A 57,244-nucleotide genomic window follows, 5' to 3' on the forward strand; every position below is an offset into this window, starting at 1 on the left:
GCACCAGTGCGCCGCCCGCCGCCAGCCAGACCGCCGCCACGGGGGTGCGGGTGCGGGGGCTGACCGTGTGCCAGACGTGGGAGAACGGCAGGGCGCCGTCGCGGGAGAAGGCGTAGATCATGCGGCTGTTGGCGGTGACGGAGGCCATGCCGCAGAAGAGCTGCGCGCCGATGATGACGAGGAGGAGCAGTTTGCCGCCGGTCGCGCCGAGGGCGTCGAGGAGGATCTGCGCGGGCGGCACTCCGGTCGCCGATTCGCGGGCGCCGTCGTAGGACTGGATGGCGAAGGTGAAGCCGAGGAGGAGGACGAAGCCCGCCACCCAGGACGTCCAGATGGACTGGACGATGCCCTTGGGGCCGGCCGTCGACGCGTCGTGCGTCTCCTCGGTCATATGGGCGGAGGCGTCGTACCCGGTGAAGGTGTACTGGGCCATCAGCAGACCCAGCAGCACCACGTACAGGCCGCTGCTCCAGCCCGTGTTGTTGACGAACTCGGTGAACACGAAGGACGCCGACTGGTGGTGGTCGGGGACGATGACGAGCGCGCCGACGATGACCACGACACCCACGACGTGCCACCACACACTGACGCTGTTCAGCAGACCGACGATCCGTACGCCGAAGGTGTTGAGGAGGCCGTGCAGCAGCAGGATCGCCGCGAAGAGGAGGACCGTCCGGCCCGGTGTCACCGCGAAGCCGAATTCGAGGTTCAAATACGCCGCCAGGAAGGACGCCGCGCCGAAGTCGATGCCGGCGGTCACGGCGACCTGGCCGAGGACGTTGAACCAGCCCGTGAACCACGCCCAGGCGGCCGCGCTGCGCTCCGGTGCCAGTCGGTGGGCCCAGAAGTACAGGCCGGCGGAGGTCGGGTAGGCCGAACAGATCTCGGCCATGGCCAGGCCCACGAAAAGGGTCATCAGGCCGACCGCTACCCAGCCCCAGGTGATCACCGCCGGCCCGCCGGTGTTCATGCCGAACAGGTAGAGCGTCATACAGCCGGACAGGACAGAGATGATCGTGAAGGAGACCGCGTAGTTGGAGAACGCGGACATACGGCGGGCGAGGACCTGTGTGTAGCCCAGTTGGGCAAGGCGTTCCTCGTCCGACATCGGCGCTGACGCCGAGACCGACATCGAGTCCGGGGCCGAAGCTCCGGGTGCCCCACGGGCTATGTCGTCATCTGTCATGCCCCCAGCAATTCCCTCCCCAGGGACGTGACATGCGCCACACCGTGGCCGAAAAGCCACAGGTGCCGAGAAGCCCGAAGGGCCCGTACGACCGGAGTCGTACGGGCCCTTCGCTGTCTTGATCTGTCTCAGTCGGCGTCAGCCGTTGCGCTTCCAGCGCGGCTTGTCGTCGCGGCGACCGAAGGAGGAACCCGTGCCGGTGCCGGTGCCGCGGTGGTCGTCACGGCGGCCGTGCGGGCGCTCGTGGCCGCCGGAGCGGAAGCCCGGGCGGTCACCCTGCCGGTCACGGTTGAACGGACGGTCGCTGCCACGGTGCCCACCGCGCTCGTCACGACGCTCGAAGGAGCGGCCGCCACGGTCGTTGTCCCGGCGGAACCCACCGCGGTCGTTGTCCCGACGCTCGAACGAACGCCCACCACGGTCACCGTCACGACGGTCGTCGCGGCGGTCGAACCCACCACGCTCGTTGTCCCGGCGGAAGCCGGCACGGTCGTTGCGGTCGAACGAACGCCCGCCACGGTCGCCGTCCCGACGGTCGTTGTCCCGGCGGAATCCGCCACGGTCGTTGTCACGGCGCTCGAAGGAACGGCCGCCACGGTCGAACCCACCACGGTCGTTGTCCCGGCGGAACCCACCGCGGTCGTTGTCCCGACGCTCGAACGAACGCCCACCACGGTCACCGTCACGACGGTCGTCCCGGCGGTCGTCACGGCGGAACCCACCACGGTCACCCCGGTCGCCGCGGTCGTTGTCACGACGCTCGTAGCCGCCGTTGCCCCGCTCCTCGCGGCGCTGGCGCGGCTGGTCGTAGGAGGGACGCTCGTACGCCGGACGCTCGTGCACCGGCTGCTCGGCGATCGCGGCCGGGGCCTCGACCGGCGACGCACCGTCCGCCTCCACGGCGACGACGGCGGTGGCGGCCTCCGAGGCAGCGGCGGCGACGGCCGCCTCCGGGTCCTCGCCCCGCTCTCGCGCGGCACGCGCGGTCAGCCGGTCGGCCTCCTCGCGCAGCTCGGCGGCGCGGCGCGTGGCCCGGTCCAACTGCTTGGTGAGGTGAGCGACTTCACGCTCGGCCTGCTGCGCGGCGTTGCCGGCGGACTCGGCCTGGACCTCGGTCATCGACCGGGCGCCGGTGATCTCGGCGACCTCGGGGTCGAACGTCGATCCGCCCTGGATGATGTGACGCCCGGCGTCGACGCCCGCGTCCTCCATCAGCCGGAAGATCTGGCGGCGCTGGTGCGGCAGGGAGAGGGACACGACCGTGCCCGTACGCCCGGCACGCGCCGTACGGCCCGCACGGTGCAGGTAGTCCTTGTGGTCACCGGCCGGGTCCACGTTCAGGACCAGGTCGATGCCGTCGACGTGGATACCGCGGGCGGCGACGTCGGTCGCGACGAGCGCGTTGACGTAACCGTCCTTGAAGTCGGCCAGCGTGCGGGTCCGCGCGCCCTGGGTCATGCCGCCGTGCAGCGCGTCCGCCTTCACACCGGCGTCACGCAGCTGCTCCGCGATGCGGTCGGCGCCGAGCTGGGTGCGGACGAAGATGATCGTGCGGCCCTTGCGGGAGGCGATGGCGGCCGTGACCGGCGCCTTGTCCTTCGGCTTCACGATGAGGATGTGGTGCGACATGGTCGTGACGTTGCCCTGGGCGCTGTCGACCTCGTGCGTGACCGGGTTGCTCAGGTAGCGCTTGACCAGGGTGGAGATCTCGTTCTCCATCGTGGCGGAGAACAGCATCCGCTGGCCGCCGGCCGGGACCTGGTCGAGCAGCTCGGTCACCTCGGGCAGGAAGCCCAGGTCCGACATCTGGTCGGCCTCGTCGAGGACGGCGATCTGGACGTTCTCCAGCGAGCAGGCACCGCGGTTGATGATGTCGCGGAGACGGCCCGGGGTGGCGACCAGGACGTCGACGCCGCGCTCCAGGGCGTAGATCTGGTTGCCCATCGAGGTGCCGCCACAGACGACCTTCATCTTCAGCCCGAGGACGTCGCCGTACGGCTGCAGCGCGTCCGCGACCTGCATGGCGAGCTCACGGGTCGGGGTGAGGATGACGGCACGCGGCTTGTGCTTCTCGGTGCGGCCGCCGGCCAGCGTGGCCAGGGTCGGCAGACCGAACGACAGGGTCTTGCCGGAGCCGGTACGGCCACGGCCGAGGATGTCCTTGCCGACCAGGGCGTCCGGGATGGTCGCGGCCTGGATCGGGAAGGGGGTGGTCACGCCGTTCTGCGCGAGCTTGCGCACAACGCCCTCGGGGAGACCGAGGTCCGCGAAGGTGACCTGCGGGGTCTCCTCGGCGGCGGCGCTGTTGACGCCTTCGGCGCCCTCGGCGTCCGTGCCGTTCTCGGGCACGACGACGTGATCAGTACTGGAAATGGACATGCGTATGCGAAACCTTCCGGAGTCTCGTCGGCACGCGCCCGTCAACTCCGTGATTCGCACACGACCGCCTCTATGCGGTCCGCCACGGCAAGGGAGAGTACGCGCCACACGGCGCGCTCTGCGGTGGCGCCGGGCAAATGGGATCAAACGATCTACCACCATACGCACCCACCACCCCCCAAGGCAAACCGAGCCGATAACAGCAGGTCACAGCATCCCTGTCGGCGCCCCAAAGGGGCGCGAGGAACTGGGCGACCAGCCCCCACCCACAGCCGCCACACCACCCCGACCCACGCCCCGACCCACCGCCGGAGACATACGCCGTGCCCCCGCCGGAGACATACACCGCGTCCCCCGCCGGAGGCCTACGCCGCGTCCCCCGCCTCAGGCGCCGGCTCCCGCTCCACCAACTGCGTCCCCTGCTCATGCGCGGACGACGACGGCTCGGCCGAGGGCTCCGGCGTCGGCGACTCCACCGGCTTCGTCGGCGTCGGCTCGGGCTCCACCACCGTCGGCGTAGGGGTGGGCTCCCCCTTCGGAGGCTCGGGCCTCTTCGGCGGCTCACCCTTCCCCCCGTCCTTGCCCCCCTTCGGCGGCGCCGCCTTCCCGGACGGCTTCGCGGCCCCGGAGGCCGACGCCGACGCGGACGCCGACCTGGACGAGGAGGGGTCGGGCGAGGGGGAGCCCTTCTGCTTTCCCCGCCCCGCCTGGTATCCCGTACCGCCTCCGCCCGTCATCGCGGTGCCCCCGTCCGGTGTCTCACCGCCTCGCTGTCCGGCGGAGGGCGACGGCCCGGGCTTCCGCCCGTCGTCCCCCACGCTCATACAGCCGGCGGCTGCCGCGACGGCCATGACCGTGGCGGCCAGACGGACGGATACGTTCAAGGCGCGCACGGCGGCCACCTCCGAGGGGGGCGGGAAGAGAAGTCCCCCTGCCCAACTCCCGCCGCCCACAAGAAGACACGCGCCGTGCGAGGCCCCTACGAGAGCCGTCGGCGCCCCACAGGAGCGCGGGGAACCGCGCGACCGGCCCCCACCCGCCCGCCCGCGCCCGAAGCCCGCACCCGGCCTCCCCCTGGCGGCTATCCGTACCCCAACGCGTGCAACCGCGCATCGTCGATCCCGAAGTGGTGCGCGATCTCATGCACCACGGTCACCTCGGTCTCCGCGACCACGTCCTCCCGCGTCTCGCACATCCGCAGCGTCGGCCCCCGGTAGATGGTGATCCGGTCGGGCAACACCCCCGCGTACCACTCCCCGCGATCGGTGAGCGGAGTCCCCTCGTACAGCCCGAGCAGCTCGGGGTCGTCGGCGGGCGGCTCGTCCTCGACGAACACCGCCACGTTGTCCATCAGCCGCGTCAGTTCCGGCGGGATCCGGTCCAACGCCTCGGCGACCAGTTCCTCGAACTCCTCGCGCGTCATCTCCAGCACACGGCCATTGTCATGCACGATCCGCCTGTCCGAGAGGTACGAGCAGCACGAGAGACGGCAACGGCGACCAGCCCGAGCGACGGCAGCGAAACGACACCCCTCGCGGCATGCCCCTCCCAGCACGCTCTTCCCGGCGCCCCACCCCCGCCGCATATCCACCCCCACCCATGGGCATACGGGACCAATGGCCCGCGTCCCCGCCGCCCCAGCCAAGAACGCCACCAAGCCCACCAACGCCATGCGAACGACCCTCCGCCGCGTCTCCAAGGCCATGCCACGAGCCCCCCGCGCCCTGGCCCGGCACTACCGCTCGCGCCGCGCCCACCCCACCCTCGAACTGGTCCATCACCCCCACCCCTGGGGCCGCGCGCTCGGTCTGATCGCGGTCGTGCTGCTCGGCGCCTGGCTGGGTCTGCTGATCGTCGGGAACGTCCGCACCCCCGTCGGCCCCATGAACACGACGATGACCCTGCGCCCGTCCCTCACCGGCGGCACGAAGATCAACGTCTCCCCGCTGGGCGCCCTGGAACTGCAGAGCCACAACGCCCCCGTACGCCTGGACGTGAACGTCGACCAGCTCGACCCGGAACGCGCCCAGGCCCTGGTCGACCACCCCGAACGGATCTCCGGCCTCCAGGAGGAGATCGCCTCCGACGTCCAGCACGGCACCCTCGACCTGGCCGCACGCTCCGGCGTCGCCGTCGTCTCCGGCGCCACCGCCCTCGGCCTCGCCGTGTTCCGCCGCCCCCGCCGCGCCGTCGCCGCCGGCGGTCTCGCCCTCGCACTCCTGGCCGGCGCAGGAGGGACCGCCGCCGCCACCTGGAACCCGAACTCCGTCCTGGAGCCGAAGTTCTCGGGTCTGCTCTCCTCCGCCCCGTCCCTCGTCGGCAACGCGCGCAGCATCGTCACCGAGTTCGACGTCTACCAGAAGGAGTTGGCCCGCCTGGTGACGAACGTGACCAAGCTCTACGACGTCACCTCCACGCTCCCCGCGTACCAGCCGGACCCGACCACGATCCGCGTCCTGCACGTCTCCGACATCCATCTGAACCCCGCGAGCTGGAAGATCATCGCCTCGCTGGTCGAGCAGTACGAGATCAACGTCATCGTCGACTCCGGGGACACCATGGACCACGGCTCGGCCGCCGAGAACGCCTTCCTCGACCCGATCCCCGACCTCGGGGCGCCGTACGTCTGGGTGCGCGGCAACCACGACTCACGCGAGACCCAGCGCTATCTGGAGGGCCTCGACAACACGCACGTCCTCGACGACGGGAAGGCGGTGACCGTGGGCGGGCTGCGCTTCGCGGGGATGGGCGATCCGCAGTTCACCCCGGACCGCTCCGCCGAGAAGTCGGGCCTGCCCTCGGAAGAGGCGGCAGGACAGCGCCTGGCCGCCGCCCTGCGCGCCCAGAAGGCCGCGGGCACGCCGGTGGACATCGCGATCGCCCACAACCCGGACGCCGCCCGGGAGACGGACGGCGACGTCCCCCTCGTCCTCGCCGGGCATCTGCACCACCCTGAGATGGAGACCTTGAAGGAGGGCACCCGCCTCCGTATCGAGGGTTCGACCGGGGGCAGCGGGCTGCGGGCGCTGGAGGGGAAGTACCCCGACCCGATCGAGGCCTCGGTCCTGTACCTCGACCGCGACACCCGCCGTCTCCAGGCCTGGGACGAGATCAAACTCGGCGGTCTCGGCCTGACGACGGCCGAGGTCAGCCGCCATCTGCCGAAGGAGAACCAGCCGGGCGCCGCACCCGGGGACGACCAGTCCCCGTCACCCTCGGGATCCACGTCACCCGGCACGTCCCCCGGCCCGTCACAGGGCACGTCCCCCGAGGGCTCGGGCAGCAGGTCGCCCGGCGGCCCGTAAAACCGCCGCGCGGGAGGTCCCGTAAACCGTTTTGGCGATACCTCCCGCCATCCCATATGCTTCTCACGTCCCCGACGCGCTGACGAAGCGCCCAGGCGGGCCGATAGCCCTCATCGTCTAGCGGCCTAGGACGCCGCCCTTTCAAGGCGGTAGCACGGGTTCGAATCCCGTTGGGGGCACGCAAGAACGTGTGCGACACTGTCGTACGCATCCTTGGTCCTGTGGAGCAGTTTGGAGTGCTCGCCACCCTGTCAAGGTGGAGGCCGCGGGTTCAAATCCCGTCAGGACCGCTGATGTTTCACGTGAAACATCGCGGCTGGGTAGCTCAGTTGGTACGAGCGATCGCCTGAAAAGCGATAGGTCGCCGGTTCGACCCCGGCCCCAGCCACAGCGAACGAAGAGCCCCTCCGGGCGACCGGAGGGGCTCTTCGCATGCACGGCGAGAGGTGCACCGCGAGTGCCGGACGCAAAAGCGTTCGCCCGTCGTTTGTCAGAGGTGAGATCCTGGGTCCCGTATGTCCACTCACCCCGCCCCCGCCAATGCCACCTTCGGCGCCCTCGCCCCCCGCCTGGCCGAGCTGTCCCTGCGCGACGCGCACCGGCTCGGACGCAGGCTCGAAGGCGCGCGCAAGATCCGTAAGCCCGAGGCCCGGGCCGCCGTTCTCGCCGAGATCGAGGCCGAGGTCGCCAAGGGAGAGGCCCGCATGGCCGAGCGCGCCGCGCGCGTGCCGGCCGTCTCGTACCCCGAACAGCTGCCCGTCAGCCAGAAGAAGGACGAGATCGCGGCCGCCATCCGTGATCACCAGGTCGTGATCGTGGCGGGTGAGACCGGCTCCGGCAAGACGACCCAGATCCCCAAGATCTGTATGGAGCTGGGGCGCGGCGTACGCGGCATGATCGGGCACACCCAGCCCCGCCGTATCGCCGCCCGGACGGTCGCCGAGCGCGTCGCCGAGGAGCTGCGGACGCCCTTGGGCGAGGCCGTCGGCTGGAAGGTCCGCTTCACCGACCAGGTGAATCCGGACGCGACCTTCGTCAAGCTGATGACGGACGGCATCCTGCTCGCCGAGATCCAGACGGACCGCGAGCTGCGCGCCTACGACACGATCATCATCGACGAGGCCCACGAGCGGTCCCTCAACATCGACTTCCTGCTGGGCTACCTGGCCCAGCTGCTGCCCAAGCGCCCCGACCTCAAGGTCGTCATCACCTCGGCGACCATCGACCCCGAGCGCTTCTCCCGCCACTTCGGCGACGCCCCGATCGTCGAGGTCAGCGGCCGTACGTACCCCGTGGAGGTGCGCTACCGCCCGCTCCTCGAAGAGGACTCCGACGACGCCGACCGCGACCAGATCACCGCGATCTGCGACGCCGTCGAGGAACTCCAGGCCGAGGGCAAGGGCGACATCCTCGTCTTCCTCTCCGGTGAGCGCGAGATCCGGGACACGGCCGACGCCCTGATCAAGAAGAACTACCGCTTCACCGAGGTCCTCCCGCTCTACGCCCGCCTCTCGCACGCCGAGCAGCACCGCGTCTTCCAGCCCCACACCGGCCGCAGGATCGTTCTGGCCACGAACGTCGCCGAGACCTCCCTGACGGTCCCCGGCATCAAGTACGTCATCGACCCGGGCTTCGCCCGTATCTCGCGCTACAGCCACCGCACCAAGGTCCAGCGCCTCCCCATCGAGGCCATCTCGCAGGCCAGCGCCAACCAGCGCAAGGGCCGCTGCGGCCGTACGAGCGACGGTGTCTGTATCCGCCTGTACAGCGAGGACGACTTCCTCGCCCGCCCGGAGTTCACGGACGCCGAGATCCTCCGCACGAACCTCGCCTCCGTCATCCTGCAGATGACCGCGGCCGGCCTCGGCGACATCGAAAAGTTCCCCTTCATCGACCCGCCGGACCACCGCAACATCCGCGACGGCGTCCAGCTCCTCCAGGAGCTCGGCGCGCTCGACCCGGCGCAGAAGGACGTACGCAAGCGCCTCACCGACATGGGCCGCAAGCTCTCCCAGCTGCCCGTCGACCCGCGCCTGGCCCGTATGGTCGTGGAGGCCGACAAGAACGGCTGTGCCCGCGAGGTCATGGTGATCGCCGCCGCGCTCTCCATCCAGGACCCGCGCGAGCGCCCCGCCGACAAGCAGGCCCAGGCGGACCAGCAGCACGCACGCTTCAAGGACGAGACGAGCGACTTCCTCGCCTTCCTCAACCTCTGGCGGTACGTCCGCGAGCAGCAGAAGGAGCGCGGCTCGTCGTCCTTCCGCCGGATGTGCAAGCAGGAGTACCTGAACTTCCTGCGCATCCGCGAGTGGCAGGACATCTACAGCCAGCTGCGGACGGTCGCCAAGCAGATGGGCATCCATCTGAACGAGGACGACGCCCCCGAGCAGCACGTCCACGTCTCCCTCCTCGCCGGCCTGCTCTCCCACATCGGGATGAAGGACGTGAAGGAGGCTGGGGGCGAGGGCGGGAGAAGCACGGGGAAGAACGAGTATCTGGGCGCCCGGAACGCCAAGTTCGCGATCTTCCCGGGCTCGGCCCTCTTCAAGAAGCCCCCGCGCTTCGTGATGTCGGCGGAGCTGGTGGAGACGAGTCGCCTCTGGGCGCGCGTCAACGCGAAGATCGAGCCGGAATGGGTCGAGCCGCTCGCCGAGCACCTCCTCAAGCGGACGTACAGCGAACCGCACTGGGAGAAGGACCAGGCGGCCGTGATGGCGTACGAGAAGGTCACGCTGTACGGCGTGCCGATCGTCGCCCAGCGGAAGATCAACTATGGCCGGATCGACCCGGAGGCCAGCCGCGAGCTCTTCATCCGCAACGCGCTCGTCGAGGGCGACTGGCGTACGCACCACAAGTTCTTCGCCGACAACCGCAAGCTCCTCAGCGAGGTCGAGGAGCTGGAGCACCGGGCCCGGCGCCGGGACATCGTCGTCGACGACGACACCCTCTTCGACTTCTACGACCAGCGTGTCCCCGAACACGTCGTCTCCGGGGCCCACTTCGACTCCTGGTGGAAGCACAAGCGCCACGAGCAGCCCGACTTCCTGGACTTCGAGCGGGAGATGCTCATCCGGGAGTCGGCCGAGGCGGTCACCAAGGCCGACTACCCGGACTCCTGGCGCCAGGGGCAGCTCAAGTTCCGTGTCACGTACCAGTTCGAGCCGGGGGCCGACGCGGACGGTGTGACCGTCCACATCCCCCTCCAGGTCCTCAACCAGGTCACGGACGAGGGCTTCGACTGGCAGATCCCGGGCCTGCGCGAGGAGGTGGTGACGGAACTGATCAGATCACTGCCGAAGCCGATCCGCAGGAACTACGTACCGGCACCGAACTACGCGAAGCGGTTCCTGGACCAGGCGGTGCCCCTGCAGGAGCCGCTGCCGGTGACGATGGCGCGCGAGCTGAAGCGCATGGTGGGCGTGTCGGTGACGCCCGAGGACTTCGACTGGTCCCGGGTGCCCGACCACCTGAAGATCACCTTCCGGATCGTCGACGAGCGTCGCCGGAAGCTGGCCGAGGACAAGGATCTGGAGTCGCTGCGGCTGCGGTTGAAGCCGAAGGCGCGCCAGGCCCTCTCCCAGGCCGCGGCGGCGACCGCCGAGCGCCAGGGCGGCGAGTCCCTGGAACGCAAGGGTCTGACCGACTGGACGATCGGCTCGCTCACCCGCGTCTTCGAGACCCGTCGGGCCGGACAGCCGGTGAAGGCGTATCCGGCGCTCGTCGACGACGGCGACACCGTCTCCGTACGCCTCTTCGACACGGAGGCGGAGCAGGCGGAGGCTATGTGGAAGGGCACCCGGAGACTCGTCCTCCGCAACATCCCGGTCAATCCTGCGAAGTTCGCGTCCGAAAAGCTCACGAACGCTCAGAAGCTCGCTCTGTCGGCCAATCCGCATGGTTCGATCCAGGCGCTGTTCGACGACTGCGCGATGGCGGCGGCCGACAAGCTGATCGCCGACTTCGGCGGGCCGGCGTGGGACGAGTCGTCGTACCGCAAGCTGTACGACAAGGTGCGGGCGGAGATCGTCGACACGACGGTCCGTACGGTCGGCCAGGTGCAGCAGGTGCTGGCCGCCTGGCAGGCCTGTGAGCGCCGCCTGAAGTCCACGCGGAGCCCGGCCCTCCTCGCCAACCTCGCGGACGTACGGGGGCAGCTGGACGCGCTGGTGAAGCCCGGGTTCGTCACGGAGGCGGGTCTGCGCCGCCTCCCGGACCTGATGCGCTATCTGGTCGCCGCGGACCGCCGCCTGCAGCAGATGCCGACCGGAGTCCAGCGGGACACGTCCCGCATGGAGAAGGTCCACGAGATGCGCGACGAGTACGCCTGGCTGCTGGAACAGCTCCCTCGGGGCCGGCCGGTGCCTTCCTCCGTGCTGGAGATCCGCTGGATGATCGAGGAACTGCGCGTCAGCTACTTCGCGCACGCCCTCGGCACGGCCTACCCCGTCTCCGACAAGCGGATCGTGAAGGCGATCGACGCGGCGGTTCCGTGACGGGCCCCGCACTCTGAGTGAGTTCGACCGCGAGCCTTCCGCTCCTGTACAGTCTCTTCTCGCAGGCCAGCGCGGCAACAAGGCGCGGACTGCGAAACCTGGTCCTGTGGAGCAGTTTGGAGTGCTCGCCACCCTGTCAAGGTGGAGGCCGCGGGTTCAAATCCCGTCAGGACCGCACGAAGACGTAAGGCCCGCATCCTTGAGGATGCGGGCCTTACGCGTTCCCCGGCCTCGTCACCGCCCTACGAAGGACCGCCTACGCCTAGGCCGACGCCGACGCCGACGAGTTGCCACTCTCAGGTGCTGGGCAAGACCTGCGCCGGCCCGCTGGAGCCGAGAGAGAAGACGGGACGGGGCCAAGCGCCGGCAGACCCCAAGGGGGTTGGCCCGCAGAGGCGGGGCCCCTGAAGCCGACAGGCCAACAAGCCAAGGCGCCCACAGAGCTGGAGCCGCCCCCAAGAGCTGGCCGGCACCTGGAACCGGCGGGGTCCTTGTAGCCGACGAGATCCTCCACCGAACCGGCCTCCAGGCTGGCGGGCGTGGAACTGGCGGGCCCTTGGAACGGGCAGGGCCGCGAAGGCCGAACGAGGCTCAGGAAACCGGCCGGACTTCGAACGCTGGTCGGCGCAAATGATCGGCGGGGCCAGAATTCGGCGAGGGTCTACGGACGCAGCGCCCCCTAGCTGGGCCCGGGGGCGAAGCCCGCGCCGGGGCCGAGGCGGCGCTGGGGCGTACCCCCCTTGAAAGTCAGCAAGGGTGAAGGGGCGTTAGCCCTTGGCGGGAGCTGCGGCGGGCCAGGAGGCGGGTCCGGCACAGGGCCTGAACATGGGCCGGGACGGAGCCCCATGGCGGGCCCCCGCAAGGGCCTGAGCAGACCCCATGGCGAGGCCCGGCGTCAGGTCCTGAGCCCCATGGCACGGCCCGGCGTCAGAGCCCGCGGTGGCCTGGGCGCAACCGGGCAAAGGCCCGGGCCAGTCCCTGCGCTGAGGCCCTGGCCAGCCCCTGCGCTGACGCCCTGGATGCAACACCGGCCAGAGCCCGCAGCAAGGCCCAGCTCAAGACCACAGCCGAAACCTGGGGCACAACACCGGCGCAAGCGCCAGGACAGGAACCACAGCGAAAGCCCGAGCCAAAGCCCCACAGCCAAGGCCAGCAGCGAGACCCAGGATGCAACACCAGCCAGAACCCGCAGCAAGGCCAAGGCTCAAAGACCGCAGCGGAAGCGGGGCGCGGCACCGGACATAGGCCGAGGTAGGGCCACAGTGGAGGGGGCCGGGGCCGGGCCCGCTTTGAGGCCCGGGGCAAGCCGGCAAGGCCCGGGCCCCCGGTGGAACCCGTCTCAGAGTCACCAGTGGAGTCCTGGCCCTCAGCGCGGCAGGGCCGGGGCATTCCCCGGCGTGGCCGGTGCCGAACCCCGGCACAGGGCCAGGGCCGACCGTCACGGCCGCAGGCGAAAAGGGGCCGCAGCTCCTCCGACCCCCGTAAGCGGCCGCGGCCACCCCGTCACCGTCCCAGCGCCAAAAGGGGCCGCAGCCCCTGGGACGGGCCGCGATGGCCGCGTTCGGACGGGTGTGCGCGGTGTCGTGGGGGTTGACGGCGTCACATTCCGCCGGTACCTCAGATTCAGGGCCCTGAGACCCCCGGAGGTGGCGTATGGCGGCGTCCGCTCGGCATGAGACCCGCGCGTTACTCAGAGCTCACCTGTCGGCCGCCTCCTCGTACCGCCACCTCACCCGCCACTGCCCGATCTGCCACCGCCTGCTGCGGCTGGCGACGGAGCCCACGGCGGACGGCGAGGACGGCGCGGAGGGCCCCGCCGAGGACGGCACCCCTTCCAAGGCGTGAGACGCCCCCTGTAGGGAACACACCCGGCGAGGGCAGGTCTCGCTCAACTCCCGCCTCCTATAGCGCAGATGCCGATCCGGCGACAAGGCTCCACGCATGTGACGGGTGTCACCTCAGAAGTTTCCAGGAGGCCCGCGCTTACCGGTCCCCTACAACTGGTCAATTTAATATGTGCAATTGCACCAGTCTCCGAGACCCTGCACAGGAGATCCGACACCCCTCCCCAGAGTCCGACAAGCCCGCGCACAACTCGGTGCACGAGGGACCCGAAACCCCCATGGCCGCGCCCCGCCACCACGCCCGTCACCACCCCCAGCGCACCCCGCGCGCCCCCTTCACACCCCCGCACGCTCCCGCGCACAAAAAAATCGCGCTGGACCCGGCGGAGTCCAGCGCGATCTACGACGCACCCTTGTTGCTTGCCTGACGGTGTCCAGAGGGCACATGGCCTCCTGGAAAGTTCTGTGTGGCTCGGGCGTGGGACCTGTTGGGGCAGAACCCGCGTCGCTTGGAGCTGTGTGAGCGGTACTTTCGAGCTCTCGGCCGATTGGGGGACCAGCCGAAATGCCCTGTTATGCGGCGGTTCAGGCCTCGCTGCGCTGCTGCGGAATACCCGCGAGCAGTGCGCGGACCTCAGCCTCGCGGTAACGGCGGTGTCCGCCGAGCGTGCGGATGGACGTGAGCTTGCCGGCTTTCGCCCACCGCGTGACCGTCTTGGGGTCGACGCGGAACATGGTGGCGACCTCAGCCGGGGTCAGCAGCGGCTCGGCATCAGGGGTGCGAGCGGTCATGAGCGGCCTCCTCGGGAGAACCGAACCTTCTCGGTTCTTTCCTCTAAATTCTGCACCTTGACCCGCGTTGCCCGAAATGGCGGACGCGAGTCGAGTCGGTTATAGGACGAACGGCTTGTCCTCGGCACTACAACTACACCATCTGTCCAGCCGCGTCGGCCAAACCGATGGAATTGCCCTCCCAGGTGTTCATCAGCGACGGATGCCGATGGACCATGCCATAGCGGACAGTCACGCCACTGTGACGATCAGTCACAGTGGCGCGCAGGAGTCACGAGACCCCCCAAAGCGTGCAATGCTGAGATTCCACCCATACGTGGGCAGAAGGAGCCTCCCCCGGGCTCCTTGTCCTATTTTGACACGAGGAGGTGCGTAAGAGGCAAGGCCCACGTAAGTGCAATCCGTCACGCTTGGCGCCTGCTTGATACAAAAGCCCGGATCGGGACCTACGTCCCATGATGACGCGCCTGTGGAACTTCAGTGTGTCAAGCCTGGGCCAAGGGTGGACAGTTCACCATGCTTCACCTCTTGTGGAAAGCCTTTTCCCTCAGGCCCCACAAGTAACAAGTACGGCTGGGAGGTTGAGCTGGTTCAACCGGTTCAACCCGTTCAACCGGTTCGGCCCGGTTCAGTTCGCCGAGCGCCGGTCCCGTACCGCCCGCCAGCGCTCGACCAGCCGCCCGTACGCCTCCCCGGCCGCGAGACCGTCGCCCGTGCGAAGGGCCTCGATGCCCTCGGCGACATCGGCGGCCGAATGGTCACCGTCCAGCTCCTCGGCGGGCAGGACGTGCACGAGGCCCCCGTAGTCCAGCTCGACGAGCGACCGGGGATGGAACTCCTCCAGCCAGCGGCCCACGTCGATCAGGCCGTCGATGAGCGGGCCCTCGTCGATGGCCTCCCGCAGGGCCCGCAGCCCCCGCGCCACACGCCGGCGCGCCTGCACCATGGGCGTGCGATAGCGAAGAACGGGCGAGGTCTCGCCCGAACCCTTCTCGTACGTCCGCTCCTCGTCCGAGACGAGGACGAACCAGTTCAGCGGCACCTGCCAGGTGGAGGTGCGGATCCACGGCCGGGCGTCGGGGTTGCCGGCCATCCAGCGCTCGTAGTCCTGGCTCGCCTGCCGGCGGACCAGCGGCGGCAGTACGGCGTCCAGGAGCGGCGCGGGCAGCTCCTCGGCCAGGTCGCCGAGCGCCTGCCAGCCGCGCAGCCGGGTGCGCCAGGGGCAGACGCAGACCACCCCGTCGACGTCCAGCACGAAGGCGTCGCCGCTCTCGTGCACCGGCACCGGGATCGGCGGGATGGGCAGCAGGTCGGCCAGCGAGCGGCGCAGCTCGTCCTGGTACGAGGGCCGGTCCGGGCGCCGGGCGTAGCGGGCCCAGTGGTCGCGCTCGGGCTCGGGGAAGGCCGCCAACGGCTCGTACACGCGGAGGTAGGACGCGTACGGGACGATCACCGAGGACACCTTGGGCACGCCTGCTCCCTCCCCCGGCTGCCACCGGGGAAACCTGCCGAACCAACACACCGGCGGGCCGGAAAACTGTGCGGATCCCACCACGGCCGTACTCCGGAAGTGGGGTGATCCTGAGGCTGCGCCGCTGTCCGGCGGACGCAGGCTCTAATCTCATGCTCACAGACCCCGCCACCCGTACGGGAGCCTGTCACCCACCGCCGCTTCTTACCCAGGAGTCACCACAGTGACCGAAGTATCTGACGGCGTCCTGCACACCCTGTTCCACTCGGACCAGGGCGGTCACGAGCAAGTCGTGCTCTGCCAGGACCGGGCCAGCGGCCTCAAGGCCGTCATCGCCATCCACTCCACCGCGCTGGGCCCCGCTCTCGGCGGCACGCGCTTCTACCCGTACGCGACCGAGGCGGAGGCCGTCGCCGACGCCCTGAACCTCGCCCGCGGGATGTCGTACAAGAACGCCATGGCCGGTCTCGACCACGGTGGCGGCAAGGCCGTGATCATCGGCGACCCCGACCGGATCAAGAGCGAGGAGCTGCTGCTCGCCTACGGGCGGTTCGTGGCCTCGCTCGGCGGCCGCTACGTCACCGCCTGCGACGTCGGCACCTACGTCGCCGACATGGACGTCGTGGCCCGCGAGTGCCGCTGGACGACGGGCCGCTCCCCGGAGAACGGGGGCGCCGGGGACTCCTCCGTGCTCACCGCATTCGGCGTCTACCAGGGCATGCGGGCCTCCGCGCAGCACCTGTGGGGCGATCCGTCGCTGCGCGACCGCAGAGTCGGCGTCGCGGGCGTCGGCAAGGTCGGCCACCACCTCGTGGAGCATCTGCGCGCCGAGGGCGCCGAGATCGTGATCACGGACGTGCGCGAGGAGGCCGTGCGGCGGATCCTCGACCGGCATCCGGGGAAGGTCACCGCCGTCGCCCACACCGACGCGCTCATCCGGGTGGAAGGGCTCGACATCTACGCCCCCTGCGCCCTCGGCGGGGCCCTCAACGACGACTCGGTGCCCGTCCTGACCGCCAAGGTGGTGTGCGGGGCGGCCAACAACCAGCTCGCGCACCCCGGCGTCGAGAAGGACCTCGCCGACCGCGGGATCCTCTACGCGCCGGACTACGTGGTGAACGCCGGCGGGGTCATCCAGGTCGCCGACGAGCTCCACGGCTTCGACTTCGAGCGGTGCAGGGCGAAGGCCTCGAAGATCTACGACACCACCTTGGCGATCTTCGCACGTGCGAAGTCGGATGGGGTTCCGCCGGCCGCGGCGGCCGACCGGATCGCCGAGCAGCGCATGCATGAGGCGGCCTCGGCACGCGGTCGCTGAAGACCGACGGGGGCGTCGTACGGCGGTCGCACGGCTGCCGTACGACGTCGGCCGGTACCCGGCGGGGGCTTTAGAGACAACTCTCACTTCCGTCGGCGGGTCGCTCGCCGAGAAACGGTTAAAATCGCCGTTGACCAGCGAGGAAAGGGCTCCTCGCGGGTTCTGGGCACAGGCACGTCCTGCGGGCGACGTACCGTATGGGCGTGGGCTCAGGTACCGTGGAAGCCCTACGGACCGGTCTCTCCACGGAGAGCCCGTTCCAGATCATGAACGCGTGTCAAGACTCTGGGGCCGTCGAGCCCCGTCACCGAGGGGGTCGAGCCATGGGGCGCGGCCGGGCCAAGGCCAAGCAGACGAAGGTCGCCCGCCAGCTGAAGTACAACAGCGGCGGGACTGACCTGTCGCGTCTGGCCAGCGAGCTGGGCGCATCGACTTCGAGCCAACCTCCGAACGGCGAGCCGTTCGAGGACGACGAAGACGACGACGACCCGTACGCCCAGTACGCGGATCTTTACAACGACGATGAGGACGAGGACGACGATCAGTCCGGTCCCGCGTCGCATCGTCGCGGAGCTTGACGCCGTAACGCTGCGCTCTGCCCGGCCCGGGTGGGTTCATCGAGCCCGCCGGACCGGGTTTTGTGCGGTTCCGCTCCACTTGGGGCAACGGCGCCTGTAGCTCCGGACCCGCTGTCGTTCGGCGACTGCGGGTGCTTTGTGGTTGCTCGCGCAGTTCCCCGCGCCCCTGATGGATGGGTTTTCGGCCCCCATCAGGGGCGTGCTGCTGTTCAGGATCGTGCGTAGTCGCCCACCAGTTCCGCGCCCGTCGTGTGGTCCGCTCGGTCGGTGATCTCGCCTGCCACCCAGGCCTCGACCCCGCGGTCCGCCAGCGTTGTCAGGGCCACATCCGCCGACTCCTGCGGGACGATGGCGATCATGCCGACGCCCATGTTCAGGGTCTTCTCCAGCTCCAGGCGCTCGACCTGGCCCGTCTTGCCGACCAGGTCGAAGATCGGGGACGGGGTCCAGGTGGAGCGGTCGACCGTGGCGTGGAGGGTGTCGGGGATCACACGGGCCAGGTTGGCGGCCAGGCCGCCGCCGGTGATGTGGCTGAACGCGTGGACCTCGGTGGTGCGGGTGAGGGCCAGGCAGTCCAGCGAGTAGATCTTGGTCGGCTCCAGGAGTTCCGCGCCGAGGGTGCGGCCGAGTTCGGCGATCTCGGCGTCCAGGGAGAGACCGGCCTGGTTCAGCAGGACGTGGCGGACGAGCGAGTACCCGTTCGAGTGAAGGCCGGAGGCCGCCATGGCGATCACCGCGTCACCCGTACGGATACGATCCGGGCCGAGCAGGTTCTCCGCCTCCACCACGCCCGTACCGGCGCCGGCCACGTCGAAGTCGTCCGGGCCGAGGAGGCCGGGGTGCTCGGCGGTCTCGCCGCCGACGAGGGCGCAGCCGGCGAGGACACAGCCCTCGGCGATGCCCTTGACGATGGCGGCGACGCGCTCGGGGTGGACCTTGCCGACGCAGATGTAGTCGGTCATGAACAGCGGTTCGGCGCCGCACACCACGATGTCGTCCATCACCATCGCGACCAGGTCGTGGCCGATGGTGTCGTAGACGCCCAGCTGACGCGCGATGTCGACCTTCGTGCCGACGCCGTCCGTGGCGGAGGCGAGCAGCGGGCGCTCGTAGCGCTTGAGGGCGGAGGCGTCGAAGAGGCCGGCGAAACCGCCGAGGCCGCCGAGGACCTCGGGGCGCTGCGTCTTCTTGACCCACTCCTTCATCAGTTCTACGGCGCGGTCGCCCGCCTCGATGTCGACGCCCGCGGCTGCGTAGCTGGCACCAGTTGTCTCAGACATGACGGTGAGAACTTTCGTGTCGTACTGCAGATAAGCGCAGGTGAGCAGGTGTTACGGGCTGCCTACGGGCGACGGATGGCGTCGGACGCCGCCGTGGCGGCGGGGCCCGCGGCCAGCTCGGTCTCCAGGAGCTGCTTGCCGAGCAGCTCGGGGTCCGGCAGCTCCATCGGGTACTCGCCGTCGAAGCAGGCGCGGCAGAGGTTCGGCTTGGCGATGGTGGTCGCCTCGATCATGCCGTCGATGGAGATGTACGCCAGGGAGTCGGCGCCCAGGGAGGTGCCGATCTCGTCGATCGTCATGCCGTTGGCGATGAGCTCGGCGCGGGTGGCGAAGTCGATGCCGAAGAAGCAGGGCCACTTCACGGGGGGAGACGAGATCCGGATGTGGACCTCGGCGGCGCCCGCCTCGCGGAGCATGCGGACCAGGGCGCGCTGGGTGTTGCCGCGGACGATCGAGTCGTCGACGACCACCAGGCGCTTGCCCTTGATGACTTCCTTCAGCGGGTTCAGCTTCAGCCGGATGCCGAGCTGCCGGATCGTCTGGGAGGGCTGGATGAACGTACGTCCGACGTACGCGTTCTTCACCAGACCCGCACCGAACGGGATGCCCGAGGCCTCCGCGTAGCCGATGGCGGCCGGGGTGCCGGACTCCGGGGTCGCTATGACCAGGTCGGCCTCTACAGGGGCTTCCTTGGCGAGCTTGCGGCCCATCTCCACCCGGGAGAGGTACACGTTCCGGCCGGCGATGTCGGTGTCCGGGCGGGCCAGATAGACGTACTCGAAGACACAGCCCTTGGGCTTCGCTTCCGCGAATCGGGAGCTGCGCAGACCGTTCTCGTCGATGGCGATGAACTCGCCCGGCTCTATCTCGCGGACGTAGGAGGCGCCGCAGATGTCGAGGGCGGCGGACTCGGAGGCGACGACCCAGCCGCGCTCCAGGCGGCCGAGGACCAGCGGGCGGATGCCCTGCGGGTCACGGGCGGCGTAGAGGGTGTGCTCGTTCATGAAGACGAGCGAGAAGGCTCCGCGCACCTTCGGGAGGACCGTGTGGGCGGCCTCCTCGATGGTCAGCGGCTTGCCGTCCTCGTCGACCTGGGCCGCGAGGAGCGCGGTGAGCAGGTCGGTGTCGTTGGTGGCCGCGACGCGCGGCGTACGGCCCTCCTGCTTGGGCAGGTCGGCGACCATCTCGGCGAGCTGGGCCGTGTTGACCAGGTTGCCGTTGTGGCCGAGCGCGATGGAGCCGTGCGCGGTGGCACGGAAGGTGGGCTGGGCGTTCTCCCAGACGGAGGCGCCGGTGGTCGAGTAGCGGGCGTGACCGACCGCGATGTGACCCTGGAGGGAACCGAGCGAGGTCTCGTCGAAGACCTGGGACACGAGGCCCATGTCCTTGAAGACGAGGATCTGGGAGCCGTTGCTGACCGCGATACCCGCGGATTCCTGGCCCCGATGCTGGAGGGCGTAGAGCCCGAAGTACGTGAGCTTGGCGACCTCTTCGCCCGGGGCCCAGACACCGAAGACGCCACACGCGTCCTGGGGGCCTTTCTCGCCGGGGAGAAGGTCGTGGTTGAGTCGTCCGTCACCACGTGGCACACAACCGAGTGTAGGCGAGATCGCGCACCGGTCCGAATCCGGTGATCTCGCCCGCCCCGTTTGCCGACTGCGGGCCGCCGCAGGTCACTTGTCGGCGACGGCACCGATGCCTGTGTCGTTTTCGCTGGTCAGCGTGATGCTGCGGTGATCGATCCGATATTTCACCGTGCCCTTGAAGAGCTCCAGAAGGCTCCGTTCGGCGGCCATGAGTGAGTCGGAGCACATCTTGCGGGTGGTCCGCGCATTGCCGAGGGTGATCTCGTCCTCGCTCACCGTGGCGTTCGCCGACACCTCGTTGCAGCCGAGGCTCCCGCTCAGCGTGCCCGCCTTCTTGTCGAGGGTGAACCAGGCCTTGCCCTGGACGGCCTCGGGGAGCGAGGTAGCGACGTCGTGATCCATGAGGGAGTCGATCCGCCACTTCGTGCCGTACAGCTCGGCGGGCTTCTCCTCGCTCAGCTTGACGGTGTCGCCGTCGCCCGTGGTGAGGGTGAGCCTGCCGTCGGTGGTCTCGGCCGTGAACTTCTCGGTGTCGAGCGTGCGGGCGAAGGTCTCCTCGAACTTCATCGGGACGTCGTCGCAGGCCATCTCGGTGGACCGGGCGGTCGCGAAGTCGATGCCGTCGTCCTTGAAGGAGGCGGTCGAGCCGAAGGTGTTGCAGCCGTAGTTGCCGTCGACCTCGCCGTTGTCGGCGATCTTCAGGTAGGCGCCGTCGGGGGCCTCCTCGGTCTTCCCGCCCACCGTGAGGCTGTCGACCTTCCAGCGGACGCCGGTGACCGATGCCTTCGTGGTGTTCGAGCCGACATTGCCGCTGCCGGGGTCGCCGGCCGACTCGGTACCGCAGGCCGCGAGCAGCGGAAGCGGAAGCAGGGCCAGGGCGGTGAGGGTCAGTCGCTTGTCCATGCCGGTGGGACGGGTGGGGTGCATGGGTGGTTCCACCGGATTCATCCGGACGGCGACACGCCCGTCGCCGACCGGCGGTGGCACGGGAGCCGGGCCGGGGGTCAGCTCATGAGCGGCAGCAGCCCGCTCAGGTCCGCCCGCTCGCCGCTCGCGCTGACCTTCGCCCCGTCCAGGGCGGCGGCCCAGTCCAGGCGCCCGGTGGCGAGGCGGATCCAGGTCAGCGGGTCGGTCTCGACGACGTTCGGCGGGGTGCCCCGGGTGTGCGGCGGCCCCTCCACGCACTGCACGACGGCGTACGGCGGGATCCGCACCTCCGTCGAACCGCCGGGCGCTCTTACGGCGAGGGTGTCGGCGAGCAGCCGGACGCAGGTGGCGAGGGCGTGCCGGTCGAACGGGATGTCGAGGCCGGGGACGGCGACGTTCAGGTCGTCGGTGTGGACGACGAGCTCGATCGTGCGGGTGAGCAGGTAGTCGTCGAGTGTCATGCCGCCGGCGCGGGTGTCGATGAGCCGGTTCTGCGGGGTGGCGGCGAGCGCGTCGGCGATCCGCTGCGCGCCCCCCGCGTAGAGGGCGACGAGGTCGGGGTTGGCCTCGGCCAGGTCGTGGCTGCCCTCGGCGATGGCGTCGGCGTGGGTGGCGGTCGCGGAGGCGTAGTCGAGCGGGCCGAAGTCCGCCTTCGCCGGCTCGGGGCGGCCGAGGGCGCGGCTGACGCTGTCGACGGCCATGGTGATGTGGGTGGCCAGGTCCCGCACGGTCCAGGCCCCGAGCCGGGCCGGCAGCGCGAGCTGCTCGTCGCCGAGAGCGCCCACGGCCTCCCGTACGTGCCCGAACTGGGCCAGCACGGCCTTGCGGGTCTTGGCGGGGTCGTAGGTGCGGGGGCGTCTCCTGGCCGGGGGCATGGGCGCGAGCCTATTCGGAGGGGAAGGCGGAGGGGGCGGGGAAGTCGATGTCGGTGCAGTCGCGGGCGGCGGTGATGTCGTCGACGTAGGCCTTGAAGAGGGGGCGGAGGCGGGGTTCGATCGCCCTGACGTACGTGTAGCTCACGGTGAGGGCGTGGATCGCGGGCTCGCCGTCGCAGGTGGAGGAGGTCCACCAGATGTAGCCGAGGCCGGCGCGGCCGGATGTGCCGGGTGTCAGCGGGGTGCGCCTGCCGCCGAACGTCTCGCCGACGACCTTGCGGGCCTCGTCGCCGAAGTAGGACTCGGTCCGCAGCCACCACGGGGAGTGGTCGAGGAGCCCTTTGTACTCGTCGTAGTCCTCGGGGAGCTCGGGCCAGACCCGCTTCACGTGGGCGGGGCTCGCCGCGAGCAGGCAGGAGTCCTTGAAGCTGTGCTCGCCCACCCGTGGTGTCTCCAGGGTCCGGTCGGGCAGGCGGCCGCGCTCCTCCTGGCCCAGGAACTCGGCGTACCAGCGGCAGGAGCCCTTCGCCTCGGGGGCCTTCTTGAGTTCGGCGTCCGGTATCCACAGCCTGGGGAAGGAGGCGGGGTACCGGTATTCGGGAGTGCAGCCGACACGGTCCGCGACCTTGTAGGCGGCGTCGGCGGCCAGCTCGATGACGGTCACACGGTCCTGGCGGGAGACATCGTCGTAGAGCGCCTCGGCCACGACGTTCACCGAGGTCACGCCGTCCTTGGCCGTCTCGCAGCCGACCTTGAACGTGACGGTGTCGTCGTTGTAGTGCCCGAGCCGGCCGTCGTCCTCGGCGGGCTGGTCGAGGGGGTAGTCGGGCGACTGGTCGGCCACGCGGGTCACGTCCTCGGCGCCGCCGCGATTGCGTGCGAAGAACGGGTTCAGGCGGTCGGACACGATGTTGGGGTGATCGTCGCCGGGGTTCGTGTGGACCGACATCGCGAAATGCCCGTACGACGTGCCGGGTTCCTCGACCCGGTAGATGGCGCAGCCGCCGGGGAGGGAGTCGAGCGTGAAGGGGTCGTCGCTGCCATGCCCCGCACGGGCCCGTGCCGTGCCGCCGTTGAGCCCGAGGACCCGGTCCGGGTCGACGAGGCCCGCGCAGGCCTCGGTGATCCGCTCCCGGCTCGTCAGCCGGTCCCGGTACTCCTCTACCTCCAGCCACCCGGCCCAGCCACTCGCCCCGATGCCCAGCACGGCGGTGGTAGCCACGAGCTTGTTGAAGGCGTTGCGCGGGCGGCTGCCCCGGTCCGGGAAGCTCATGACGCGGCCCTCTCCGGGGACTCGGCGGATTCGGCGTTCTCGGCGTACGAGGCCGTGAACGTCTTGTGCGCGGGGAACACGATGCCCGTGCAGCCGTGGCGTTCGGCGGCATCGGTGACGTACGCGCGGAAGACCTTCTCGTACGCCGGTGTCGCCAGCTTGTCGTAGCCGACCGCGATGGTCATCGTGTGGATCCGTGGCTCGCCCTCGCAGACGGAGGAGGCCCACCAGACCGGCTCGCCCTGGTTGTCGCGGCCCGCCTCGCCCGGCGCCGCGACGGTCGGGGTGTCGTCGGATTCGAGGTCCTTGAGCTGGACGTTCTTCGCGAGTTCGCCGGAGTAGGTGTGGAAGGAGGCGAACCACTGGCCCGGGTTCTCCGGCTTGACGACGTGGCCGTACTTCTTCTCGTCCGCGTGGGGCCAGTAGAGGCCGTTCGCCCGACCCCGGCTGAGCACCAGGCCGCAGCTCTCGTCCCACGTCTCGCCCTTCCGACGGCTCTCGAACACCTGGTCGGCGAGGAGGTCCTGGCGGGCGAAGCCGGCCTCGCGGTACCAGGCACAGGTGCCGTTCGCCCGGGCGGCCGGGACCGGGCCCTCCGTCAGGGCGGGGATGTCCTTAGGCGGGTCGGGCAGCCGGTCGGCGCAGCCCAGCCGGTCGGCGAGGTTGTTGGCGGTGAGCACGGCGGTCTCGGCGAGGACGTTCCGGTCGTGGTCGGTGAGCTGGCCGTTGTCGTGGAACGCCGACCCCAGGTCCATCAGGGAGGCTCTCGCCCACAGCGACTTGACCGGGCGGCCGTCCGACTCGCCCTCGGCACAGGGCAGTTCGACGACGACGTCCGAGTCCGTGACCAGGCCCGTGATACCGCCGCCGAGCGGCTCGGCCGGGTGGTTGGGCTTGCCGAGGGGGTCGACGAGGAAGTCCCAGGAGCCCTCCGGAACCGTCGGGGCCCCATCCGGGTGGACGCCCACGGCGGCGGTGAAGAACCACCTCTCACCGGAGCGGGTGCCGAGCTTCTCGCCCGCCCCGGTGCTGAACATCTCGCAGTCCTGGGGCAGCCCGGCGTCCAGTGCGATCGTGCCCTCGTCGGCCACACGGTGTCTGATGCTGCCGCCCGCCGGGGAGAGCGCCAGCACCCGCCCGGCCGGGACGAGTCCCGCGCAGCCCGCGTCGATCTGGCGTCGGTTGTTCCAGACCTGCCAGATCTCCCTGCCGCTCCAGCCGACGCCCACGACCGCGACCAGGCACAGCAGCACGTTGACGGACTTGCGTATCCCGTCCGGGACTTCCACCGCTCTGCCTCCCCCGTTCCGGCCGACGGCACGTGATCTCACCGTCGGCCAGCCGAAGTTAGCAGCGCGGCAGGAAGGGCCGGGCACGGGATCCCGGTCCCTACAGGACCGCCACACATGACGTCGGCCCCGCCCGTCGTGACAGGCGGGGCCGAAGTGCCGTACGCGAAGAGGACTCACGCCACTTACGCCACTTACGCCAGCAGAGCCGGGATCGTCCCCTCGTGGGCAGTCCGCAGCTCGGCCAGCGTGAGGGCGAACTCGCCCTGGACGTCCACCGAGTCACCGTCGACGACACCGATACGCGTGGCCGGCAGGCCCCTCGCGCCGCACATGTCGTTGAAGCGGACCTCCTCGGAGCGCGGGACGGCGACGACCGCACGCCCCGCCGACTCCGACAGCAGGAAGGTGAACGCGTCCAGGCCGTCCGGGACGATCAGTCGCGCGCCCTTGCCGCCGAGCAGAGCCGACTCCACGACCGCCTGGATCAGACCGCCGTCGGACAGGTCGTGCGCGGAGTCGATCATGCCGTCGCGGGAGGCGGAGATCAGGATCTCGGCCAGCAGGCGCTCGCGCTCCAGGTCGACCTGCGGGGGCAGACCGCCGAGGTGGTCGTGGACGACCTGGGACCAGGCCGAGCCGCCGAACTCCTCACGGGTGTCACCGAGGAGGTAGAGCAGCTGCCCCTCCTCCTGGAAGGCGACCGGCGTGCGCCGGGCCACGTCGTCGATGACGCCGAGGACCGCGACCACCGGGGTGGGGTGGATGGCCACCTCGCCCGTCTGGTTGTAGAGCGAGACGTTGCCGCCGGTCACCGGGGTGCCCAGCTGCTGGCAGGCGTCCGCGAGGCCGCGTACGGCCTCGGCGAACTGCCACATGACCGCCGGGTCCTCGGGGGAGCCGAAGTTCAGGCAGTCGGAGACGGCGAGGGGCTTGGCGCCGGTGGTGGCGACGTTGCGGTACGCCTCCGCCAGGGCCAGCTGGGCGCCGTGGTACGGGTCCAGCTTGGCGTAGCGGCCGTTGCCGTCCGTCGCGATGGCGACGCCCAGGCCGGTCGATTCGTCGACGCGGATCATGCCCGAGTCCTCGGGCTGGGCCAGCACCGTGTTGCCCTGCACGAAGTGGTCGTACTGCGAGGTGATCCACTGCTTGGACGCCTGGTTCGGGGACGCCACCAGCTTCAGGACCTGCTCGCGCAGCTCCTCGCTCGTCGCCGGGCGCGGCAGCTTGTTCGCGTCGTCCGCCTGGAGCGCGTCCTGCCACTCGGGGCGGGCGTACGGGCGCTCGTAGACGGGGCCGTCGTGCGCGACCGTGCGCGGGTCAACGTCGACGATCTTGCCGCCGTGCCAGAAGATCTCGAGGCGGTCGCCGTCGGTCACCTCACCGATCACCGTGGCGATGACGTCCCACTTGTCGCAGATCTCCAGGAACCGGTCGACCTTCTCCGGCTCCACGACCGCGCACATGCGTTCCTGCGACTCGCTCATGAGGATTTCCTCGGGAGAGAGCGTGGAGTCGCGCAGCGGTACGTCGTCCAGGGTGACGCGCATGCCGCCGGAGCCGTTCGAGGCGAGCTCGGAGGTGGCGCAGGACAGGCCGGCCGCGCCGAGGTCCTGGATGCCGACGACCAGCTTCTCCTTGAAGGCCTCCAGGGTGCACTCGATGAGGAGCTTCTCCTGGAAGGGGTCGCCGACCTGGACGGCGGGGCGCTTCGACGGCTTGGCGTCGTCGAAGGTCTCGCTCGCGAGGATCGAGGCGCCGCCGATGCCGTCGCCGCCCGTGCGGGCCCCGTAGAGGATGACCTTGTTGCCGGCGCCGGACGCCTTGGCGAGGTGGATGTCCTCGTGCCGCATGACACCGATGGCACCGGCGTTGACCAGCGGGTTGCCCTGGTAGCAGGAGTCGAAGACGACCTCGCCGCCGATGTTGGGCAGGCCCAGACAGTTGCCGTAGCCGCCGATGCCGGCGACGACGCCCGGGAGGACGCGCTTGGTGTCGGGGTGGTCGGCGGCGCCGAAGCGCAGCGGGTCCACGACGGCGACCGGGCGGGCACCCATCGCGATGATGTCGCGGACGATGCCGCCGACACCGGTGGCCGCGCCCTGGTAGGGCTCGACGTACGAGGGGTGGTTGTGCGACTCGACCTTGAAGGTGACCGCGTAGCCCTGGCCGACGTCCACGACACCGGCGTTCTCGCCGATGCCGACGAGCAGCGCGTCGGACTGCGGGGCCTTCTCGCCGAACTGGCGGAGGTGGACCTTCGAGGACTTGTACGAGCAGTGCTCGGACCACATGACGGAGTACATGGCGAGCTCGGCACCGGTGGGCCGGCGGCCGAGGATCTCGACGACCCGCTCGTACTCGTCCTTCTTCAGGCCCAGTTCGGCCCAGGGCAGCTCGACGTCGGGGGTCGCGGCCGCGTGCTCGACCGTGTCCAGAGGCGTCCGGCTCATGCGTTGACCAGCTTCTTGAGGATCGAGGTGAAGAAGGGGAGGCCGTCGGTGCGGCCGGTGCCGATGAGCGGCTCCACGGCGTGCTCCGGGTGCGGCATCAGACCGACGACGTTGCCCGCCTCATTGGTGATGCCGGCGATGTCGTTGAGCGAGCCGTTGGGGTTGAAGTCGAGGTACCGGAAGGCGACGCGGCCCTCCGCCTCCAGCTTGTCCAGCGTGTACCGGTCGGCGACGTAGCGGCCGTCCATGTTCTTCAGCGGGATGTGGATCTCCTGGCCGGACTCGTAGTCGGCGGTCCAGGCGGTCTCCGCGTTCTCCACCCGCAGCTTCTGGTCGCGGCAGATGAAGTGGAGGTGGTCGTTGCCGAGCATCCCGCCCGGGAGGAGGTGGGCCTCGGTGAGGATCTGGAAGCCGTTGCAGATGCCGAGGACCGGCAGTCCGGCCTTCGCCTGCTCGATGACCGTCTCCATCACCGGCGAGAAACGCGCGATGGCGCCGGCCCGCAGATAGTCGCCGTAGGAGAAACCACCGCACAGCACCACGGCGTCGACCTGGTGGAGGTCCTTGTCCTTGTGCCAGAGCGCGACCGGTTCGGCGCCGGCCAGCCTGATCGCACGCTGAGTGTCCCGGTCGTCGAGGCTGCCGGGAAAAGTGACGACGCCAATACGTGCGGTCACTTCGCCGCCTCCGCGACTTCCTCCACCTTGACGGTGAAGTCCTCGATCACGGTGTTGGCGAGGAAGGATTCCGCCAGTTCATGGATGCGGGCGAGCGCGGCGTCGTCCACCGGACCGTCAACTTCCAGTTCGAATCGCTTTCCCTGACGTACGTCGGAGACACCCTCGAAACCGAGGCGCGGCAGCGCGCGCTGCACCGCCTGGCCCTGGGGGTCGAGGATCTCCGGCTTGAGCATGACGTCGACTACGACGCGTGCCACTGGCACTCCCGGTGTGTGGTGCTGAGCAGGTTCCTTCAGACTACCCGCACAAAATTTCTACGCGAGTAGATTCGTAGGAATCTACAGGAAATGCAGGTGACGGCGGTCACGGTGCGGTATCGGTTGATCACCCTCACGAAAAGATCCGGGAAAGATCCCGGATCCCTATTGCGCGAGGGACACGCGGACGGATTAAGTCTGTCTTCACAATGCAATGACGGGCACTGTACAAATGAATTGGCAATAGCCGATACTTTGCCCAAATAACAGCCGGACAGCCGACATCTTCCTGACGTCAGGGCACGTCAACGGAGAGATGTCGCACGAAGGGACCGATATTCGTGGCGCAGCGTGTCGTGGTCACTCTCTCCGACGACATCGACGGCTCGGAAGCGGCGGAGACGATCGCCTTCGGACTCGACGGCAAGTCGTACGAGATCGACCTGAACGAAGCCAATGCCAAGAAACTGCGTAAGGCGCTCGCGCCCTACGTGGAGGCCGGCCGCAAGCGGTCGAGGTCCGGCAAGGCGTACAAGCAGACCCAGGTCGCTCCAGACCCGGCGGCCGTCCGCGCCTGGGCCCAGGCCAACAAGCTGGAGGTCCCCGCGCGCGGGCGGATCCCCAAGAAGGTCTACGAGGCGTTCGCCGAGGCGCAGTAGGCGCGTCCCGGTCGGCCGTCCTCAGGGTTCGTCAGCGATCCCTGGGGGCGGCTCACTTGGCCCCCTGGGACAACCGACTTGCGTTGCACCCCGGCGGATCAGCTAGAGTCTGGAGCACGCCGAGGGGCAAGGCCGAAAGGCCCGGCTCACCGGAGTCACGCGGGTGTAGTTCAGTAGTAGAACATCCCCCTTCCAGGGGGAAGGCGCAGTGTGCAATTCCTGTCACCCGCTCTGATCGCTTACCAACCACTCTTGTGGATCAGGTAAAGTGGTCAACGCGCCGATCGGTGGGAGCCGGTCGGAGGCAATGCGGACGTAGCTCAGTTGGTAGAGCGCAACCTTGCCAAGGTTGAGGTCGCGAGTTCGAGCCTCGTCGTCCGCTCTTGAATGAAGACCCCGGTCCACTGGACCGGGGTCTTCTTCGTGTGCGTGCCTCCCGTGTCTGACATTTGTCATGCCGAGTGATGACACCGCACACTCCCGCACGGCCCGTACCGCCGAGACGCTGAAGACATGAAAACGAACGGGCACAAGGGCGTGAGCACCCACGATCACGAGAACGTGATCGAGGTCACCGACCTGCGGCGCGTGTACGGGGGCGGTTTCGAGGCCGTACGGGGGATCACCTTCTCCGTCGGCCGGGGAGAACTCTTCGCGCTCCTGGGCACCAACGGCGCGGGCAAGACATCCACGGTCGAACTGCTGGAAGGGCTCGCACCGCCGTCCGGCGGCCGGGTGCGCGTCCTCGGACACGACCCCTACGGGGAGCGCGCGGCCGTACGCCCCCGCATCGGCGTGATGCTGCAGGAGGGCGGCTTCCCCTCCGAGCTGACCGTCGCGGAGACGGTACGGATGTGGGGCGGCTGCACCAGCGGGGCGCGGCCCGTCGGGGAGGCGCTGGAGATCGTCGGCCTCGGGCGACGGGCCGGCGTACGGGTCAAGCAGCTGTCCGGGGGTGAGAAGCGGCGCCTCGACCTGGCGCTCGCGCTCCTCGGGCGCCCCGAGGTCCTGTTTCTCGACGAGCCGACGACCGGGCTCGACGCGGAGGGGCGCCAGGACACCTGGGAGCTGGTGCGGGAGCTGCGCGACGGGGGTACGACCGTGCTGCTCACCACGCACTACCTGGAGGAGGCGGAGGACCTCGCCGACCGGCTCGCCATCCTCCACGAGGGCAGCGTCGCCGCGACCGGCACCCCGGCCGAGGTCACCGCCTCCCAGCCGTCCCGCATCTCCTTCGAACTGCCCGCCGGGTACTTCCTCGGCGACCTGCCGCCGCTCGGCGAACTGGGCGTCACCGGGCACGAGGAGAACGGCCGCGTGGTGGTGCTGCGCACGAAGGAACTCCAGCGGGCGGCCACCGGGCTGCTGCTCTGGGCCGAGCGGGCGCGGGTCGAGCTGGCGCGGCTGGAGGTCCGGTCGGCCTCCCTGGAGGAGGCGTTCCTGCGGATCGCTCGGGAGACGGCGGAGGCGGCGCGTGGGGGATCGGAATCCCGTACAGGCACAGGATCGGATTCGGGTACGGGATCGCGTACGGGATCGGATTCCCGTACGGGCGCAGGATCACGCAAGGGCGGGGTGGTGGCATGAGCACGACCATGGGTACGGCGGAGGGGACGGGCGTGGCGCCGGTCGTCACGGCCGGGACGACGACCCTCAGGGGCCGGATGACCGCCCTCGCCCGCGCCGAGCTGACGCTGCTGGGGCGCAGCCGGGCCACGCTGATCACGGCGGTGCTCGTGCCGTTGCTGCTGCCGCTCAGTGTGCGGTCGGCCACGGACGAGATGGACCTGGAGAAGGCCGGGCTGAGCGTCGGGACCGTCCTCCTCCCCGCCGCCATCGGCTTTTCGCTGCTCTTCGCGATCTACGCCGCCCTGACCAACGTCTATGTCGTACGCCGTGAGGAACTCGTCCTGAAGCGGCTGCGGACCGGTGAGCTGCGCGACCCGGAGATCCTGGTCGGGGCGTCGCTGCCGGCCGTCGGCATCGGGCTCGCGCAGTGCGTGCTCGTGGCGATCGGCTGCACGGTCCTGCTCGACGTCGGGGCGCCGCCCGCGGTCCATCTGGCCGTGCTGGGCGTGCTGCTGGGCGTCGTCATGTGCGTGGCGCTGGCGGCGGTCACCGCGAGCTTCAGCCGCACCGCCGAGAGTGCCCAGGTGACGAGCCTGCCGGTGATGTTCGTGTCACTGCTCGGGTCGGGCGTCACCGTGCCGCTCGAAGTGCTGCCGGACCGCGTGGCGTCCGTCTGCGAACTGCTGCCGCTCAGCCCCGTCATCACGCTTGTGCGCGGCGGCTGGACCGGCGACCTGTCCGCGTACGACGCCCTGGGCGCCGTAGCCACCGCGCTGGCCTGGACCGTCCTCGCGGTGTTTGCTGTACGGCGGTGGTTCCGCTGGGAACCGCGCCGATGAGGGGAGTTGGGCCATGCGGGGGCCGGGGGCCTGGTGGCGGGGGAAGACCACGCCGGCGAAGGTGGAGACGTATACGCGGTGGTCGTTCCACTCGTTCGCGGTGATCGAGATACTCGCGTTCGGGCTGCCGTTCCTCAGCAAGGTACCGATGTCGCACTTGGGCTGGCTGTTCGTCCTGGTGTGCGCGCACGCGGCGCTCGGCGCGGCGACCGGGGCGCGGGCGCTCGACTGGGTGCGGGGCACCCGCGAGCAGCCCCTGCGGCTGATGTGGGCGCTCGGCGTGGTCAGCGTGCTGCTCGGCGCCGTCGCGTTCGCTCTCGCCGACCGTGAGAACGACGACGCCACGTCCACCGTGTTGGGCTCGATGTTCGGCGGGGTGCTGATGTTCGGCCTCGGCCTCATCGCGCTCGGCATCCGCAGGCGGCGACGCGTGCTCTATCTGATCGCGGGCTTCGCGGGCGGCTCCGGAGCACTGGCCCTCGCCCTGGGCTCGGCCGCGGCCGACGCCCTGGCCGCGTCGGTCCTGGTGCTGTTCGGCACCTCGTTCTTCGCCTTCACCTCCGTCTTCTCGGTCTGGCTCCTCAGGGCCGTCTACGAACTCGACGACGCCCGAGAGACCCGTGCCCGCCTCGCCGTCGCCGAGGAACGGCTCCGGTTCGGGCGCGACCTGCACGACGTGATCGGCCGCAACCTCGCGGTCATTGCCCTGAAGAGCGAACTGGCCGTCCAGCTGGCCCGCCGGGAACGGCCCGAGGCCGTCGAGCAGATGATCGAGGTCCAGCGGATCGCGCAGGAGTCGCAGCGCGAGGTGCGGGAGGTCGTGCGGGGGTACCGCGAGGCCGACCTCGGGATCGAACTCTCCGGCGCGCAGGGCGTGTTGGAGGCGGCGGGCATCGGCTGCTCGGTCGCGGGGGCGGACGCCGCCGGGTTGCCCGGCGAGGTGCAGTCCGCGCTCGCCTGGGTGGTACGGGAAGCGACGACGAACGTGCTGCGGCACGGGAACGCCGGGCAGTGCGCGGTGGCGTTGAGGGTGGCGGAGGGGCAAGTGGTGCTGACCGTGGAGAACGACGGGCTACGGGCCGTCGGGGACGGGGACGGGGAGGGTTCGGTGGGGAACGAGGGCATCGAGGCGGGCGAGCGCGCGAAGCGTTCCGTCGGCGCCGGTTCCGGGCTCGCTGGGCTGCGGGAGCGGTTGGCTGTCGTGGACGGGACGCTGGAGGCGGGGCCGGTGGGCGGGGATGCGTTCCGGGTGGTGGCTCGGGTGCCGCTGAGGTCGGGGGAATCGCGGGGATCGGGGTCCGGGGCGGAGCGGGGAGCGGGGGCGAGCGTGACTTCCGCATCGGACTCGGGTCCGGGCTCCGCTTCGAGGGGTGCGGCGGCTGCGGTTGGTTCGGCGGTTGTGCGAGGGGGCGCCTCATGACCGGCGTACCGGAAGTGGTGGCGCGGCCCGTGCGGCTGTTGCTCGCCGATGACGAGCATCTGATCCGGGGGGCGCTGGCCGCTTTGCTGGCGCTGGAGGACGACCTGGTCGTGGTCGCGGAGGCGGCGAGCGGGCCGGAGGCGCTGGCGATGGCGCTGGCCCACGAGCCGGACGTGGCCGTGCTGGACCTGCAGATGCCGGGAGCGGACGGTGTGAGAGTCGCCACATCGCTGCGGACCGAACTGCCCGGCTGCCGGGTGCTGATCGTCACCGGTCATGGACGGCCCGGACATCTGAAGCGGGCGCTTGAGGCGGGTGTGCGCGGGTTCGTCCCCAAGACCGTCAGCGCTCAGCGGCTCGCGGAGATCATCCGCACCGTGCACGCCGGGAGCCGTTATGTGGACCCGGAGTTGGCGGCCGACGCGATCTCCTCCGGGGACTCGCCGCTGACCGCGCGAGAGGCCGAGGTGCTGGAGTTCGCCGCCGACGGGGCGCCCGTCGCGGAGATCGCCGAGCGGGCCGCGCTGTCCCAGGGAACTGTCCGGAACTACCTCTCCTCGGCCGTGTCCAAGCTCGGTGTGGAGAACCGGCACGCGGCGGTGCGGCTCGCACGGGAGCGAGGTTGGGTATAGTAGGCCTCGCGCCACGGCGCAGCGCGGACGTAGCTCAGTTGGTAGAGCGCAACCTTGCCAAGGTTGAGGTCGCCAGTTCGAACCTGGTCGTCCGCTCGTGAAAGAAGGCCCCGGTCCACTGGACCGGGGCCTTCTTCGTCTGTGCAGCTGTCTGTCTAGCTCCAGCGCGTACCGGTCAGACGCTCGTACGCCTCCACGTACTTGGCGCGGGTCGCTGCGACGATCTCCTCCGGCAGCGGCGGCGGAGGCTGCTCGCTCTTGCGGTCCCAGCCGGAGGCCCCCGAGGTCAGCCAGTCGCGGACGAACTGCTTGTCGAAGGACGGCTGGGCGTGGCCCGGCTCCCACTGGTCGGCCGGCCAGAAGCGGGAGGAGTCCGGGGTGAGAACCTCGTCGGCGAGGACGAGGGTGTCGTCCTCGTAGCCGAACTCGAACTTGGTGTCCGCCAGGATGATCCCCCGGTCACGGGCGATGTCGCGGGCGCGACTGTACACGGCGAGGGTCGTCTGGCGCAGCTGGGCGGCGGTCTCCGCGCCGACCTGGCGGGCGACCTCCTCGTACGACACGTTCTCGTCGTGCTCGCCGACGGCGGCCTTGGTGGCCGGGGTGAAGATCGGCGCGGGCAGCTCCGAGCCGTCGACCAGGCCCTCGGGGAGGGCGAGGCCGCAGACCGTACGGGAGTCGTTGTACTCCAGCAGGCCCGAGCCGGTGAGGTAGCCGCGGGCCACGGCCTCCACCGGGACCATCCGCAGCGACTTGCAGACCAGGGTGCGGCCCGCCCAGTCGGCGGGGGCACCCGGTGGGAGTTCGGTGCTCAGCACGTGGTTCGGGACCAGGTCGACGAGCTGGTCGAACCACCAGAGGGACAGCTGCGTGAGGACGCGCCCCTTGTCGGGGATCTCCGTCGGCAGCACCCAGTCGAACGCGGACGTTCGGTCGCTGGCGACCATCACGAGGTCGCCCGCCTCGTTCTGGTACAGCTCGCGCACCTTGCCGGTGTGCAGGTGCACCAGGCCCGGAACCTGGATCGGCTCGGGCTTTTCTACGAATCCGGACACGGTTCCTCCCCGTGGTGATGTCCAAGTGGCTCGATTCTCCCGTACGGGGGCAACCGATCTCGCCCAGGGGTTGCCCCGCCGAGAGTCGGCACGGGACTCGGTACGGGATTCAGTCACGTTTGCAGATGCGGTCCAGGAGATTGGCGGTGGCTCGCTGAACACGGGTGTCCACGTGGCCCGGGCGGTCCAGTGCCGGGGACCAAGCGAACGTCCCGGATGCGAAGACCCAGGCTCCGGAGGGCGCACGGTAGAGGGAGGTCTCCTGGTGGCGGACGATGTCGGCGCTGTCCCGGTACGGGGAGTGGGCGAGGAGGATGCGGCCCTGGTGCTCGGGGAGCGGGGTGCGGGGGAAGTAGCGGTCGGCCTCGCCCGCGACCATGCCCGCCAGTTCGTCGTTCTCCTGGGCGCCGGTCGCGTCCCAGAGCCAGTGGTCGGCGTTGCGCACGACCAGGGGATGGGGTTCGGGGACCCGGCCCTCGTACTGGATGCCCATCAACTGCTGCTCGGGGCGGTCGATTTCGCGCCACAGTACGGGTTTGCCGGGGCCCCGGCGTTTTCGGCAGGTGAGGAGGCGGTCGGGGACTCCGGACGGGGACGGGCCCAGCTCCACCTGCCAGTACATGGTGTTGGAGGAGAGGAAGACGAGTGAGGTGCCGCCGTCGCGGGCGAGCTCGGTGGTGCGGCGCATCTGCGGCGACCAGTACTCGTCGTGGCCCGGGAAGACGAGCCCCCGGTAGCGGGTGGGGTCGACGCGGCCGGAGTGCAGGTCGCGGGCGTCGGCGTACGCGAGGTCATAGCCGTACCGCTCGGCCCAGCGGATGAAGTCGTAGGCGTGGCCGACGTGCAGGGGGAGGCCGGCGCCCGCGTACGGGCGGTCGAAGGAGACGGTCGTCGCGGCGTCGGACTCGCCGAGCAGCCGGCCGTCCTCGTCCCAGGCGTGGTAGAAGCTGGCGCCCGTGCGGCCGTCCTCCGGATACAGGTTGTACGCCTGCCAGGTGATGTCCGGGAGCAGGAGCAGCAGGTCGGCCTGGCGGTCGTCCCGGATGGTGAACGGCACGTGGGAGCGGTAGCCGTCGGCGGTCGTCAGGACCGCCACGTAGGCGCCGATGTTCCAGTAGCTCGGGATCTGCAGCCGCCAGGAGAGCCACCAGTGGTGGCAGGAGACCGTGCGGTCGGCGGTCAGCGGCGGTGGCTGGACGATGCCGGAGAGGCGCGGGCTGGTGGTGATCTTCGCCGCGCCGTCGCCGCTGTAGTGGCCGATGCGGTAGATGTCGACGGCGAATTCCTGGGGCGGGTCCACGGTGATGTGGAAGTCGATGGACTCGCCGGGCGCGGCCACGCCGGTTGCCGTGAACCCCTTGATCTGCCGGTGCACGTCGTCGGCCGAGCGCGGGCCCGGTGGGGTGCGCGGGGCGGGGACGCGGGCGCCGCCGCCCTTGGCCGGTGCGCCGGCCTCGGGTGGGCCCGGGTCCACGTACCAGGGGACCACTCGGCCCGTGTCGTCGAAGTACGTCACCGTGCCCCGTAGCCAGGGGACGGGGCCCTGGCCGAAGGGGTCCGTCACGGCGTGGGCCAGTGCGCCCGATTCCCAACGGCGGATGTGGTGCTCCGAGCCCATGAGTTCTCCCCTCCCTCGTCCCCCGTGAGCTGTCGCAAGCCCTTGCTGCGTACGCGATCGGTCCCAGCACATCACATTACGCACGCGCTTCGTCACCGTTCGTCGCGAATTGACGAGAGTGGAAGGGGTGGCTCCGGGTGGGGAGTTGGGGGCGGGTGGGGCTGGGGGCGTGGGCTCGGGGTCGGGGGCTTGGTTTGTTCGGCGGTCGTGGGTGGTCGTGTTGTGGGTGGGCGGTCGTGTTGGGGGGTGGTCGTGTTGTGGGGGGTGGTCGTGTTGTGGGGGGTGGTCGTGTTGGGGGGTGGTCGTGTTGTGGGTGGTGATAGGGGCGTGCGTGGGTGATTGGTGTGGGGGGTCACGCGTGGGGTGGGGCGGGGCGCGGGGCTGGTCGGCGGGGTGGCGCTCAGACCAGGCGGACCGGTTTCTCCGGGCGGACGCCGAGGCGGCGGAGCCAGTCGCGGAGGGGGGCGGGGTCGCCGTCCTCCACGAGGGTGAGGACCCGGGGGGTGAGGTCGGCGGCCCGTTCGCCGTCGACGAGGAGGGAAGGGCCGTCCAGCCAGTCGAGGCCCGGGGTGGCGCCCGCCGTGTCCATCGCCGCGCAGCAGACCATCGCGGTGACGTGCTCCGCCAGCAGATCGCGACCCGTTCTGGGCGGCTGCATGGGGAACAGCGGCAGCAGACCGTCGTCCCACAGGGCCCGGTCCGGGCCTGACGCTTCGGCTCCACCGGGTGCGGTGGCTGCGGCAGCCGGGGCCGCCGCCTCCTCCCGCGCCAGCTCGGCGGTCAGAGCGGCGGCGAGGGCGGTGGACCGGACGTTGGCGATGCCGGGTTCGTCCTCGTCCCCCGCGTGCTCCTCGTCCACGGCGTCGTTGCGGGATATGGCGTCGTTGCGGGATATGAGGTGCCGGTCCGGTTCGGCGGCGGGGTCGCGGTCGTGGTCGCTCTCGCGGCCGCTGTCGCGTGCGTGAGCGGCTGCGAGGAGGCCCGGCTCGGGGTTGTCGGACGCTTCGGCGTGCGGTTCGCATCCGTGAGCGGCTTCGGCGTGCGGCCCGGAGCCGTGAACGGCTTCGGCGTGCGGCTCGTGGTGCTGAGCGGCTTCGGGGTGCGGCTCGTGGTGCTGAGCGGCTTCGGGGTGCGGCTCGTGGTGCTGAGCGGCTTCGGGGTGCGGCTCGTGGTGCTGAGCGGCTTCGGGGTGCGGCTCGTGGTGCTGAGCGGCTTCGAAGGTCGGCTCGCGGTCGTCGGCCGCTCCGACATACGGCTTGCGCGTGGCGGCGGTTTCGGCGTGCGGCTCATGGTGGTCGGTGGGCTCGGTGTGCGGCTCACGGCCGTCGGCCGTCTCCGCGTGCGGCTCACCGCCATAGGCCGTCTCTGTGTGCGGCTCACGCTCGCCGGCCGTCTCCGCGTACCGCTCACGCCCGCCGGCCGTCCCGGCGTACCGCTCATGCCCGTCGGCCGTCTCCGTGTACCGCTCACCGGCGTCGGGCGTTTCGAGGGCGTGGTCGTGGGCCGGTAGTGGGGTCGTCAGGTGGTTCAGTACGCGGGAGAGGGTGGGGCCGCCGGGGGCCGGGCCGGCGGGGTCCGTGTGGGTGCTGTCCGGGGTGTGGCGGACGCCCAGCGTGTCGAGGACTCGGTGGAGTCGGGCCGCGTCGGTGCGCCACTTGCGGTCGACGACCTCGTCCGGGTACTCGTGCCAGTCCACCGGCGACCAGTCGGGGCCGGATTCGGCGGGGCCGCCGTGGAAGAGGCGGGCGGCGAGGAGGGACGCGGCCTCGTCGACCGTGCCGGGCTCCTCGAGGAGGTCGCAGGCGGGGCGCTCGCCGAGCCGGGAGGCGAAGCCCTCGGCGAGACGGTCACGGCGGGACAGCTCCGTGAGCGCGGCGACGACACCCGCGTCCAGACGGGACGGCCAGCGGCCCATCCGCCAGGCGGGCAGCGCGACCCGGGTGAGGAGCCGGTCCCAGCCCGCGTAGGCCAGACCGACCTGTTCCTGGGCGACGATCCGCAGACCGTAATCCACGGCCTGTGCACGCTCGGCCGCCGCGGCGGCGACCCCGCGCTCCATCTCGGCCGCGTGCCCCCGGCAGCCGCGCAGGAGCAGCCGGGTCACCCAGCCGACACCGGCCAGCACGGTCCGGACGAGCGGACCGCGCGTCGGTGCGGAGGTGACCGCCACGGCGGCGTCCAGCCCGCGTACGAAACGGCGGGCCGCGGCTATGTCCGGGTGCGCCGAGGGTCCCGTACCCGCGACGACCGGTGCCAGGACCGCCCGCAGCTCACCGACCCGCATCCACCACAGGAACGGCGAGCCGATGACGAGCACGGGGGCGATGGGCGGACGGTGCCGCCGGGGGGACGACAGCCCGGAGTGCAGACCGGACGGCAGGCCGGGTGAGAGTCCGCGTGCGCCCGCCATCTCGTCGGTCCTGTCGCCGGCGGCACCGGCAGCATCGGCTGCGGAGGGGGCGGGTCGATGGGGTGTGGGGGTCGGTGGGCTGTGGGACGGGTGGGTGCGGTCCTCCAGCCAGCTGTCGCAGTCCGGGGTGAGCGCTATCCCGGAGGGGGGCGGGACGTCGAGGCGGTCGGCCAGGTCCCGGACCAGGCGGTAGAGGTCGGGCGCGGCCTCCTCGGTGATCGAGACCGTGGGGCTCACGGCGGGCCGGGCGCGGGCGACGACGAGCGCGACGCCGGCGGCGGCGAGCAGCACGAGCGCGGCGAGGCCGGACACCACCCAGCCCACCATGGACCAGCCCCGACCGGTCAGATGACCACTGGACCCGCCGACCAGCAGGACGACGGCGAAGGCCGCGGGCAGCACCGCCACCGCCAGCGCCCTGCTGCGGACGCGCAGCACGGCGAGGGCCCGGGAGCGCGCGGCCTGCGCGCCCGCCTCCTCACCACCTGCCATACCGGTCACGGCCCGACGTCCCCCCTGTTGTCCCGTGCGGCGCGACCCCGGGACGACTGCTCGTCACGTGGTCTCCACCGACTGCCCTGACGTTGCTCACTCCCCCACTGTGGCACCCACCACCGACATCGCAATGCCGGTGGGCCAAGTGCCGGAACACTTGCGCCGCACCCTAGTTGGGGCCCCGGCCGCCGTCAGCCGGATGGACCATCGCTCACTCGATGGAATGGCTTTGGGGAGAGGTGGATGACGCTGAGCAAGGATGGGGCCCCGGATTCCGACGGATTCTCCAGGGGGTTCCTGGGGGTCTCCGAGGGATTCCGCGGCCTGGGGTTCGTACCCGTTGGGGTCGCTTCGCAAGCGGATGTCGCGAAAGGGACGGATGCGCGCGGAAGGGTGTCGAGGGGCGCGGAAGGTCACGGTTGCGCGGCCGGAACGACGGGCCACCGCTCGCGCCTCGAGAGACAGCCGTCAGCCGGTCGGGCCGGGTTTGGCGACGACCGGCTGAAGGGCGAGCGGGGCTGGTTCCGGCGACGACCAGCCCCGGTTCAGGGGCGAGCGGGGCTGCTTTGGCGACGACCAGGCCCGGGACGGTCTCGGCGAGTTGGCACGACCGGTTCGGGGCCGGTCAAGCCGTCACGCCTCGGCTGCCGCCTTCGCCGCGATGTCCGCACGGTGCTGGGAGCCGTCGAGGTTGATGCGGGCGACAGCCGTGTACGCGCGGTCGCGGGCCTGCGTGAGGTCCTTGCCGGTGGCGGTGACGGAGAGGACGCGACCGCCGGCGCTGACGATATCGTCACCGGCACGCTTGGTACCGGCGTGCAGCACGTACGCGTGCGGCGCGTCCACGGCGGCGACCTCGTCGAGACCGGTGATGGGGTCGCCGGTGCGCGGGGTGCCGGGGTAGTTGTGCGAGGCCACGACGACGGTGACGGCCGCGTCGTCGCTCCAGCGGAGGGGTTCGAGGTCGGCGAGCGTGCCGTTCGCGGCGGCGAGCAGGACACCGCCCAGCGGGGTCCGCAGGCGGGCGAGGACGACTTGCGTCTCCGGGTCGCCGAACCGGGCGTTGAACTCGATCACCCGTACGCCTCGGCTGGTGATCGCCAGGCCCGCGTAGAGCAGGCCGGAGAACGGGGTGCCCCGGCGGCGCATCTCGTCGACGGTCGGCTGCAGCACGGTCTGCAGTACCTCGTCGACCAGCTTCGGGTCGGCCCACGGGAGTGGCGAGTACGCGCCCATGCCGCCGGTGTTGGGGCCCTCGTCGCCGTCCAGGGCGCGCTTGAAGTCCTGCGCGGGCTGGAGCGGGAGGACGGTCACGCCGTCGGTGATCGCGAAGAGGGAGACCTCGGGGCCGTCGAGGAACTCCTCGATGACGACCCGGCCGCAGGCGAGCGCGTGCTCGCGGGCCTGGGTGAGGTCCGCCGTCACGACGACGCCCTTGCCGGCCGCGAGCCCGTCGTCCTTCACGACGTACGGCGCGCCGAAGGCGTCCAGTGCCTCGTCGATCTCCTCGGGGGTCGTGCAGACGTACGACCGGGCGGTGGGCACGCCCGCCCCGGCCATGACCTCCTTCGCGAAGGCCTTGGAGCCCTCCAGCTGCGCGGCCTCCCCGGAGGGGCCGAACACGGGGATGCCCGCGCCGCGTACGGCGTCGGCGACACCCGCGACTAGCGGGGCCTCCGGGCCGACGACCACCAGGCCGGCCTCCAGCCGCGTGGCCAGCGCGGTCACGGCGTCGCCGTCCAGCGCGTCGACCGAGTGCAACTCGGCGACCTCCGCGATGCCCGCGTTGCCGGGGGCGCAGTGGAGTGCGGTGACAGCGGGATCGAGGGACAGCGAACGGCACAGCGCGTGCTCACGAGCACCGCTACCAATGACGAGGACCTTCACGGGCCCAGCCTAACCGGAGGCGGCGGGGGGCTTTGTGCGGGCTTCCGAGAAGCGGGATGGCGAGGGTTTGTCGGATCGTACGAAGGGTGAGGGGGTGGAGCGAGTGGGTGGGTGTGCCTGGAAGCCATCCGGGGGCGGGCAGCAGTGTTGCGGCGAAGGGCCTGCCCTTGAGCTCCGTCGACAGGGCGCAGCAGCGGCCGGGGGCGCGGCAGCCGGCACCACGTGCTGTGGAGGCCGGTCGGCAAGGTGCCGTAGCGAGCCGGGGCGCGGCAGCCGGGGCGCTGCCGTGAGCCTTGCGGCAACCCCCTTCTCCCCCTCACCCCCCGCTACTCGTTCGTGATCTCCTCGACCACCGTCGCCCCCAGTTCCCGGACGATCAGTTCGTGGCCGGAGAGGGCGGATTCGTCGAGGTCGGGGTCGTCGTCCTCGGGGGTGTCGTCCTCGGGAGAGACGGGCGAGGGCTCGGGGGGCGGTGCGGGGGCGGTGGGCGGGGCCGACTGCTGGGGCGTAGCCGGTCCTGGGGGTGCCGGTCGGGCTGCCGGGGGCGGAGCCTGGGGCGCGGCGGGTCGCGACGCCGGGGCCGGGGAGCCACCGCCGTAACCTCCGCCCACGCCGCCACCGCCGTACCCGCCACCTCCGCCGTAGGCCGGCGCGGGAGAGCCGTAACCGCCGGGGGCGCTCGGCGGAGGGGCCGAGCCGCCCGAGGTGTCGATGACGGCCTCGATCTTCCAGTGCACGTTGAACTGCTCGGCCAGCGCCGCCCGCAGTACGTCCTCGCTGCCGCTGCTCGCGAAGTTGTCCCGCGCGCCCGCGTTGACGAAGCCGATCTGCAGGGTCGTGCTGTCGAATCCGGCCACGTGCGCGTTCTGGCTGAGCAGGATCCAGGTGAAGCGGCGGCGGTTCTTCACCGTCTCCAGGATGTTGGGCCAGAGCGTGCGGGGGTCGAGTCCAGCGGGGGCCGGGTTGTAGGCGGCCGGGGACTGGGGGGCCGCCGGGGAGCCGGGCGGGGCGTACGCGGCGGGTGGGCCCGAGGGGGCGGGCGCGGCGGACTGGGGTGGCGCGGCCGGGCCGGGTGCGGATCCACCGCCGGTGGGCGCGGCCGTCGGCCATCCGCCGGGCCGACGCCCACTGCCTGCGGTCGCCGGAGTGGGCCAGGAGCCAGGGGCGGGGGCGGGGGTGCCGGGCGAGTTGGCGTCGGCGTTCGCGGGGGCGGTGGGCGCCGCCGGAGCGCCGGTCGCGGCGGCCGGGGCGGTCGGTGCGGCCTCATGAGGGGCAGCCGGAGCCCGTCCGGGGTCACCCGCGCCCGGTCCCGCCTGGCCCCCTACGGCGCCCCCGGCACCGTACGCGTCCGAGCCCGGACCGGCACCAGGACCCTGCGCAGCACCAGCACCCGGCGCACCAGGCCCGGCGCCGGAGCCAGCGCCCCGAACCGCAGCCCGGGCCGCCGCCGCCCCGCCCCCCGGCGGGGCCTGCGGGGCCTGCGGGGCCTGCGGGGCCTGCGGGGCCTGCGGGGCCATACCCATGGGCGCGGCCGCCCCCCCGTGCGCTTCGGGTCCAGGGACGTATCCCATGGCAGGGCCGGCGCCCGCGCCGGAGAAGTTCACCCCTCGCTCCAGGCGGTCCAGGCGGGCCATGACGGAGCGTTCGTCGCCGTAGGTCGCGGGGAGGAGTACGCGGGCGCAGATCAGTTCGAGCTGGAGACGGGGGGAGTTGGCGCCGCGCATCTCGGTGAGGCCCTCGTTGACGAGGTCGGCGGCGCGGCTGAGCTCGGCGGCGCCGAAGACACCGGCCTGGGCCCGCATACGGTCCAGGACCTCGACGGGGGCGTCGATGAGGCCCTTGTCGATCGCGTCGGGGACGGCGGCCAGGATCACCAGGTCCCGCAGCCGCTCCAGCAGGTCGGCGACGAACCGCCGCGGATCGTTGCCGCCCTCGATGACCCGGTCGACGACCTCGAAGGCGGCCGCCCCGTCCCCCGCGGCGAAGGCCTCGACGACCGAGTCGAGCAGCGACCCGTCCGTATAACCGAGCAGCGACGTCGCCATGGCGTACGTCACGCCCTCGTCCGTCGCGCCCGCGAGCAGCTGGTCCATGACGGACATCGAGTCACGCACGGACCCGGCGCCGGCCCGCACGACCAGCGGCAGGACGCCCTCCTCGACCGGGATCTTCTCCTTGCCGCAGACCTCGCCGAGGTACTCGCGCAGCGTGCCGGGCGGCACGAGCCGGAACGGATAGTGGTGCGTACGCGAACGGATCGTCCCGATGACCTTCTCGGGCTCGGTGGTCGCGAAGATGAACTTGAGGTGCTCCGGCGGCTCCTCGACGACCTTCAGCAGCGCGTTGAAACCGGCCGACGTGACCATGTGGGCCTCGTCGATGATGTAGATCTTGTACCGGCTGCTCGCGGGGCCGAAGAATGCCTTCTCGCGCAGCTCACGGGCGTCGTCCACACCACCGTGCGAGGCCGCGTCGATCTCGATGACGTCGATCGAACCAGGGCCGTTCCGCGCGAGGTCCTGGCAGGACTGGCACTCCCCGCACGGCGTCGGCGTGGGACCCTGCTCACAGTTCAGGCACCTGGCGAGAATCCGCGCGCTGGTCGTCTTGCCACACCCGCGCGGCCCGCTGAACAGGTACGCGTGATTGACCCGGTTGTTCCGCAGCGCCTGCTGCAGCGGGTCGGTGACATGCTCCTGCCCGATGACCTCGGCGAACGACTCCGGGCGATAGCGGCGGTACAGCGCGAGAGACGACACGCATACGAGGTTATAGGCGCCCACTGACAACGCGGACCGCCCGCCGGACGAGAACGGAAGCCCTCACGCGGGACAGGTCCCTCACCGGGCGGGACCGAGGCGAACGCCGGCGGTGCCGACGCCGAGGCGCATGAACAGGAAGAGGTTCCGTGCGCGGGCCCTGTGAAGACAGAGACCTGACCCCTTACGACAAAGACCCCTCACGCACCCGCCAGAGCCAACCTACCCTTGCTGCCTTCCGGCCCTGGGGGAGTTCAGTCAGATAGCGCCGCGTGAGGGGCTGACCCCAGCCTACCCGATCCCCAGCGCCCGCCGACCCGCCTCCCCGCCCCTCCCTCCCACCTTGATCACCGACGTCGAACGAGTTCGCAAGCACCCTCCGCCGTCATGTAATGTTCCTGGCGGAGGATTCGCCTAGAGGCCTAGGGCGCACGCTTGGAAAGCGTGTTGGGGGCAACCCCTCACGAGTTCGAATCTCGTATCCTCCGCCAGTGCCTCACCGGGCACGATGTCGAAGGGCCCCACCGCAAGGTGGGGCCCTTCGACGTTGTCCTCAGACCTCGTTGTCCTGGTTTTTGTCCACAACAGGTGTTCCCGGGGTTCCCCAGATGGCTTCGGCGATCTTCCGGGCGACGTCCTTGAGCATGGTGTCCGGCACGTGGAGGTACCGGGCCCGCATGCTCGCGGAGGTGCCCGGCTCCCACCCCATGATCTGATCAATGACCCGGGCCGGGACACCGAGCAGCATGAGCACGGTGGCGGCCGTGTGCCGGGCGTCGTGCAGCCGGGCGTTCCGAACCCCCGCGTCTTCGAGCAGCCGCTTCCAGTCGTGGTAGTCCGTGTTGGGGCTCAAAGGGCCACCCAGTGGCTTGGTGAACACGTAGTCCGACTCAGTCCACAGGTCGCCGGCCGCCTTGCGCTCACGCTCCTGTGTCTCGGCGTGTGCACGGAGCATGGCGACCAGGGGGCCCGGCAGGGGCACGGCGCGGCGGCCCGCTCGGGACTTGGTGTTCTTGGTCTCACGCCGCACCTGCACCTTGGCCGGGCAGTACCCCGCCTTCCGGCCGCACGGTGAGGCTTCCGGGCACCCGTGCTCGTACCGGGGGCGCAGACGGTTCCGGCGCAGCTTCAGGTACTCGTTGTCCAGGTCGACGTCAGACCAGCGCAGTCCGAGCGTCTCGCCCTGCCGCAGTCCGAGTGCCAGCGCCAGCATCCAGCGGGCGCTGTTCCGGCGCTTGTTGGCTTCGAGTAACAGGCACTGAACCTCTTCCACGGAGTAGGGCTCAACCTCTGATTCGTCCTCTTCCATCCGTGGCGGCTTCGCCAACGCGGCGGCGTTCTTGGCCGCGTAGCCGCGCCGTACGGCCTCCCCCAGGGCGGTTCGGGCGGTGCGGTGTGCTTGGTGAGCGGTACCGGCCTTGCGCGCCCCGTTCGCCTGCATGCGGCGGTACAGGCTTTCCAGGTGCTCGGGCTGCAAGCGGTCAAGGCGGTGCTTGCCGACACCGGGCACGAGGTGGACGCGAACGGCGACCTCGTAGCCGTCGTAGGTGTTCTCGCTGACGGTCGGCTTGGCGATGTTCTCAACCCAGTGCAACAGCCACTTCTCAACCGTCCACGGCTTGCCGGGCTGACTCGCCGAACCCGCGTCGCGCTGCTTCTCCAGCTTCTTGACTTCTTCCACCAGGTCATCGCGCGTCTTGCGCGTGATGTGTCGGCGGTAGGGGTCCCCGTTGTCCTTGTAGCCCATCGGCACGCGCGCGTGCCAACGACCGTCCGCCCCGAAGTAGATGGCGGATTCACCGTTGGCGCGTCGGGTGCCCTTCTTCTTTTTCTCTGCCACAGGCGGGCTCCTGTCCTCGGAGTCGGCAAATGAGAGCGGCGCTGCCCCGGACTGGGCAGCGCCGCTGAGAAGCTGCGTCAGGCAGCGCGGCAAGCGCTGCGGAGACGGGCGACGTAGCGCGCCGGAGCGTCCACCGGGATGCGGCGCAGGCGCCCGACGGGGACGGATTCCAGTTCTCCGGTCCGAATCAGCGCGTAGCACGTCGTGCGTCCGATGCGGAGGCGTCGGGCGGCCTCCTCAACGGTGAGCAGGACGAGGGTCGGGTCATCGGTGGTGCGCGTCGGCAGCGTGGTGATCTCGTTCAACACTCACTCCTCGTACTGATGCGAGTCAGCGATGGTGTTCAAGGGAAGGACGGGCGCTCTGGCCCGTCCTCAGAAGTCCGCTACATCCGCTACGCCGCTACATCGCAGGTCAGCGGGGGTGTTTGTGTAGCGGACGTGCGGGATGTAGCGGCTACGGCGCTACGCGGGGGTGTGGCCATAGCCGCTACATCGGATGGTTGCCGCTACAGGAAATGGGTCTCTGACCTGGGGTGTAGCGGATGTAGCGGCAGTAGCGGACCTACGGGGACGGGGGCGGGCAGTAGCGGGCCCACGCGTCTTCGAGGTCTTCGCTGTAGTAGCCCTTGAGGACCCCGCCGGCCGTGCGGATGTTGCGTGAGGCGACGGGGGTTCCGTCGGCGGTGACGTACTGGCTGAGCATCTTGGACAGGCGCCGGTTGTCGAGTGCCTTGCCGTCGAGGTCGGCCCACGGGGCGTCGTCGAGGGCGTTGAGCCGGTCGAGTACGGCGATGGTGGGCAGGCGGTCGACACCGACCATGACGTGGTCGCGGAGGTCGGTCAGCAGGCGGATGCCGATGCTGCCCTTGTCGTTGACCTGGGATGCCTTGACCAGCTCGGTGCAGGCTTCGCGGGCACGCTTGGGCCACTCGCCCCCGACCGCGTCCGCGACGGCGAGCAGGGGTTCCCACACGTCGGCGGGGCGGTCGGTGACGCCCTCGGGCATCTCCGGCCAAACTCCGGCGACCTGGTCGCGCACCTGCTCCGCCCACGTGGCGAGGCGGTCGCGCAGGGCGAACCCTTCCTTCTCGTGGATGCGCGAGCGGTAGGGCTCCGCCTTCTCGTTCCTCGCGCGCCGGCGCATGCGGATGATGACCGAACGGGTGAGGATCGTGTCGGGCAGGGAGCCGAGACCGGCGACCGCAACGGCGGTGTAGGAGGGGAAGGCCTGCACGGTCTGGTTGGCGCCGTCCCCGACGCACCGGTACATCACCTTGCCGCGCCGGTGCCCGGCGTTGATGAACCCGCGGAGCTGTTCGTTCTCTCCGGCCTTGGGGCCAAAGATGGTGTCGATCTCGTCGAACAGGATCGTGGGCCGTTCGCCGTCGACCCCGGAGACGGAGCGGAACAGTGCGGCGGCGGACGCGTCGACCGCGGCCATGGGGTTCGGTACGAGGGTTTCCACGATCTCCAGTGCCCGCGACTTCCCGGACCCCGGTTCGGGGCTGAGGAAGGCGATGCGGGGGGTGGACTCGAAGCAGTCGAGCAGGTGTGCGTGGGCGTCCCACAGCGTCACGGCGACGTACGCGGCTTCGGTGGGGAAGACGTTGAAGCGCCGGTGGAAGGCTTCCACCTCGTTGAGCAGCGCGGCGCCGTCAATGGTGGGCGGGGCGGGGGTCTGGTCGGTCATGCGGCCCGTCCTTCCTGGGGGTTGCGCAACGGGCAGGTGGCGCGGTGGGAGTCGTGATCGGCGGCGAGGGCGAGCACGCGTCGGATGCCGACGGCGGAGCGGTCGCGTCCGCACGCGCACCACGACGTGGCGGTGGGGATGGCGCCGCGACCGGGCGCGCTGATGTGCAGCCACGCGATGGCGCGGCGCCCGTCGTCGCCGTGGCGGTCAGGGCCAAGGGCAGTGCGGACGCCTTCGGCGACGCCCTTCGGGTCGCCCATGGCCGGTGCGGGCGAGGCGAGTTCGGCGACGTGCCCTCCGCTCACGGGGGGCTGGCCTTCCAAGGGGGAGGATCGGGGGGCGTTCATGCCGCCTCCCGGGGCCGGGCCTTGCGGATGGAGCTGTCCAGGGCGCTGCGGATCGTGGCGCGGCACTCGGCCGCGGTGAGTCCCCGCCCCTCCCCCGCCCCTTGGAAGGCCTCTTCCACCACGTGCCGGGGGATGTCGCCCCACGCGACGAAACGCCCCACCTTGAAGGCGCACCGGTTGAGTGTGGTGTTGCGCTGCTTGTCCGGTGCGGCGGACACGACGGCGCACTCGGCTTCCAGTGCGGACAGGGCCGCGCGGCTCCCGTCGACCGCAGGAAGCCTCAGCGGGCCCGCAGAGCGCACGGGGGCGGGTTTCAGGATGGTTTGCAGCCATTCGGGCAGCGGAGCCGCCACAGAGCCGCTGACGGCTTCATATGCTCCGGCGTCAGTGGTGCTGCCCGCGGCGACGACGTAGCCGCCCCATGCACGGGTGTCGACCAACTCACCGATGGTTCCCGCCGTGTTGGCCAGCCGGACACCTCCCGGGGCGGTGAAGTACAGGTGCGTCCCGCCGCTCGCGGTCCGCACCCGGTACGTGTCGGGGACGGCGTGACCGGCGCGCTCGCAGAGCGCCTCAAAAGTCGTCGCGCCGCACGGCGCGTCCGCACTGCCCTTGGTCTTGGGCATGTCGAGGTCGACGACGACCAGCCCGGACGGGCCGGTGGCAATGCCGATATTGAACGCGTCGGCCGACCAGGCGGCGCGGATGCGCTCGGGGTCGGTGGTGGCGCGCTGTTCCCACTTCACGTGTCCGCCGGCGCACGGGCCGGTGCGGGGGCACGTGGCTTCGCCGTGGAGGGCGGGCCGCTTGGTGCCGGGACGGAGGGGGAAGACGTGCCAGCCGCGGGCGGCGGCTTCCAGGGCCGCCGCGAGGGGGTCTCGCGGGATGGTGTGGGCATGGGTCATGCTGGGGGTTCTCCTGATCTCTTGGAGGGACGGGAGGACCGGGGCGGGCGCAGGCTTTGGAGAGACGGCGCCCGCCCCGGGCGTACCTAGGCGATGTCCAAGGCGAGTTGGGCCGGAACGGGGGCCGCAGCTTCGGGTGCGCCGACGGCGAGCAGCGTGCGGTAGGCGAGAGCGGCCTGATGAATGACCACACCGTTGCCGAGAATCTTGAGCTGATCGGAGCGGGACAGGCCCAGGTCCTCGCCGGTCACCCAGCCGGGATCGGCGCCCATCATCCATTCCACGAACGCCGGGGACAGGCGGCGGTTGCCCTTGGTGCCCGGCTCGGTCGGTTCCGGCGCCGACCGCCCCAAGACCGCCTCCCAACGCCGGATGGCGGGCCCGTAGTCGGTGCCGTTGGTGGCCACCCAACACCCGTCCAGCCGCACGGCCTGACCGGGCAGGTAGTAGTTGCCCGCCGTGTCGCGCTGGTTGGGGCCGCCGTGCGGCCAGTCGGACGCCTTCGGGGTGGGCAGCAGATTGACCACCACCTCGTTCAGCGGACGCGAGTTGGTCCCTACGAGGTTGGAGGCGCCGGACTTCCAGTCGCGTGCCGCAGGGGTGGGCAGCAGCGTCACCGCAGTACGCAGGTTCATCCCGCCCTGCCGTTTGGGCGAGGTTCCGGGCCCGCCGGTGCCGTCGGCGGCGGCCGGGGTGGGCAGCAACCTCAGCCGTCCGTCGGGGGCAGCAAGAACACCACTTCGTCCTCCAGCGTGGGCCCGTGCCCGCCCGCCTTGCGCTTGTCCGGATGCTGCGGCCCCCCATTGCGTCCCAACTGCGAGGTGGGGGTCTTCAGCAGCGGGATACGCGACGGCGAACCAGCGATCGCGCCGGTGGCAGGCTCCGACTTCGGGATCTCCAGCGCGTAGGCACATCCACCGCGCGTCGTACCCGATCGCGGCCAGGTCGGCGGCGACGACGTCCAGTCCCCGGGAGCGGAGGGCGGCGACGTTCTCCAGGAAGACGAGTCGGGGTCGAAGGTGGCGAACGGCTTGGGCGATGGTTTTCCAGAGTCCGGAGCGGTCACCGGCGATCCCTCCCCGAGGTCCGGCGTTGGAGATGTCCTGGCAGGGAAAGCCGGCGGTCAGTGCCGCCGGGCGCGCCAGCGAGGCGGACAGGGCGGCCCAGTCGACGGCGGTGATGTCGCCGAGGTTGTGGACACCGGGCAGGCGGGCGGCGAGCAGCCGGGACGCGGCCGGGTCCTTCTCGCCGACCATGACCGTGGGCAGGCCGGTGACGGCTTCCACGGCCTGGTCAAGCGCACCGGAGCCGGTGCACAAGCTGATGTTGCCGCCCTCCGGCGGCACGACGGGGTGATGGGCCATGCTGAGGGTTCTCCTGATCTCTTGGAGGGACGGGAGGACCGGGGCGGGCGCAGGCTTTGGAGAGACGGCGCCCGCCCCGGGCATAGCTAGTACTGGTCGCGCAGCTCGCAGAAGTCGCAGTCACAGTCGTCGGGGTGCGGGCAGTCACAGCTGCACGGATGCCCGGCGCCGACGCAGTAGCACTGGCACATGCCCTCCCCGCACGGCTGTTCGTCCTCGTCGTCGCTCATGTCGTAGCCGAGCGGGCTGAGGGCTGAGAGGACCTGGTCGAGGGCTTCGGCAAGGCGCTGTGCGCGGCTGATCGCGACGCGCGTCGTCTGTACTGCGGACGATGCGGCCTGGTCAGGGTCCTTGCCCCCGTCCACGGTGAGCCGGTCGGCCCGGTGTGCGTCGGTCACGGGCACAAGCGCCTGCGTGATGGCCTGAGGCAGCATTCGTGACAGGTGCGCAAGCGTCCCGATCAGGCTGTAGGCGTCGCTGGGGTACTGCCAGTCCGCCCCGGGCGCGCGAGTGCAGTGGTTGATGGCGCGGACGGCTTCGGCGGCTTTGGCGGCCAGGGATACGGGACTCTCCAGGTGGCTCATGCGGCGCTCCTGTCAGGTGTGGAAGTAGTTGCGCTTGATGACTGCCTTGCGGATGTTGACCGTGGTCGCGCCCTTGTGACCGCTCGCGCTGAACACCTGCACGGCCACCCACCCGCCGAAGATGACGGCGGCGAGGATGACGAGCTGGGTGATGAGCGCGGTCAAGGCGGTGATGAACGCGGTCAGCAGGAGCAGCCCGCCGCACACGGCGGCGAACCCGACGCCCCCGAGCGCGATGTTCACCGCCGCGCGGGAGACGGGCGGCTTGTGCGTGACCGGCTCGGGCTGCACGGGGGTGATGGCGTAGCCGGTGACGATCCGTCCGTCGGGCAGGACGACGCTCGCCACCGTGGGGATGTGGCCGGGTTGCACGGGCATGAGGGGCGCCGTGTGCGCGGGCGGGATCGGGGTGGGGTGGTGGATGTCCATGGCCGCCGTGTCGTACGTGGCCGGGAGACGAGTGGATTCGTTCACGGTCGGGGCCTCCTGTCAGCCGAGGTCGTTGAGGGCTTCGGCGCCCGCCTGCACGAGGTTGTGGATGGGCTCGTACGCGCCGGTCCCGGCCGCGAAGAACCCGAACAGGAACAGCACGATGGCCGCGCCCCCGCTGGCGGACTTGGTCTTGACGGCGAAGGCGGAGGCGGCGCCGAACAGGAGCACGGCGGAGATGTTGAGGATCATCGGAGTCCTTCGGGTCAGGGGGTGTCGGTACCGGCGCTGTAGATGCGGGCCCAGCGGTTGTAGAGCCAGCGGCCGACGCGTATGCGCTTGCCGGTGGCGCGGCAGCGGCGGCAGTCCTTGCCGCGCTTCATGCGGCCCTTGCGGTCGGTCTTCAGGGCGTGACCCATGCCGGAGCACTTGCGGCAGTCGCCGAATGGGGAGGCCGCGCACAGTCCGACGTAACCGAACGTGACGGCGAGTAGGCAGGCGATAGCAAGGAGGATGGGGGTCATGGAGGGCCCTTCCAGGCGGGTTTCAGGGGTTTCCGCAGGTGGGCCGCTGTCCGCTAGCGGCCTGATCAGAGCTGGTTTGGGGCGCTAGCGGGGCCGCTAACGTTAGCGGGGCGTGGCGCTATCGTTAGCGGCCCCGGACGGTCAGCTCGCGTCCCGCTTTCCGTCACGCTCCGCAATTGCGGTGGTGATGTGGGAGCGGTCGACACCGCGCCGGTTGACGACCTTGCCCTCTACCCGGCGGCCGACCTGGATGGTGGCGATGCCGTGCGGCTTGAGCGCGGCGGCGAGGGCGTCAGGTTCCCAGCCGTCGTAGACCTCGGGGCGCAGTTCCGCGAGCCGGGCTACGACCGTTTCGGACCACGCCTTGGTCTCCTTGGCGGGGACGACGGCGAGGATGTCGGCGAGCAGGTCGTAGGCGGGGCCGGTGACCGTCTCGGGTGCCTCCCCGAGCGCGTGCCCGGACAGCAGTCCAGCCTTCTCGCGGGCAGTGCGGGCACGGGAGGCGATGGCGTCGGCGGCGAGGGCGTCGACGTAGACGGAGGCGACGATCCGGGCGTCGGCTCCCTCGCCCACGAAGTAGTGGATGCCCTTGTCACCCCAGGCGAACATGGTCGCCCGCACCCCGCGCTTGTAGGCCGAGGTGCCGAGAACCATGTCGTTCTCGGTCTGCCCCATCACCTTCAGGCACCACCGGGCGCCGGCGTTCGCGCTGATGCCGGTGGGCAGCGACTTGGCGTCGGGGCGCTGGGTGGCCAGCAACAGCACGATCCCGGTGGCGGGGCCGCGCTTGACCAGGTCGGTGGCGATCTCCTCGAACTCCTTGCCGTGCTCGGGGTGCTCGAACAGCACCTGGCACTCATCCACCCCGACCACGATCGGGTGCAGCCCCAACGACCGCTTGTCTGCGAGCGGGCTGGTCACCTTCGACTCCGGGCAGATGTCCCGGGGAAGCGAGCGGATCACCTTGGTACGGCGCCGCAGTTCCTCGCGCAGCGCCCGGAAGTCGGCCAGCGCGTAGCCGATCGCTTCGTCGTCGTCGCCCGCGGCATGGCGGTGGGAGACGGCGTTGCCGACCGGGTCGAGGTCGCCGGTTCCCTTCATGTCGTAGGTGTGCAGCTCCGCCCGCGGGTCCAAGGCGGCGATGAGCAGCAACAGCCGCAGAAGGAACGTCTTGCCCATGCGGGGGATGGCGCCGATGACGCCGGCGATGTACATGAGGGTGACCTCAACCCAGCGTCCGCGCTGGTCGGTGCCGTAGGCGACCGGCTTGAACAGGTCCACCGAGCCTGTCTTGACCAGCGGCCACGCGGGCTTCTTGGCCTGGTTCATGTCCTGGTCACCCACCCACAGCACGAGCCGCCCGGTGTGCTCGTTCGGTACCGCTTCGGGCCACACACAGCCCAGCGGGCGCCGCAGACCGGACGCCAGGCGCTCGCGCCGCTCGATGATGTCCGTGACCGTCACGCCGTAGGGGAGGTTGCCCTCAGCGCGCCAGCCGGGCCCGTCGCGGGTGATGGGCGCGGTGAACTCGAACCCGTCCCGCCCCTTGCCCTGTGCCTGGTTGATGGCGGGAATGCCGAGCGAGCCGAGCGCGCGCAGCACGATGTCACTGGTGAGCTTGACCGCCTTGGGCAGTTCCACCGCGCGGTGGATGACGGGTGCGTCCGCGCGCCGTCCGGCCGACCCAAGCGCCATCACCAGCGCGCTCACCGACACCGCTTGCAGCCACGCGGGGGCGAGGACGTAGATGGCCAGCGCGGAGCCGAGACCGACGAACAGCGCCAACACGGCTACGAGGGTGCGGAGCCGGACGCGTCCGTCGCGCTGCCTGGACAGCTTCAGGTACTCGGCGGCGTCCTCGCGGCGGACGGCGGCGAGGCGGACCGGCTCTCCCTCGCGGTCGGCCACCCACCGCATGCTGCCGCCGACGAACCGGGCGGCACCGGTCGGGGCCTGCAAGGCGAGCCGGGCGGCGTAGACCGGGGCACGCAGCGCGTGGTACCCGGCGGTGTGGGCGTAGTGGCGAGCCACCCACGCCGACGCAGTGCGCAGCTCCGCAACCGACTTGAGCCACACCGGGACGACCGCCCGGCGCCGGGCGCCCGCGAGTCGACCGAGGTAGCCGGGTCCGGTAGCGGTCGGGGCCGACTGGTCGACCATCACGGGCGCGGTCGGGTCGGCCGACTCGGCCCCCGACCGACCGGTGTTGAAGTCGGCCGACGGGTCGGGGGCGGGCCGGGGGGCAGGGTCGGCCAATCCGGTACGGGCTGAGCGGGCCTTGTCGATGTCGACCACGTCCGCCCGCGTGTCGGGGCCGGAGTCGGCGGCCATCTCGGCTTCGAGCCGGTTGAACAGTTCGTTGTCGTCGTCGGGGTGCTTCACTGAGACGTCCTTCCTGAGCGGAGGGGTGAGCGGGCCCGGTCGTCGCTGTAGGAGGTGAGCGGCCGGGCCCGTACAAGGTGATGGTGAGCGCCCTACCGGGCGGTAAGGGGTACAGTCCGTACCCCTTCGCGGAGGGGGAGTGTTCCTACCCCTTGCGTGATCAAGCGGCGCGCTGTTCGTCGGGGTATGCGCAGGCCACGCACGTGCCGAGCGAGGTCGGCAGGCAGTAGCTGTAGGTGATCCGGCACTCGGGGCAGGTGCGGCGGGCGAGCATCGCCAGCGCTAGCGCGCCCCACTTGCGCGACGTCATCGGCCGTACCGGCTTGGCGAGGTCGACGCGGTAGAGGTAGGCGACCAGCGGCGGGCGCCGGTGCCGCCCGCGCATGACCTGAGCCGCCACCGGCTGACCGCCCGGACGCAGACCGAGCGCCCGCAGTCCCCGGCGGGTCGCGTAGCCGTCCGGCGCGCACCGCCACGGGTAGGTCGGTATGCCGTAGCGGTCGCCGTCCGGGTCAAAGAACGCAGCACGGGCCACCATCAGGCAACCCGCTTCCACGCGGCCCGAAGACGGACCTCGGATGCGGAGTGGCCGGCCGCACGGAACCGAGCGGACATCTCCCTGTAGGACAGGGCGGGCGTCTCACTGTGACGGATCTCGTCGACCAGCGCGTCAAGCTGAGCGTCCGTGAGGGCGGGCCCGGTCTCCAGCGCGAGTGAGGAAACCGGCTCGATGGGCCCCCACACGGGCAGTTCCCACGCGGGTGTGACGCCGGGCGTGACGCGGGTCGTCACGCTGGTCAGCGCCCTGCCAGTGTCCTCACCGTCACGCGCCGACTCCAGCGTCGACCACGCCCCCGCGAGGGTCTGAGCGGTCTTTGCCTGGACGCGCGCGACGCGGGCCCCGGCTTCCGTCACGGCTGTCAGCCGCGTCTCCTCGGTGGCCGCTTCCGCCCGCAGCCGCGCACGGGCAACGGCCGCTTCATCACGGGCCTCTTGCTGGATACCCCGGATCGCACCGAGCGCGGCCGGGGTGAGCGCAGTCCGCTCCCACAATCCGTGAACCAGCCACAACGCCTTAGCCGCCAGCGGAAGCCAGGCCACGGCCAGCCACGCGCCCACGGAGTGGTCGGCGGTGAGCGCGTGGGCGACCAGGACGCCGGTTGCGACCAGGCCGAAGAACCAGCCGACGGCGGTGACGGTGCGGCTGTGGTCGCCCTGAGCGACCAACCGGCGCTCGTAGGCGAGGGTGGCCAGCCATCCACCGTCGATCCCGAGACCGACGACCAGGGCGACGGGCCACGGCACGGCCGTACCCAGCCACATCAGCACAACGGCCAGGGTGAGGACCATGGACACCGCCGTCATCGCGACGGCGGGAAGAACGGTCTTGCCCCTCATGCCGCTTCCCCCGTCCCCGCCCGGTGACCGCGAACGGAGCGCAGGAACGGCACCGTATGGGTCAGCGCGTCGGCGTAGAGGGCGTCCCAACCGGCGATCTCGTCGCCGTCCTCTGCCAGCTCGTTCAACTCCGCGAGCACCTCGCGGGCGACGTCAAGGCGGGCACGGCGTTCGTTGGCGCTCTCGCGCCGCAGCGGACTGCGGAACAGCTCGATGTCCAGCCCGAGCGGCTGTTCGTCGAAGGGGTAGGCCAGCTCCGCGCACTCGTCTGCGGTGACGACCTGGTGATGACCGATGTAGCTACGCATGGCAGGACTCCTGACAGCGGAGGGACGGGAAGACCGCCGGGGCGGGCGCAGGCTTTGGAGAGACGGCGCCCGCCCTGCGGCGGAAGGGAAGGGGCAGACCTGCACCCGGCGGGGCCGGTTGAACAGGTTGATCAGGCCGTGGAATCTCAGGAGGTTGATTCCACGACCGCGCGGAGGATGTCGGCGTGGTCGAACGCGAGCGGCGGCAGGTCGCGCAGGGGCCACCACTGGGCGTTGGTCGCGTCATCACCGGCCTCGACGATCGTTCCGGGGATGACGGTCAGTTGGTAGGCAACGGTGACGTACCTGCCGCGCGGGTCACGGTCGGGCTGGTCGAACGTGCCGATCTGGTCCAGCTCTTCCGGCGCCGCGTGCACGCCAGCCTCTTCGGCGAGCTCACGGACAGCGGCGGCACGACTCGTCTCACCGGGGTCGACGTAACCGCCGGGCAGCGCCCACTGGCCCTTGAACGGGTCCCAGCCACGCTCGATCAGCAGAACGTACCCGTCGGTCGTGGTGACGACGACGTCGGCGGTGTAGCGGATGGTCTCGAAGGTCTCGGAGACAAACGTGCGCTCGGTCATGGGAACTCCTGAATCGGAAGGCTGGAAGCCGGGGCAGCCGCAGGCGTGTTGGTGAGACGGCGACTACTCCGGAACGCTGTGGACACCGTGGCTCCGGCTCCCCTCAACCCCGTCCGTACGGGACAGCTCCGCAGAGCTCCCGGACGGACAGGGCGAGCAACCGGCGCGGCGCTAGCCGCCGCGATTCGGTGGAAGGCGACCGGTCGTCCGCGGCACTCCGAGGTACTCGCGGACCGGGGATGGAGCGGCGCCGCCGTGCCGGTCGATCACGGCCGCGCCCATCGCTTTCGTCGACTCACTGCTACTCCTTCAGACCTCTGAACAGGGGATACGCACTGCAAGGGGGACCTTGTCCCCACTCTCCGGCCGTTGCTCGCGGTCACCGGGCCACCTCGCCAGTACGGGCCTAAGCCCTGTTCCACCTGGCCTTTAGCGGGATTGCAGCGTCCCCGCCCTGTGCGTTCGTGCACTCGATCGGCCCGCCGAAGCGGCCCATCGAGAGGAACATGTATTACGTGTTCCTCATCTTGCAAAGGAGGGCTCGCCCCGTCAAGCCCTTCGGCTGTTTGGAGTTCGCGCGGCCCTCGCGCTCGATGTACCTACAGAGTGGCGGCGCCGACGACGACGCTCGACTTCGCACCTGTACGACCTGGGTCGTTCTTAGCTAGCGTGAAGTCGTACCAAGTCGTCCCGAGCGAGCGGAGGTTGGACGTGGCGAACGAGCGACTGCGCGGCGCGATAGTCGACTTGGGCCTGACCCTCGATGAGGTCGCTGAACGTCTCGGCGTCGCGGCCAAAACAGTCGAACGCTGGATCAACGAGCCTGACCGCAAGCCATATCGCCGCTTCCAGTACGCGACCGCCTCACTTCTGAAGTGCGAAGTCTCGTACCTCTGGCCGGACGAACGGACATCGGCCGAAGTCACAGCCACCGGCCACGCGGAGTTGGTCAGGCTGTATCCCCACCGGTCCGTCGTGATGCAGACCCTTTGGACGAACCTGTACTCCAAGGCGACCCGCCAGTTTGACCTACTGGTGTACTCGGGGTTCTGGCTCACCGAGGATGCGACGTTTCACCGCATCGTGAAAGAGAAAGCGGCCGACGGAGTACCCATCCGCTTCATTCTGGGAGAGCCCACGTCGCCGGCCGTGGCCGTTCGCGGCGAGGACGAAGGGATCGGCGCGGCGATGGCGGGCAAGATTCGAAACGCCCTCATCAACTACGGCCCGCTCTTCGGTCTCCCCGGTGTCGAGTTCCGCTTGCACGGCACCACGCTCTACAACTCGATCTACCGGGCCGATGACGAGATGCTGGCGAACGGCCACCTTTACGGGGTCGGCGCCTACATGGCCCCGGTGCTGCACCTACGGCGCGTACCGGGCGGCGAACTCTTCGATACCTACGCTGAGAGTGTTGAGAAGGTGTGGGAGTCGGCCCGCCCGGTCTCCTCACCCGCCGATTGGGAAGGCACACACTGATGAGCCGGATCGACTACTTCCGCGACCCGAACGCACCAAAGGCCAACTCGGTGGTCCCCTCGGTGACGGCGGTGGTCCG

Annotated in this window: 48 protein-coding genes, 8 tRNA genes and 1 other RNA gene (2 of these 57 only partly in view); 21 read left to right on the plus strand and 36 right to left on the minus strand. The window is 70.5% G+C overall.

Going from position 1 to position 57,244, the window contains the following annotated elements:
* From ACWD26_RS04335 to ACWD26_RS04350, 4 genes are all read right to left on the minus strand, one after another.
* Positions 1–1,186 carry the 5' portion of an amino acid permease gene (locus ACWD26_RS04335; RefSeq protein WP_451266078.1) on the minus strand. The gene continues 401 nt to the left of window position 1, outside the view, so 1,186 of the gene's 1,587 nt are visible here — the first part of the coding sequence; it begins with the start codon at positions 1,184–1,186; its stop codon lies off the left edge, out of view.
* Between the two features lie 138 nt (positions 1,187–1,324).
* A complete protein-coding gene (locus ACWD26_RS04340) occupies positions 1,325–3,565 on the minus strand; it encodes a DEAD/DEAH box helicase (protein ID WP_451266080.1) in 2,241 nt (746 codons plus the stop codon).
* Between the two features lie 365 nt (positions 3,566–3,930).
* The gene (locus tag ACWD26_RS04345; RefSeq protein WP_451266082.1) at positions 3,931–4,458 is read right to left on the minus strand and encodes a hypothetical protein; all 528 of its coding nucleotides are present in this window, start codon (positions 4,456–4,458) and stop codon (positions 3,931–3,933) included.
* Positions 4,459–4,646: 188 nt separating this feature from the next.
* Entirely contained in the window at positions 4,647–4,997 is a 351-nt protein-coding gene (locus ACWD26_RS04350) for a metallopeptidase family protein (protein WP_059249887.1), read from the minus strand.
* 238 nt (positions 4,998–5,235) lie between these two features.
* Between ACWD26_RS04350 and ACWD26_RS04355 the strand changes: the two genes are divergently transcribed.
* From ACWD26_RS04355 to ACWD26_RS04390, 8 genes are all read left to right on the plus strand, one after another.
* Positions 5,236–6,870, plus strand: coding sequence for a metallophosphoesterase family protein (locus ACWD26_RS04355; protein WP_451266628.1), 1,635 nt, complete (start codon positions 5,236–5,238; stop codon positions 6,868–6,870).
* 106 nt (positions 6,871–6,976) lie between these two features.
* Positions 6,977–7,049: transfer RNA gene (locus ACWD26_RS04360), tRNA-Glu, on the plus strand.
* Positions 7,050–7,085: 36 nt separating this feature from the next.
* Positions 7,086–7,160, plus strand: a tRNA-Asp gene (locus ACWD26_RS04365).
* Positions 7,161–7,184: 24 nt separating this feature from the next.
* Positions 7,185–7,258, plus strand: a tRNA-Phe gene (locus ACWD26_RS04370).
* A gap of 127 nt (positions 7,259–7,385) precedes the next feature.
* Complete coding sequence (gene hrpA, locus ACWD26_RS04375) at positions 7,386–11,363, plus strand: ATP-dependent RNA helicase HrpA (protein WP_451266084.1); 3,978 nt, start codon at positions 7,386–7,388, stop codon at positions 11,361–11,363.
* A gap of 100 nt (positions 11,364–11,463) precedes the next feature.
* Positions 11,464–11,538 (plus strand) — tRNA-Asp (locus ACWD26_RS04380).
* 1,478 nt (positions 11,539–13,016) lie between these two features.
* Positions 13,017–13,208, plus strand: a complete 192-nt coding sequence (locus tag ACWD26_RS04385) for a DUF6274 family protein (protein ID WP_451266086.1) — start codon at positions 13,017–13,019, stop codon at positions 13,206–13,208.
* A 277-nt stretch (positions 13,209–13,485) separates the two neighbouring features.
* Entirely contained in the window at positions 13,486–13,635 is a 150-nt protein-coding gene (locus ACWD26_RS04390; protein WP_451266088.1) for a hypothetical protein, read from the plus strand.
* A gap of 157 nt (positions 13,636–13,792) precedes the next feature.
* Here the strand turns inward: ACWD26_RS04390 and bldC are convergent, their stop codons facing one another.
* Positions 13,793–13,999: a developmental transcriptional regulator BldC gene (gene bldC / locus ACWD26_RS04395; protein ID WP_003949541.1), complete on the minus strand. Its 207-nt coding sequence runs from the start codon at positions 13,997–13,999 to the stop codon at positions 13,793–13,795.
* Between the two features lie 628 nt (positions 14,000–14,627).
* On the minus strand, positions 14,628–15,470 hold the full coding sequence (locus ACWD26_RS04400; RefSeq protein ID WP_451266090.1) for a hypothetical protein: 843 nt from the start codon (positions 15,468–15,470) through the stop codon (positions 14,628–14,630).
* Positions 15,471–15,693: 223 nt separating this feature from the next.
* Between ACWD26_RS04400 and ACWD26_RS04405 the strand changes: the two genes are divergently transcribed.
* Together ACWD26_RS04405 and ACWD26_RS04410 are read left to right on the plus strand one after the other, a co-directional pair.
* Positions 15,694–16,788: a Leu/Phe/Val dehydrogenase gene (locus tag ACWD26_RS04405; RefSeq protein WP_451266092.1), complete on the plus strand. Its 1,095-nt coding sequence runs from the start codon at positions 15,694–15,696 to the stop codon at positions 16,786–16,788.
* 323 nt (positions 16,789–17,111) lie between these two features.
* Entirely contained in the window at positions 17,112–17,366 is a 255-nt protein-coding gene (locus ACWD26_RS04410) for a DUF3073 domain-containing protein (RefSeq protein ID WP_451266094.1), read from the plus strand.
* Positions 17,367–17,575: 209 nt separating this feature from the next.
* Here ACWD26_RS04410 and purM read toward each other — a convergent pair whose 3' ends face one another.
* The 9 genes from purM to purS form a co-directional block, all read right to left on the minus strand.
* Positions 17,576–18,646, minus strand: a complete 1,071-nt coding sequence (purM, locus tag ACWD26_RS04415; RefSeq protein ID WP_451266096.1) for a phosphoribosylformylglycinamidine cyclo-ligase — start codon at positions 18,644–18,646, stop codon at positions 17,576–17,578.
* A gap of 62 nt (positions 18,647–18,708) precedes the next feature.
* On the minus strand, positions 18,709–20,235 hold the full coding sequence (gene purF, locus ACWD26_RS04420) for an amidophosphoribosyltransferase (protein ID WP_451266098.1): 1,527 nt from the start codon (positions 20,233–20,235) through the stop codon (positions 18,709–18,711).
* A gap of 84 nt (positions 20,236–20,319) precedes the next feature.
* A complete protein-coding gene (locus ACWD26_RS04425; RefSeq protein ID WP_451266630.1) occupies positions 20,320–21,135 on the minus strand; it encodes an META domain-containing protein in 816 nt (271 codons plus the stop codon).
* A gap of 101 nt (positions 21,136–21,236) precedes the next feature.
* Positions 21,237–22,034, minus strand: a complete 798-nt coding sequence (locus ACWD26_RS04430) for a sterol carrier family protein (RefSeq protein ID WP_451266100.1) — start codon at positions 22,032–22,034, stop codon at positions 21,237–21,239.
* A 10-nt stretch (positions 22,035–22,044) separates the two neighbouring features.
* Entirely contained in the window at positions 22,045–23,307 is a 1,263-nt protein-coding gene (locus ACWD26_RS04435; RefSeq protein WP_451266102.1) for a hypothetical protein, read from the minus strand.
* Positions 23,304–24,596 (minus strand): hypothetical protein, encoded by a 1,293-nt coding sequence (locus ACWD26_RS04440; RefSeq protein WP_451266103.1) that lies wholly within the window; start codon positions 24,594–24,596, stop codon positions 23,304–23,306. The genes ACWD26_RS04435 and ACWD26_RS04440 overlap by 4 nt, the downstream gene beginning before the upstream one ends.
* 194 nt (positions 24,597–24,790) lie before the next feature.
* A complete protein-coding gene (gene purL, locus ACWD26_RS04445; protein ID WP_451266105.1) occupies positions 24,791–27,049 on the minus strand; it encodes a phosphoribosylformylglycinamidine synthase subunit PurL in 2,259 nt (752 codons plus the stop codon).
* The gene (gene purQ / locus ACWD26_RS04450; protein WP_451266107.1) at positions 27,046–27,726 is read right to left on the minus strand and encodes a phosphoribosylformylglycinamidine synthase subunit PurQ; all 681 of its coding nucleotides are present in this window, start codon (positions 27,724–27,726) and stop codon (positions 27,046–27,048) included. Before purQ ends, purL begins: the two co-directional genes overlap by 4 nt.
* Positions 27,723–27,986 carry a phosphoribosylformylglycinamidine synthase subunit PurS gene (gene purS / locus ACWD26_RS04455; protein WP_200306228.1) on the minus strand — a complete coding sequence of 88 codons (264 nt, stop codon included), beginning with the start codon at positions 27,984–27,986 and terminating at the stop codon, positions 27,723–27,725. The genes purQ and purS overlap by 4 nt, the downstream gene beginning before the upstream one ends.
* Positions 27,987–28,327: 341 nt before the next feature.
* On the opposite strand from purS, the gene ACWD26_RS04460 reads away from it, so the two are divergent.
* From ACWD26_RS04460 to ACWD26_RS04495, 8 genes are all read left to right on the plus strand, one after another.
* Positions 28,328–28,645, plus strand: a complete 318-nt coding sequence (locus ACWD26_RS04460) for a histone-like nucleoid-structuring protein Lsr2 (protein WP_184892149.1) — start codon at positions 28,328–28,330, stop codon at positions 28,643–28,645.
* Positions 28,646–28,804: 159 nt separating this feature from the next.
* Positions 28,805–28,876 (plus strand) — tRNA-Gly (locus ACWD26_RS04465).
* A 78-nt stretch (positions 28,877–28,954) separates the two neighbouring features.
* Positions 28,955–29,027: transfer RNA gene (locus ACWD26_RS04470), tRNA-Gly, on the plus strand.
* Positions 29,028–29,158: 131 nt separating this feature from the next.
* Positions 29,159–30,232 (plus strand): ABC transporter ATP-binding protein, encoded by a 1,074-nt coding sequence (locus ACWD26_RS04475; RefSeq protein ID WP_451266110.1) that lies wholly within the window; start codon positions 29,159–29,161, stop codon positions 30,230–30,232.
* Positions 30,229–31,053, plus strand: a complete 825-nt coding sequence (locus tag ACWD26_RS04480; RefSeq protein WP_451266112.1) for an ABC transporter permease — start codon at positions 30,229–30,231, stop codon at positions 31,051–31,053. The genes ACWD26_RS04475 and ACWD26_RS04480 overlap by 4 nt, the downstream gene beginning before the upstream one ends.
* 13 nt (positions 31,054–31,066) lie before the next feature.
* The gene (locus tag ACWD26_RS04485; protein ID WP_451266114.1) at positions 31,067–32,473 is read left to right on the plus strand and encodes a sensor histidine kinase; all 1,407 of its coding nucleotides are present in this window, start codon (positions 31,067–31,069) and stop codon (positions 32,471–32,473) included.
* Complete coding sequence (locus tag ACWD26_RS04490) at positions 32,470–33,105, plus strand: response regulator (RefSeq protein WP_451266116.1); 636 nt, start codon at positions 32,470–32,472, stop codon at positions 33,103–33,105. The genes ACWD26_RS04485 and ACWD26_RS04490 overlap by 4 nt, the downstream gene beginning before the upstream one ends.
* A 23-nt stretch (positions 33,106–33,128) precedes the next feature.
* Positions 33,129–33,201, plus strand: a tRNA-Gly gene (locus ACWD26_RS04495).
* Between the two features lie 59 nt (positions 33,202–33,260).
* Here ACWD26_RS04495 and ACWD26_RS04500 read toward each other — a convergent pair.
* The 6 genes from ACWD26_RS04500 to ffs form a co-directional block, all read right to left on the minus strand.
* Positions 33,261–34,160 carry a phosphoribosylaminoimidazolesuccinocarboxamide synthase gene (locus ACWD26_RS04500; protein ID WP_451266117.1) on the minus strand — a complete coding sequence of 300 codons (900 nt, stop codon included), beginning with the start codon at positions 34,158–34,160 and terminating at the stop codon, positions 33,261–33,263.
* 109 nt (positions 34,161–34,269) lie between these two features.
* Complete coding sequence (locus tag ACWD26_RS04505) at positions 34,270–35,778, minus strand: N,N-dimethylformamidase beta subunit family domain-containing protein (protein ID WP_451266119.1); 1,509 nt, start codon at positions 35,776–35,778, stop codon at positions 34,270–34,272.
* Positions 35,779–36,178: 400 nt separating this feature from the next.
* Positions 36,179–38,680, minus strand: a complete 2,502-nt coding sequence (locus tag ACWD26_RS04510; RefSeq protein WP_451266632.1) for a hypothetical protein — start codon at positions 38,678–38,680, stop codon at positions 36,179–36,181.
* A 636-nt stretch (positions 38,681–39,316) separates the two neighbouring features.
* A complete protein-coding gene (gene purD, locus ACWD26_RS04515) occupies positions 39,317–40,570 on the minus strand; it encodes a phosphoribosylamine--glycine ligase (RefSeq protein WP_451266121.1) in 1,254 nt (417 codons plus the stop codon).
* A gap of 326 nt (positions 40,571–40,896) precedes the next feature.
* A complete protein-coding gene (locus ACWD26_RS04520) occupies positions 40,897–43,329 on the minus strand; it encodes a DNA polymerase III subunit gamma and tau (RefSeq protein WP_451266123.1) in 2,433 nt (810 codons plus the stop codon).
* Positions 43,330–43,517: 188 nt separating this feature from the next.
* Positions 43,518–43,614: signal recognition particle sRNA small type (gene ffs / locus ACWD26_RS04525), an RNA gene on the minus strand.
* Positions 43,615–43,732: 118 nt separating this feature from the next.
* Here ffs and ACWD26_RS04530 point away from each other — a divergent pair.
* Positions 43,733–43,820 (plus strand) — tRNA-Ser (locus ACWD26_RS04530).
* 62 nt (positions 43,821–43,882) lie between these two features.
* Here the strand turns inward: ACWD26_RS04530 and ACWD26_RS04535 are convergent.
* The 15 genes from ACWD26_RS04535 to ACWD26_RS04605 all read right to left on the minus strand — a co-directional run bounded on the left by ACWD26_RS04535 (position 43,883) and on the right by ACWD26_RS04605 (position 55,686).
* Entirely contained in the window at positions 43,883–45,169 is a 1,287-nt protein-coding gene (locus ACWD26_RS04535; RefSeq protein WP_451266125.1) for a tyrosine-type recombinase/integrase, read from the minus strand.
* 77 nt (positions 45,170–45,246) lie between these two features.
* Positions 45,247–45,474, minus strand: a complete 228-nt coding sequence (locus ACWD26_RS04540; RefSeq protein WP_451266127.1) for a helix-turn-helix domain-containing protein — start codon at positions 45,472–45,474, stop codon at positions 45,247–45,249.
* 259 nt (positions 45,475–45,733) lie between these two features.
* A complete protein-coding gene (locus tag ACWD26_RS04545) occupies positions 45,734–46,861 on the minus strand; it encodes a DUF3631 domain-containing protein (RefSeq protein WP_451266129.1) in 1,128 nt (375 codons plus the stop codon).
* A complete protein-coding gene (locus ACWD26_RS04550) occupies positions 46,858–47,166 on the minus strand; it encodes a hypothetical protein (protein WP_451266131.1) in 309 nt (102 codons plus the stop codon). Before ACWD26_RS04550 ends, ACWD26_RS04545 begins: the two co-directional genes overlap by 4 nt.
* Before the next feature lie 38 nt (positions 47,167–47,204).
* Complete coding sequence (locus ACWD26_RS04555) at positions 47,205–48,113, minus strand: bifunctional DNA primase/polymerase (protein WP_451266133.1); 909 nt, start codon at positions 48,111–48,113, stop codon at positions 47,205–47,207.
* An 86-nt stretch (positions 48,114–48,199) separates the two neighbouring features.
* Complete coding sequence (locus tag ACWD26_RS04560; protein ID WP_451266135.1) at positions 48,200–49,477, minus strand: DNA cytosine methyltransferase; 1,278 nt, start codon at positions 49,475–49,477, stop codon at positions 48,200–48,202.
* An 86-nt stretch (positions 49,478–49,563) separates the two neighbouring features.
* Positions 49,564–50,061, minus strand: a complete 498-nt coding sequence (locus ACWD26_RS04565) for a hypothetical protein (RefSeq protein ID WP_451266136.1) — start codon at positions 50,059–50,061, stop codon at positions 49,564–49,566.
* A 12-nt stretch (positions 50,062–50,073) separates the two neighbouring features.
* Entirely contained in the window at positions 50,074–50,490 is a 417-nt protein-coding gene (locus tag ACWD26_RS04570; protein WP_451266634.1) for a hypothetical protein, read from the minus strand.
* Between the two features lie 60 nt (positions 50,491–50,550).
* Positions 50,551–50,742, minus strand: a complete 192-nt coding sequence (locus tag ACWD26_RS04575; protein WP_451266138.1) for a hypothetical protein — start codon at positions 50,740–50,742, stop codon at positions 50,551–50,553.
* A gap of 14 nt (positions 50,743–50,756) precedes the next feature.
* On the minus strand, positions 50,757–51,014 hold the full coding sequence (locus ACWD26_RS04580; RefSeq protein WP_451266140.1) for a hypothetical protein: 258 nt from the start codon (positions 51,012–51,014) through the stop codon (positions 50,757–50,759).
* A gap of 141 nt (positions 51,015–51,155) precedes the next feature.
* Positions 51,156–53,396, minus strand: coding sequence for a cell division protein FtsK (locus ACWD26_RS04585; RefSeq protein WP_451266141.1), 2,241 nt, complete (start codon positions 53,394–53,396; stop codon positions 51,156–51,158).
* A 160-nt stretch (positions 53,397–53,556) separates the two neighbouring features.
* Positions 53,557–53,934 carry an RRQRL motif-containing zinc-binding protein gene (locus ACWD26_RS04590; protein ID WP_451266143.1) on the minus strand — a complete coding sequence of 126 codons (378 nt, stop codon included), beginning with the start codon at positions 53,932–53,934 and terminating at the stop codon, positions 53,557–53,559.
* Positions 53,934–54,794 carry a protein spdB gene (locus ACWD26_RS04595; RefSeq protein WP_451266144.1) on the minus strand — a complete coding sequence of 287 codons (861 nt, stop codon included), beginning with the start codon at positions 54,792–54,794 and terminating at the stop codon, positions 53,934–53,936. The genes ACWD26_RS04590 and ACWD26_RS04595 overlap by 1 nt, the downstream gene beginning before the upstream one ends.
* Positions 54,791–55,102 (minus strand): hypothetical protein, encoded by a 312-nt coding sequence (locus tag ACWD26_RS04600; protein WP_451266146.1) that lies wholly within the window; start codon positions 55,100–55,102, stop codon positions 54,791–54,793. The genes ACWD26_RS04595 and ACWD26_RS04600 overlap by 4 nt, the downstream gene beginning before the upstream one ends.
* A gap of 146 nt (positions 55,103–55,248) precedes the next feature.
* Positions 55,249–55,686, minus strand: a complete 438-nt coding sequence (locus ACWD26_RS04605) for an NUDIX domain-containing protein (RefSeq protein ID WP_451266148.1) — start codon at positions 55,684–55,686, stop codon at positions 55,249–55,251.
* A 711-nt stretch (positions 55,687–56,397) separates the two neighbouring features.
* Here ACWD26_RS04605 and ACWD26_RS04610 point away from each other — a divergent pair.
* Both ACWD26_RS04610 and ACWD26_RS04615 read left to right on the plus strand, forming a co-directional pair.
* Positions 56,398–57,165 (plus strand): helix-turn-helix domain-containing protein, encoded by a 768-nt coding sequence (locus ACWD26_RS04610; protein ID WP_451266150.1) that lies wholly within the window; start codon positions 56,398–56,400, stop codon positions 57,163–57,165.
* On the plus strand, positions 57,165–57,244 hold the start of the coding sequence (locus ACWD26_RS04615; protein WP_451266152.1) for an NUDIX domain-containing protein. The gene runs 394 nt beyond the window's last position; the window shows 80 of its 474 coding nt (coding positions 1–80); it begins with the start codon at positions 57,165–57,167; its stop codon lies off the right edge, out of view. The genes ACWD26_RS04610 and ACWD26_RS04615 overlap by 1 nt, the downstream gene beginning before the upstream one ends.

It is taken from the genome of Streptomyces sp. NPDC002787 (assembly GCF_053592095.1).

What these genes read in the sequence shown, in the direction of transcription:
- ACWD26_RS04425 (WP_451266630.1), bottom strand. Translation starts at nt 21,135, where the DNA reads ATGGACAAGCGACTGACCCTCACCGCCCTGGCCCTGCTTCCGCTTCCG.
- ACWD26_RS04385 (WP_451266086.1), top strand. Translation starts at nt 13,017, where the DNA reads ATGGCGGCGTCCGCTCGGCATGAGACCCGCGCGTTACTCAGAGCTCAC.
- ACWD26_RS04430 (WP_451266100.1), bottom strand. Translation starts at nt 22,034, where the DNA reads ATGCCCCCGGCCAGGAGACGCCCCCGCACCTACGACCCCGCCAAGACC.
- ACWD26_RS04340 (WP_451266080.1), bottom strand. Translation starts at nt 3,565, where the DNA reads ATGTCCATTTCCAGTACTGATCACGTCGTCGTGCCCGAGAACGGCACG.
- ACWD26_RS04605 (WP_451266148.1), bottom strand. Translation starts at nt 55,686, where the DNA reads ATGACCGAGCGCACGTTTGTCTCCGAGACCTTCGAGACCATCCGCTAC.
- ACWD26_RS04510 (WP_451266632.1), bottom strand. Translation starts at nt 38,680, where the DNA reads ATGGCAGGTGGTGAGGAGGCGGGCGCGCAGGCCGCGCGCTCCCGGGCC.
- ACWD26_RS04570 (WP_451266634.1), bottom strand. Translation starts at nt 50,490, where the DNA reads ATGGACATCCACCACCCCACCCCGATCCCGCCCGCGCACACGGCGCCC.
- ACWD26_RS04355 (WP_451266628.1), top strand. Translation starts at nt 5,236, where the DNA reads ATGCGAACGACCCTCCGCCGCGTCTCCAAGGCCATGCCACGAGCCCCC.
- ACWD26_RS04505 (WP_451266119.1), bottom strand. Translation starts at nt 35,778, where the DNA reads ATGGGCTCGGAGCACCACATCCGCCGTTGGGAATCGGGCGCACTGGCC.
- ACWD26_RS04485 (WP_451266114.1), top strand. Translation starts at nt 31,067, where the DNA reads ATGCGGGGGCCGGGGGCCTGGTGGCGGGGGAAGACCACGCCGGCGAAG.
- ACWD26_RS04480 (WP_451266112.1), top strand. Translation starts at nt 30,229, where the DNA reads ATGAGCACGACCATGGGTACGGCGGAGGGGACGGGCGTGGCGCCGGTC.
- ACWD26_RS04595 (WP_451266144.1), bottom strand. Translation starts at nt 54,794, where the DNA reads ATGAGGGGCAAGACCGTTCTTCCCGCCGTCGCGATGACGGCGGTGTCC.
- ACWD26_RS04565 (WP_451266136.1), bottom strand. Translation starts at nt 50,061, where the DNA reads ATGAGCCACCTGGAGAGTCCCGTATCCCTGGCCGCCAAAGCCGCCGAA.
- ACWD26_RS04600 (WP_451266146.1), bottom strand. Translation starts at nt 55,102, where the DNA reads ATGCGTAGCTACATCGGTCATCACCAGGTCGTCACCGCAGACGAGTGC.
- ACWD26_RS04475 (WP_451266110.1), top strand. Translation starts at nt 29,159, where the DNA reads ATGAAAACGAACGGGCACAAGGGCGTGAGCACCCACGATCACGAGAAC.
- ACWD26_RS04590 (WP_451266143.1), bottom strand. Translation starts at nt 53,934, where the DNA reads ATGGTGGCCCGTGCTGCGTTCTTTGACCCGGACGGCGACCGCTACGGC.
- ACWD26_RS04580 (WP_451266140.1), bottom strand. Translation starts at nt 51,014, where the DNA reads ATGACCCCCATCCTCCTTGCTATCGCCTGCCTACTCGCCGTCACGTTC.
- ACWD26_RS04390 (WP_451266088.1), top strand. Translation starts at nt 13,486, where the DNA reads ATGGCCGCGCCCCGCCACCACGCCCGTCACCACCCCCAGCGCACCCCG.
- bldC (WP_003949541.1), bottom strand. Translation starts at nt 13,999, where the DNA reads ATGACCGCTCGCACCCCTGATGCCGAGCCGCTGCTGACCCCGGCTGAG.
- purL (WP_451266105.1), bottom strand. Translation starts at nt 27,049, where the DNA reads ATGAGCCGGACGCCTCTGGACACGGTCGAGCACGCGGCCGCGACCCCC.
- purM (WP_451266096.1), bottom strand. Translation starts at nt 18,646, where the DNA reads ATGTCTGAGACAACTGGTGCCAGCTACGCAGCCGCGGGCGTCGACATC.
- hrpA (WP_451266084.1), top strand. Translation starts at nt 7,386, where the DNA reads ATGTCCACTCACCCCGCCCCCGCCAATGCCACCTTCGGCGCCCTCGCC.
- ACWD26_RS04435 (WP_451266102.1), bottom strand. Translation starts at nt 23,307, where the DNA reads ATGAGCTTCCCGGACCGGGGCAGCCGCCCGCGCAACGCCTTCAACAAG.
- ACWD26_RS04545 (WP_451266129.1), bottom strand. Translation starts at nt 46,861, where the DNA reads ATGACCGACCAGACCCCCGCCCCGCCCACCATTGACGGCGCCGCGCTG.
- ACWD26_RS04410 (WP_451266094.1), top strand. Translation starts at nt 17,112, where the DNA reads ATGGGGCGCGGCCGGGCCAAGGCCAAGCAGACGAAGGTCGCCCGCCAG.
- ACWD26_RS04560 (WP_451266135.1), bottom strand. Translation starts at nt 49,477, where the DNA reads ATGGCCCATCACCCCGTCGTGCCGCCGGAGGGCGGCAACATCAGCTTG.
- ACWD26_RS04555 (WP_451266133.1), bottom strand. Translation starts at nt 48,113, where the DNA reads ATGACCCATGCCCACACCATCCCGCGAGACCCCCTCGCGGCGGCCCTG.
- ACWD26_RS04490 (WP_451266116.1), top strand. Translation starts at nt 32,470, where the DNA reads ATGACCGGCGTACCGGAAGTGGTGGCGCGGCCCGTGCGGCTGTTGCTC.
- ACWD26_RS04575 (WP_451266138.1), bottom strand. Translation starts at nt 50,742, where the DNA reads ATGATCCTCAACATCTCCGCCGTGCTCCTGTTCGGCGCCGCCTCCGCC.